Origin of the sequence: Sporolactobacillus laevolacticus DSM 442 (genome assembly GCF_000497245.1) — a bacterium.
Classification (GTDB): domain Bacteria; phylum Bacillota; class Bacilli; order Bacillales; family Sporolactobacillaceae; genus Sporolactobacillus; species Sporolactobacillus laevolacticus.
In genome coordinates this window covers 115,343-173,013 of sequence record NZ_AWTC01000008.1, presented here as the reverse complement: position 1 = coordinate 173,013, position 57,671 = coordinate 115,343, and the positions used below count along the sequence as shown (strand labels likewise).

Annotated in this window: 50 protein-coding genes, 1 tRNA gene and 1 riboswitch (2 of these 52 running past the window's edge); of the genes, 31 read left to right on the top strand and 20 right to left on the bottom strand. The window is 41.4% G+C overall.

Annotated elements, in window-relative coordinates:
- On the bottom strand, nucleotides 1-252 hold the beginning of the coding sequence (locus P343_RS28210; protein ID WP_023510190.1) for a LacI family DNA-binding transcriptional regulator. 741 nt of this gene lie to the left of the window's left edge; only the first 252 of its 993 coding nucleotides appear in the window; the start codon lies at nucleotides 250-252; the stop codon falls past the left edge of the window.
- Between the two features lie 6 nt (nucleotides 253-258).
- Nucleotides 259-1,740, bottom strand: a complete 1,482-nt coding sequence (locus P343_RS28205; RefSeq protein WP_023510189.1) for a sucrose-6-phosphate hydrolase — start codon at nucleotides 1,738-1,740, stop codon at nucleotides 259-261.
- Between the two features lie 224 nt (nucleotides 1,741-1,964).
- Here P343_RS28205 and P343_RS28200 point away from each other — a divergent pair, with 224 nt between their 5' ends.
- From P343_RS28200 to msrA, 4 genes are all read left to right on the top strand, one after another.
- Nucleotides 1,965-3,917 (top strand): sucrose-specific PTS transporter subunit IIBC, encoded by a 1,953-nt coding sequence (locus tag P343_RS28200; RefSeq protein ID WP_023510188.1) that lies wholly within the window; start codon nucleotides 1,965-1,967, stop codon nucleotides 3,915-3,917.
- Nucleotides 3,918-3,971: 54 nt separating this feature from the next.
- Nucleotides 3,972-4,835 carry an ROK family protein gene (locus tag P343_RS28195; protein WP_023510187.1) on the top strand — a complete coding sequence of 288 codons (864 nt, stop codon included), beginning with the start codon at nucleotides 3,972-3,974 and terminating at the stop codon, nucleotides 4,833-4,835.
- Between the two features lie 22 nt (nucleotides 4,836-4,857).
- Nucleotides 4,858-6,483, top strand: a complete 1,626-nt coding sequence (locus P343_RS28190; RefSeq protein ID WP_023510186.1) for a glycoside hydrolase family 13 protein — start codon at nucleotides 4,858-4,860, stop codon at nucleotides 6,481-6,483.
- Nucleotides 6,484-6,675: 192 nt separating this feature from the next.
- Complete coding sequence (msrA, locus tag P343_RS28185) at nucleotides 6,676-7,629, top strand: peptide-methionine (S)-S-oxide reductase MsrA (RefSeq protein WP_023510185.1); 954 nt, start codon at nucleotides 6,676-6,678, stop codon at nucleotides 7,627-7,629.
- Nucleotides 7,630-7,768: 139 nt separating this feature from the next.
- Here the strand turns inward: msrA and P343_RS28180 are convergent, their stop codons facing one another.
- Nucleotides 7,769-8,635 carry an aldo/keto reductase gene (locus P343_RS28180; protein WP_023510184.1) on the bottom strand — a complete coding sequence of 289 codons (867 nt, stop codon included), beginning with the start codon at nucleotides 8,633-8,635 and terminating at the stop codon, nucleotides 7,769-7,771.
- A 40-nt stretch (nucleotides 8,636-8,675) separates the two neighbouring features.
- The gene (locus tag P343_RS28175; protein WP_023510183.1) at nucleotides 8,676-9,521 is read right to left on the bottom strand and encodes an oxidoreductase; all 846 of its coding nucleotides are present in this window, start codon (nucleotides 9,519-9,521) and stop codon (nucleotides 8,676-8,678) included.
- 79 nt (nucleotides 9,522-9,600) lie between these two features.
- On the opposite strand from P343_RS28175, the gene P343_RS28170 reads away from it, so the two are divergent.
- Nucleotides 9,601-9,981 (top strand): MerR family transcriptional regulator, encoded by a 381-nt coding sequence (locus tag P343_RS28170; protein WP_023510182.1) that lies wholly within the window; start codon nucleotides 9,601-9,603, stop codon nucleotides 9,979-9,981.
- Nucleotides 9,982-10,103: 122 nt separating this feature from the next.
- Here the strand turns inward: P343_RS28170 and P343_RS28165 are convergent, their stop codons facing one another.
- Nucleotides 10,104-11,081 carry a LacI family DNA-binding transcriptional regulator gene (locus tag P343_RS28165; RefSeq protein WP_023510181.1) on the bottom strand — a complete coding sequence of 326 codons (978 nt, stop codon included), beginning with the start codon at nucleotides 11,079-11,081 and terminating at the stop codon, nucleotides 10,104-10,106.
- Between the two features lie 205 nt (nucleotides 11,082-11,286).
- Complete coding sequence (locus tag P343_RS28160; RefSeq protein ID WP_023510180.1) at nucleotides 11,287-12,636, bottom strand: amino acid permease; 1,350 nt, start codon at nucleotides 12,634-12,636, stop codon at nucleotides 11,287-11,289.
- A gap of 205 nt (nucleotides 12,637-12,841) precedes the next feature.
- Here P343_RS28160 and P343_RS28155 point away from each other — a divergent pair, with 205 nt between their 5' ends.
- The 4 genes from P343_RS28155 to P343_RS28140 are packed head-to-tail and all read left to right on the top strand — an operon-like array spanning nucleotide 12,842 to nucleotide 16,513.
- Entirely contained in the window at nucleotides 12,842-13,513 is a 672-nt protein-coding gene (locus tag P343_RS28155; protein WP_023510179.1) for a YhbD family protein, read from the top strand.
- Entirely contained in the window at nucleotides 13,506-14,234 is a 729-nt protein-coding gene (locus tag P343_RS28150) for a hypothetical protein (RefSeq protein ID WP_023510178.1), read from the top strand. Before P343_RS28155 ends, P343_RS28150 begins: the two co-directional genes overlap by 8 nt.
- A 17-nt stretch (nucleotides 14,235-14,251) precedes the next feature.
- A complete protein-coding gene (locus P343_RS28145) occupies nucleotides 14,252-14,977 on the top strand; it encodes a polymer-forming cytoskeletal protein (RefSeq protein WP_023510177.1) in 726 nt (241 codons plus the stop codon).
- 12 nt (nucleotides 14,978-14,989) lie between these two features.
- Nucleotides 14,990-16,513 carry an MDR family MFS transporter gene (locus P343_RS28140; protein ID WP_023510176.1) on the top strand — a complete coding sequence of 508 codons (1,524 nt, stop codon included), beginning with the start codon at nucleotides 14,990-14,992 and terminating at the stop codon, nucleotides 16,511-16,513.
- Nucleotides 16,514-16,745: 232 nt separating this feature from the next.
- On the opposite strand, the gene P343_RS28135 is transcribed toward P343_RS28140, so the two are convergent.
- Nucleotides 16,746-18,707: a PTS sucrose transporter subunit IIABC gene (locus P343_RS28135; protein WP_023510175.1), complete on the bottom strand. Its 1,962-nt coding sequence runs from the start codon at nucleotides 18,705-18,707 to the stop codon at nucleotides 16,746-16,748.
- A gap of 14 nt (nucleotides 18,708-18,721) precedes the next feature.
- Nucleotides 18,722-20,383: an alpha-glucosidase gene (locus P343_RS28130; RefSeq protein ID WP_023510174.1), complete on the bottom strand. Its 1,662-nt coding sequence runs from the start codon at nucleotides 20,381-20,383 to the stop codon at nucleotides 18,722-18,724.
- Nucleotides 20,384-20,546: 163 nt separating this feature from the next.
- Here P343_RS28130 and P343_RS28125 point away from each other — a divergent pair, with 163 nt between their 5' ends.
- Entirely contained in the window at nucleotides 20,547-21,632 is a 1,086-nt protein-coding gene (locus P343_RS28125; protein WP_023510173.1) for a LacI family DNA-binding transcriptional regulator, read from the top strand.
- A gap of 462 nt (nucleotides 21,633-22,094) precedes the next feature.
- Nucleotides 22,095-22,607 carry a DNA-deoxyinosine glycosylase gene (locus P343_RS28120; RefSeq protein ID WP_023510172.1) on the top strand — a complete coding sequence of 171 codons (513 nt, stop codon included), beginning with the start codon at nucleotides 22,095-22,097 and terminating at the stop codon, nucleotides 22,605-22,607.
- A gap of 40 nt (nucleotides 22,608-22,647) precedes the next feature.
- Here the strand turns inward: P343_RS28120 and P343_RS28115 are convergent, their stop codons facing one another.
- The 4 genes from P343_RS28115 to P343_RS28100 are packed head-to-tail and all read right to left on the bottom strand — an operon-like array spanning nucleotide 22,648 to nucleotide 26,322.
- On the bottom strand, nucleotides 22,648-23,010 hold the full coding sequence (locus P343_RS28115) for a VOC family protein (RefSeq protein WP_023510171.1): 363 nt from the start codon (nucleotides 23,008-23,010) through the stop codon (nucleotides 22,648-22,650).
- A 58-nt stretch (nucleotides 23,011-23,068) separates the two neighbouring features.
- Entirely contained in the window at nucleotides 23,069-23,800 is a 732-nt protein-coding gene (locus P343_RS28110) for an HAD family hydrolase (RefSeq protein WP_023510170.1), read from the bottom strand.
- Between the two features lie 57 nt (nucleotides 23,801-23,857).
- The gene (locus P343_RS28105; RefSeq protein WP_023510169.1) at nucleotides 23,858-24,703 is read right to left on the bottom strand and encodes an ornithine carbamoyltransferase; all 846 of its coding nucleotides are present in this window, start codon (nucleotides 24,701-24,703) and stop codon (nucleotides 23,858-23,860) included.
- Nucleotides 24,704-24,735: 32 nt separating this feature from the next.
- Nucleotides 24,736-26,322 carry an amidohydrolase gene (locus P343_RS28100; RefSeq protein ID WP_023510168.1) on the bottom strand — a complete coding sequence of 529 codons (1,587 nt, stop codon included), beginning with the start codon at nucleotides 26,320-26,322 and terminating at the stop codon, nucleotides 24,736-24,738.
- A 293-nt stretch (nucleotides 26,323-26,615) separates the two neighbouring features.
- Between P343_RS28100 and P343_RS28095 the strand changes: the two genes are divergently transcribed.
- From P343_RS28095 to P343_RS28085, 3 genes are all read left to right on the top strand, one after another.
- The gene (locus tag P343_RS28095; protein ID WP_023510167.1) at nucleotides 26,616-27,800 is read left to right on the top strand and encodes a pyridoxal phosphate-dependent aminotransferase; all 1,185 of its coding nucleotides are present in this window, start codon (nucleotides 26,616-26,618) and stop codon (nucleotides 27,798-27,800) included.
- Nucleotides 27,801-27,882: 82 nt separating this feature from the next.
- A riboswitch (SAM riboswitch) is annotated at nucleotides 27,883-27,983 on the top strand.
- A 132-nt stretch (nucleotides 27,984-28,115) separates the two neighbouring features.
- A complete protein-coding gene (locus tag P343_RS28090; RefSeq protein WP_051384749.1) occupies nucleotides 28,116-29,264 on the top strand; it encodes a 5-methyltetrahydropteroyltriglutamate--homocysteine S-methyltransferase in 1,149 nt (382 codons plus the stop codon).
- Between the two features lie 314 nt (nucleotides 29,265-29,578).
- The gene (locus tag P343_RS28085; protein ID WP_023510164.1) at nucleotides 29,579-30,340 is read left to right on the top strand and encodes an outer membrane protein assembly factor BamD; all 762 of its coding nucleotides are present in this window, start codon (nucleotides 29,579-29,581) and stop codon (nucleotides 30,338-30,340) included.
- 522 nt (nucleotides 30,341-30,862) lie between these two features.
- Here P343_RS28085 and P343_RS28080 read toward each other — a convergent pair.
- Together P343_RS28080 and P343_RS28075 are read right to left on the bottom strand one after the other, a co-directional pair.
- Nucleotides 30,863-32,065, bottom strand: a complete 1,203-nt coding sequence (locus P343_RS28080; RefSeq protein WP_023510163.1) for a kinase — start codon at nucleotides 32,063-32,065, stop codon at nucleotides 30,863-30,865.
- A gap of 2 nt (nucleotides 32,066-32,067) precedes the next feature.
- Nucleotides 32,068-33,126: a glycosyltransferase gene (locus tag P343_RS28075; protein WP_023510162.1), complete on the bottom strand. Its 1,059-nt coding sequence runs from the start codon at nucleotides 33,124-33,126 to the stop codon at nucleotides 32,068-32,070.
- Between the two features lie 471 nt (nucleotides 33,127-33,597).
- Here P343_RS28075 and P343_RS28070 point away from each other — a divergent pair, with 471 nt between their 5' ends.
- From P343_RS28070 to P343_RS28045, 6 genes are all read left to right on the top strand, one after another.
- Nucleotides 33,598-34,542, top strand: coding sequence for an NAD-dependent epimerase/dehydratase family protein (locus P343_RS28070; protein ID WP_023510161.1), 945 nt, complete (start codon nucleotides 33,598-33,600; stop codon nucleotides 34,540-34,542).
- A gap of 485 nt (nucleotides 34,543-35,027) precedes the next feature.
- Nucleotides 35,028-35,846 (top strand): UTP--glucose-1-phosphate uridylyltransferase, encoded by an 819-nt coding sequence (locus tag P343_RS28065; protein ID WP_023510160.1) that lies wholly within the window; start codon nucleotides 35,028-35,030, stop codon nucleotides 35,844-35,846.
- A gap of 20 nt (nucleotides 35,847-35,866) precedes the next feature.
- Nucleotides 35,867-37,150 (top strand): UDP-glucose dehydrogenase family protein, encoded by a 1,284-nt coding sequence (locus tag P343_RS28060; protein ID WP_023510159.1) that lies wholly within the window; start codon nucleotides 35,867-35,869, stop codon nucleotides 37,148-37,150.
- A gap of 140 nt (nucleotides 37,151-37,290) precedes the next feature.
- Nucleotides 37,291-38,280 carry a UDP-glucose 4-epimerase GalE gene (galE, locus tag P343_RS28055; protein ID WP_023510158.1) on the top strand — a complete coding sequence of 330 codons (990 nt, stop codon included), beginning with the start codon at nucleotides 37,291-37,293 and terminating at the stop codon, nucleotides 38,278-38,280.
- A gap of 214 nt (nucleotides 38,281-38,494) precedes the next feature.
- A complete protein-coding gene (locus P343_RS28050) occupies nucleotides 38,495-39,160 on the top strand; it encodes a putative nucleotide-diphospho-sugar transferase (protein ID WP_031263936.1) in 666 nt (221 codons plus the stop codon).
- A gap of 523 nt (nucleotides 39,161-39,683) precedes the next feature.
- On the top strand, nucleotides 39,684-40,982 hold the full coding sequence (locus P343_RS28045; RefSeq protein WP_023510156.1) for a glycosyltransferase: 1,299 nt from the start codon (nucleotides 39,684-39,686) through the stop codon (nucleotides 40,980-40,982).
- A gap of 15 nt (nucleotides 40,983-40,997) precedes the next feature.
- Here the strand turns inward: P343_RS28045 and P343_RS28040 are convergent, their stop codons facing one another.
- The 3 genes from P343_RS28040 to P343_RS28030 all read right to left on the bottom strand — a co-directional run bounded on the left by P343_RS28040 (nucleotide 40,998) and on the right by P343_RS28030 (nucleotide 43,834).
- Nucleotides 40,998-42,071: a glycosyltransferase family 61 protein gene (locus P343_RS28040; RefSeq protein ID WP_023510155.1), complete on the bottom strand. Its 1,074-nt coding sequence runs from the start codon at nucleotides 42,069-42,071 to the stop codon at nucleotides 40,998-41,000.
- Between the two features lie 89 nt (nucleotides 42,072-42,160).
- Entirely contained in the window at nucleotides 42,161-42,916 is a 756-nt protein-coding gene (locus tag P343_RS28035; protein ID WP_023510154.1) for a glycosyltransferase family 8 protein, read from the bottom strand.
- The gene (locus P343_RS28030; RefSeq protein WP_023510153.1) at nucleotides 42,917-43,834 is read right to left on the bottom strand and encodes a glycosyltransferase family 2 protein; all 918 of its coding nucleotides are present in this window, start codon (nucleotides 43,832-43,834) and stop codon (nucleotides 42,917-42,919) included.
- 132 nt (nucleotides 43,835-43,966) lie between these two features.
- Between P343_RS28030 and P343_RS28025 the strand changes: the two genes are divergently transcribed.
- Complete coding sequence (locus P343_RS28025; RefSeq protein WP_023510152.1) at nucleotides 43,967-44,968, top strand: glycosyltransferase family 2 protein; 1,002 nt, start codon at nucleotides 43,967-43,969, stop codon at nucleotides 44,966-44,968.
- Nucleotides 44,969-44,983: 15 nt separating this feature from the next.
- On the opposite strand, the gene P343_RS28020 is transcribed toward P343_RS28025, so the two are convergent.
- Nucleotides 44,984-45,673, bottom strand: coding sequence for a DUF273 domain-containing protein (locus tag P343_RS28020; RefSeq protein ID WP_023510151.1), 690 nt, complete (start codon nucleotides 45,671-45,673; stop codon nucleotides 44,984-44,986).
- A gap of 23 nt (nucleotides 45,674-45,696) precedes the next feature.
- The gene (locus P343_RS28015; RefSeq protein WP_023510150.1) at nucleotides 45,697-46,647 is read right to left on the bottom strand and encodes an NAD-dependent epimerase/dehydratase family protein; all 951 of its coding nucleotides are present in this window, start codon (nucleotides 46,645-46,647) and stop codon (nucleotides 45,697-45,699) included.
- 65 nt (nucleotides 46,648-46,712) lie between these two features.
- Between P343_RS28015 and P343_RS0118840 the strand changes: the two genes are divergently transcribed.
- From P343_RS0118840 to P343_RS27970, 10 genes are all read left to right on the top strand, one after another.
- Nucleotides 46,713-47,474, top strand: coding sequence for a glycosyltransferase family 2 protein (locus tag P343_RS0118840; RefSeq protein WP_023510149.1), 762 nt, complete (start codon nucleotides 46,713-46,715; stop codon nucleotides 47,472-47,474).
- On the top strand, nucleotides 47,471-48,205 hold the full coding sequence (locus P343_RS28010; RefSeq protein ID WP_023510148.1) for a glycosyltransferase family 2 protein: 735 nt from the start codon (nucleotides 47,471-47,473) through the stop codon (nucleotides 48,203-48,205). The genes P343_RS0118840 and P343_RS28010 overlap by 4 nt, the downstream gene beginning before the upstream one ends.
- A 148-nt stretch (nucleotides 48,206-48,353) precedes the next feature.
- Nucleotides 48,354-48,713 (top strand): hypothetical protein, encoded by a 360-nt coding sequence (locus P343_RS28005; RefSeq protein WP_023510147.1) that lies wholly within the window; start codon nucleotides 48,354-48,356, stop codon nucleotides 48,711-48,713.
- Nucleotides 48,714-49,413: 700 nt separating this feature from the next.
- The gene (locus P343_RS28000; RefSeq protein ID WP_023510146.1) at nucleotides 49,414-50,439 is read left to right on the top strand and encodes an NAD(P)-dependent oxidoreductase; all 1,026 of its coding nucleotides are present in this window, start codon (nucleotides 49,414-49,416) and stop codon (nucleotides 50,437-50,439) included.
- Between the two features lie 654 nt (nucleotides 50,440-51,093).
- The gene (locus P343_RS27995) at nucleotides 51,094-52,044 is read left to right on the top strand and encodes a ketopantoate reductase family protein (RefSeq protein ID WP_023510145.1); all 951 of its coding nucleotides are present in this window, start codon (nucleotides 51,094-51,096) and stop codon (nucleotides 52,042-52,044) included.
- Between the two features lie 168 nt (nucleotides 52,045-52,212).
- A complete protein-coding gene (locus P343_RS27990; protein ID WP_023510144.1) occupies nucleotides 52,213-53,406 on the top strand; it encodes a phosphopentomutase in 1,194 nt (397 codons plus the stop codon).
- Between the two features lie 17 nt (nucleotides 53,407-53,423).
- A complete protein-coding gene (locus P343_RS27985; RefSeq protein WP_023510143.1) occupies nucleotides 53,424-54,722 on the top strand; it encodes a pyrimidine-nucleoside phosphorylase in 1,299 nt (432 codons plus the stop codon).
- A 27-nt stretch (nucleotides 54,723-54,749) separates the two neighbouring features.
- On the top strand, nucleotides 54,750-55,403 hold the full coding sequence (deoC, locus tag P343_RS27980) for a deoxyribose-phosphate aldolase (RefSeq protein ID WP_023510142.1): 654 nt from the start codon (nucleotides 54,750-54,752) through the stop codon (nucleotides 55,401-55,403).
- A gap of 125 nt (nucleotides 55,404-55,528) precedes the next feature.
- A tRNA-Glu gene (locus tag P343_RS27975) sits at nucleotides 55,529-55,600 on the top strand.
- Between the two features lie 189 nt (nucleotides 55,601-55,789).
- Nucleotides 55,790-56,983: an NAD(P)/FAD-dependent oxidoreductase gene (locus tag P343_RS27970; RefSeq protein ID WP_023510141.1), complete on the top strand. Its 1,194-nt coding sequence runs from the start codon at nucleotides 55,790-55,792 to the stop codon at nucleotides 56,981-56,983.
- Nucleotides 56,984-57,088: 105 nt separating this feature from the next.
- Here P343_RS27970 and P343_RS27965 read toward each other — a convergent pair whose 3' ends face one another.
- Nucleotides 57,089-57,671, bottom strand: the 3' end of a protein-coding gene (locus tag P343_RS27965; RefSeq protein ID WP_023510140.1) for an O-acetylhomoserine aminocarboxypropyltransferase/cysteine synthase family protein. It continues 722 nt past the right edge of the window; 583 of the gene's 1,305 nt are visible here — the last part of the coding sequence; its start codon lies off the right edge, out of view; the stop codon is at nucleotides 57,089-57,091.

Here is a 57,671-nt window from a genome sequence, read left to right as displayed (position 1 = left end):
ATTCTCTATTTTTTCGACAAGTTCTCCAAAAAAAGGATTGCTAACAGAAGAAAAGAGCACGCCAATTAAGTTGGTTTGTTTGCCGTGAAGTGAGCGAGCAATGGAGTTGGGCTGATAATTGAGCTTTTTCATTGCTTGAAACACTTTGTTTTTTGTTTTCTCACTAAGGTAGCCGTGATTATTGATCACACGGGATACGGTTGTAGGAGAAACGCCAGCTTCTCTTGCGACATCATTTAGTTTGGGCCTCAATATAATTTATCCTTTTCCATTTAATAGACTCCAATAATTACAATTATAATCCAAATGGCCGTTTGTCTCCAAAGAAATCTGCGTTTGGCGATCACTTGGGAAAAAGCGGGCTGTCAGCACTTTGCGGCCGTGATTCACATAAATTTCGGCCACTGAATTGTCAATGAAAATATGGAGATTTATCTGGCCGTTTCTAGTTATAGTTGTCGTCCGTGTTGTACCGTATGCCTCAGCAAATTGAACTCCAGAATGCCCTCGATCCAGTGTAAGCTTGCCTGCATCAAAATCAAATAGAAGATCGAGAGCGTTCAAACCGTCGTCAGCTAAAGCCAATCTACCGCTGCCTGTACCTTTTAGTTCAATATCGAGCTCATACGCGCGATCGCAGTCATGCATGATCGGTGTTAACTGATTGTGCAAGTGGCCTTGGAGCTGAATATGTTTTGTACGTAGTGAAGCTGTCTCTTTAACCGGATTTTGATAGAGGTTGCCATCTTTGATTGTTAGTTCCCGCACAAGGCTTAAGCAATGTGCCCAACCGTACTGATCAGTCGGATAATCAATTTCCGGAAGTCCGATCCAGCTGACGGCCAGCGCCCGGCCATCAGGGGCATTCATTGCCTGAGTCGCATAAACATCAAAGCCTTCATCCAGATTGTTTATCATCTGTCCTGAGTCAAATACAGCATGGTCGGGATCAAAATGGTTGCCGATCAGATAAACATTGGGATAGATATTCTGATAATCTAGAACATTTTTATTTAGACCTTGCGGGCAAAAAATAAGGAGCGGCACCCCATCAACAAAAACAAGATTTGGACACTCGATCATAAAACCTAATGATTGTTTGGCGAATGCTAATGGGCCCAAAAATGTCCAACTGCTTAAGTCCGTAGATTTGTAGAGTAAAATTTCGCCTTCAAGCTGAGTGTTTTGTGCCCCGATGAGCGCATAGTACGCTCCATTGTAGTGAATAACTTGAGGATCTCTGAAGTGATCCGTATAGTTTTTCGGCTGAGAAACGATCAATGGACTCTTTATCTTTTCAATGTGCAGGTCTTTATTCATCCAGGCGCCCAACTGATGAGGATATCTTTCCCAATTCTCATCGCGGACGTTTCCAGTGTACATAATAAATAGCTTGTCACCCACCGGAAGTGCGGACCCTGAATAGCAGCCATGACTGTCGAATTCGTTATCTGGAATCATCGCCAGCCCTTCTTCATGCCAATGTGTTAAATCTTCTGAAGTGAGATGATACCAAGCTTTCAGTCCATGAACCGGGCCCATCGGATAATTTTGATAAAACAGATGCCATTTTTTATTGTAGTAAGAAAAGCCGTTAGGATCGTTTAGCAATCCGCTTTTTGGTTGGATATGAACGTCCATTCGCCAAGGGGAGTGCTGTATTTTATTTAGTAAATCATCTTTTTCTTGTTGTGACCAATCCGCAAATTTTTTATATCTTTTTGCTCTGCTCCATTCCATTGTTAAGAACCTCCACTCATTAAGAAAGCGCTATCTTAAATGTTAATGTACTCTATATCTTCAATTATGTCAAACGTATACCATTTTTAAAATCCATAAATAAAAATTGTTTATTGTAATTAAATTTAAATTTATGACGCACGATTGACATATGGGAAAATGAGCGTATATTAATAATAAAGCGCTTGCAAAAACACGAAATGATTTTTGAAAGGGTGTACAAAATGAATTATGTAAAAGTTGCTCAAGATGTATTGACTGCTCTCAGCGGCAAGGAAAATATTCAGGCAGCTGCACACTGTGCCACCAGGCTGCGTCTCGTAATCAAGGATGAGTCAAAGATAAATCAAACAGCATTAGATGAGCACCCGGATGTTAAGGGAACATTTAAGACAAACGGTCAGTTTCAAATTATTATCGGCCCTGGAGATGTCGATAAAGTTTACGATGAACTTATTAAGTTAGCAGGTTTGCCGGATATGACTAAGGAAGATGTCAACCATTCGTCTAGCGGTCCTAAGGGAAATATATTTATGCAATTTATCAAGGTTTTATCGGATATTTTTGTCCCGATTATTCCGGCTCTGGTTGCAGGCGGTCTGCTTATGGCTCTTAATAATGTGCTTACCGCGGAACATCTTTTTACCGCTAAATCAATTGTAGAAATTTATCCGGGACTAAAGGATATTGCCGGCTTCATTAATACCATGTCTGCTGCTCCATTCTTTTTCTTACCTGTGTTAATTGGCTTTTCAGCCACAAAACGTTTTGGCGGCAATCCTTATTTGGGAGCAGCCATGGGGATGATTATGGTTTCCCCAGCCCTGACTAGTGGTTATGAAGTAGTGAGCGCTGCGGCTTCCGGAAAGCTTGCTTATTGGAATATTTTCGGTCTGCATGTCGCGCAAGCCGGTTACCAAGGATCGGTTTTGCCTGTACTCGTTGTATCCTTCATTCTGGCTAAACTTGAGATATTCTTTCATAAACGCATTTCGAAAGCCCTTGATTTCACTTTTACACCTATGCTTGCTATTATTATCACCGGCTTTTTAACGTTTATTTTTGTCGGACCTGTGATGCGTAATGTCAGTGACGGTTTGACAAACGGTATTATGTGGTTGTACAACACAACTGGTCCTATTGGGACGATGGTGTTTGGATTCTTTTACTCAGCGATCGTCATTACTGGATTGCACCAGAGTTTCCCTGCGATTGAAACACAGCTGCTCGCAAATCGAGCAATAACTGGCGGATCCTTTGTCTTTCCGATTGCTTCGATGGCCAACATTGCTCAAGGTGCCGCTTGTCTTGCGGTGTTCTTTATTACGAAAAATAAGAAACAAAAAAGTCTGGCGTCTTCATCAAGTATCTCAGCGTTGTTAGGTATTACTGAGCCGGCCATCTTTGGCGTTAACTTAAAGTTGAAATATCCTTTCGTCTGTGCCATGATCGCTTCCGGAATAGCATCAATCTTTGTTGGCCTGTTTCATGTCCTAGCCGTTTCTATGGGCCCTGCAAGCGTTATCGGTTTTATTTGTATCCGTTCACAATCAATTAGTACATTTCTCCTGAGTGGATTGATCAGCTTTGTCCTTGCGTTTACAATCACATATATTTATGGGAAACGTGCTATGGCAGCAGAGGTTGCAGCAGCGGACAGCGATCTGCAGGTATCGACCGAAGAAGATATTGAATCAGTGGCAGAAGGTACTCAGCTTCTGGATGAAATCGTTTATGCATCGGTATCCGGTGACCCAATCAGTCTTAAAGAAGTGAATGATAAGGTATTTTCTTCTGAATTCATGGGAAGAGGAGCCGCCATCATTCCGGAAAACGGGGATGTTTATGCGCCGTGTGATGGTCTGGTGACCGTGGCTTATCCGACACATCATGCCTATGGCATTAAAACAGACGGCGGTGCTGAAGTTCTGATTCACATCGGTATTGATACGGTCAACTTAAACGGTGAGCACTTTGAAAGCTTCGTTAAGAAAGATCAACAGGTACGCAAAGGCGATAAATTATGCCATTTTGACCTAGATAAGATTAAAGCCCTTGGTTACGATCCGGCTGTCATCACGGTAATTACGAACACTGCAGAGTACGCTTCGGTTGAACGCATTACGCATGAACATGTTGCGTCGGAGAGCCCGTTAATTGCTTTAACTGCAAAGTAAAAAATAGAGTATTCATTATTATTATTAGTTGACAATTTTTTAGGAGTGGATCGCATGTTATTAGGTTCAATTGAAGCTGGTGGAACAAAGTTCATTGCCGCAGTTGGTGATGAACACATGAACATTATCGATACAGTGACCGTTCCGACCACAAAACCCGATGAAACTATGGAACAGATTTCTAACTTTTTTTCTCGATATCATTTAGATGCACTTGGTGTCGGATCTTTTGGACCAATCGATGTCGACGAAAAATCACAGACTTTCGGATATATTACATCAACTCCCAAATCATTTTGGCGAGATTATAATTTTGTCGGATATTTAAAGCAAAAACTCAATGTGCCGGTTGCATGGACAACGGATGTCAATGCGGCGGGTTACGGTGAATATCTATTGGGAAATGCGAACGGGACCGAAAGCTGCCTCTACCTCACAATCGGTACCGGCATAGGTGGAGGATTTATAAATAAAGGACAGATTTTAAATGCATTCAGTCATCCTGAAATGGGACATGTATTCATTAAACGCCATCCTGATGATACCTTTGAAGGGATCTGTCCCTTCCATAAAAATTGTCTAGAAGGAATGGCTTCGGGTCCGGCTGTCGAGAAGCGCTGGGGCAAAAAAGGCGTTGAACTTGCCGACCAATCTTTCGTATGGGAATTAGAAGCCTATTATCTGGCCCAGGCACTGATTAGTTATACCCTGATTTTGCGTCCTGAGCGTATTATTCTTGGTGGCGGTCTCATGAAACAGAAGCAGATATTCAAATTAATCAGAAACGAATTTCATGCTATGCTCAACGACTATGTTGAAGTCCCTGATTTGGAAACGTATATTCAGCCTGTCGGTCTTAATGATCAGGCCGGCATCATTGGTGGATTATTACTTGCTAAGAATAAACTGAAGGGCTGAATGGATATAAAGGAGCTTAATCATGAAAAACGATTGGTGGAAGCAAAGTGTTGTCTATCAAATCTATCCCAAAAGTTTTTTAGACAGCAATCATGATGGCATCGGCGATCTTAAAGGGATCATTCAGAAATTAGATTATATAAAATTGCTCGGCGTAGATGTAATCTGGCTGTGTCCGGTTTATGAGTCTCCGCAGGTAGACAATGGTTATGATATCAGTGACTATTACCAAATTTCTAAGTTATACGGTTCTATGGACGATATGGATACCCTTATAAAAGAAAGTAAGGCAAGGGGCATTAAAATCATGGTTGATTTGGTAGTCAATCATACTTCCGATCAGCATCCATGGTTCATCGAATCCAGAAAATCGAAGGACAATCCGTATCGGAATTACTATATTTGGAGTGATCAACCCAACGATTTATCATCGAATTTCGGCGGATCTGCCTGGTCATATGATGAAAAGACAAAGCAGTATTACTTGCATTTCTACAGTGAACAACAGCCGGATCTGAATTGGGAAAATCCGGACATGCGCCGGGCTATTTACAAGATGATGAACTTTTGGATTGAAAAGGGTATCGGCGGTTTCAGAATGGATGTCATCGATCTGATTGGGAAAGAACCGGACAAGAAGATAAAAGAAAATGGACCCAAGCTTCATGACTATCTCAAAGAAATGAATGAGTATACATTTGGTCCGGCGAACTTGATCACTGTAGGTGAAACGTGGGGAGCGACGCCGGAGATCGGCCACCTCTATACGGATGCAGGGCGTAAAGAGTTAAATATGGTGTTTCAATTTGAGCATATGAACTTGGACAAACAGCCGGGCAAGCACAGATGGGATTTAAAAAAATTAGACTTGATCGATTTGAAAGATGTATTAAGCAAATGGCAGGACTCTTTTTCTGAAGATGGTTGGAACAGCTTATTCTGGAATAATCATGATCTGCCGCGCATTGTGTCGCGATGGGGCAATGATCGCGAATATCGTGAATTATCGGCCAAGATGCTTGCAACCTTGCTGCATGGCATGAAGGGGACTCCTTTTATTTACCAGGGTGAGGAACTTGGGATGACCAATGCAAACTTTGAATCGATTGATGATTATCCGGACATCGAAACGCAGAATATGTATAAGGATCGGCATGCAACTGGGTTTTCTAAAGAAGAGATCATGCAATCGATTCATATGAAGGCAAGGGATAATGCAAGAACCCCGATGCAATGGAATTCAAGTGAGAACGCCGGCTTTTCAACAATCCAGCCCTGGATGAAAGTCAATACAAATTATCGCAAAGTTAATGTTGAGCAAAGCCTTGTCGACCCTGACTCAGTTTTTTTTCATTATCAAAAGCTGATTGCACTTAGGAAGGAAAAAGATATTCTGATCAAAGGCAGATACGAATTGGTAGATCATGATAACACTCAAGTCTACGCGTATAAACGTATAATGGACGATCAGGAACTGTTCATTGTTTGTAATTTTTATGAAACGCCGGCAGACCTCCATTATTCGGAAGGAACAAAGGAAGAAGACATCGGTATCTTGATCAGTAATTATCCGGATTCGCCAAGAGCTTTAGATCATTTATTGTTACGCCCATATGAAGCAGTCGTCTATGAGTTCAACAAACGTTGAAAAAAGATAATGAAACAATGACAGACGAAAACCTCGCTCAACCTTACTGAGAATGCATGAAGGTGAGCGGGGTTTTTCCGTACTTCCGGTGAAAATGGTATGATAAAAGTAAACGATTTCAAGAGCAATAAATGATGTGTATTAAATAGATAAAGATATTAAAGGCTATCTTAAAGTACAGGAGGAATGTAAATGAGCAGAACAGAAAAAGCGACCTTTGCCGGCGGCTGTTTCTGGTGCATGGTTCATCCGTTTGATCAAGAACCGGGCATCATTGAGGTGCTGTCGGGGTACACCGGTGGCCACACGGAAAATCCAACGTACAGAGAAGTTTGTTACGGGAAAACGGGTCATGCGGAAGCGGTCCAGATCACGTTTGATCCTGACATTTTTCCTTATCAGAAACTGTTAGAGCTCTATTGGCAACAGATTGACCCGACGGATCGCAAGGGTCAGTTTCATGACCGAGGCGACCAGTATCGAACGAGTATCTTTTATCATAACGAAGAACAAAAAAGGCTTGCCGAAGCATCAAAAGAAGCTCTTGAGAAAAGCGGACGTTTTCGAAAGCCGATTGTGACACCGATTGTGCCTGCCGCCCCTTTTTATCCGGCGGAAGAAGTTCATCAAAATTATTACCGAAAGGATCCGCTGAGCTATGGCAACTATCGCCAGAACTCCGGACGCGATGATTTTATCGCAAAACATTGGGGCGTCAAGAAGAATAGGAAGCAGTTACAAGAAACATTGACACCAATCCAATACAAAGTGACGCAGAAAAAAGGTACGGAAACACCATTCCAAAATGAGTATTGGGACAATAAAAAGCCGGGAATCTACGTAGATATTGTCTCGGGTGAGCCTTTGTTCTCAACAACCGATCAATATGATGCAGGATGCGGATGGCCGAGTTTTACGCGTCCGATCAGTACGCATCGCATTGTGACTGTCGCGGACAACACCTTCGGCATGTTTCGTGATGAGGTACGTAGTAAGCTCGGAGATTCACACTTGGGGCATGTGTTCCCGGAGCCTTCGGTACCAACCGGCCAGCGCTACTGCATCAACTCTGCTGCGCTGCGGTTTATTCCTGAAGAGGACCTGGAATCTGAGGGTTATGGTGAATACAAGCATCTCTTTAAGTAGTCTTGAAAAGAAGCACGCATTCGAGATGAAAAGCTACCTGCTCTCAGTGTGACTCAGTATTGGCTGATAAAACAAAAGTGACTCGAGGTTTATTTCGAGTCACTTTTGTTTTATTGTTCATTTTTATAATTACTGCGTATTACAAAGCTTTTTCCAGAGACTTAAAATCCTCATTGCTGAGCTTAATGCCGGCTGCAGCGATGTTTTCTTTTACATGGGCAACTGATGACGTTCCCGGGATCGGCAGCATGACCGGCGAACGTTTGAGCAGCCAGGCAAGCGCAATCTGTGCAGGTTTTGCTTCATATTTTTTTGCGATCTGATCAAGCGGGCCTCCATCTTTTGCGAGTGCCCCTGTCGCGAGCGGGAACCATGGAATAAATCCAATCTGATGTTCCTCGCAATAATTCAGTACATCTTCTGAATCACGTTTCGCCAGATTATACAAGTTCTGAACAGATACAATTGGCGTAATTTTATTTACCGCCTGAAGTTCTTTGACAGAAACCTGGCTGAGTCCGATATGACGGATCTTGCCCTCCTGTTTCATTAAAGCAAGCTCGCCAATCTGATCGGCAAGCGGCACTTTGGGATCAATTCGATGTAATTGCAGGAGATCAATGCGATCCAATCCTAACGTGCGCAGATTTAATTCAACCTGCTGGCGCAGATACGCTGGGCGTCCGACCGGTGTCCAAATATCGGGGCCCTGCCTGGTGAGTCCGACTTTTGTGGCGATGACCAGACGATCCGAATAGGGATGAAGTGCCTTTTTGACAAGCTCATTGGCGACAAACGGGCCATAAGCATCTGCGGTATCAATAAAAGTGACGTCAAGTTCTGCGGCCGTCTGAAGGACCCGGATGGCTTCCTCCGGGTCCTTGGGCTCTCCCCAGATACCAGGACCAGTAAGCTGCATCGCGCCATAGCCTAAACGATTAACCGATAAATCACCGCCAATTGAAAATGTTCCTGATGAAGTTGCTGTAGTCGTTGATTTTGGCATGTTTATTACTCCTTCTCACATTTTGTAAGTTCATCATTCGTTAATTCCAGTACCCTTCGTCTCCATAATCCACATGGGTTGAGACATCTTCCCAGGCTTCCAAATCTTTTTGGACATTTTCCAGTTGGACTCGAGCATTTTTTACGGCGTCTTTCCCTAACAAGAGATGGATTGGACTATGCTCGGACTCAACGGCTTTGATGATCGCTTTGGCAGCGAGTTCTGGGCTTCCAGGTTGGGCGCCAGATCTGCCACGTGTTTGTTTTAAGCGTAGTTCGGCTGTTTCGGCGTAATCGTCAATAATGGTTTTGCGATCTTCAGCGGAACGCCCGGCCCAGTCTGTTCTGAAGGCGCCTGGTTCCACTAGTGTCACATGGATACCTAGCGGCTCAACTTCTTTTGCTAATGCCTGCGACAAACCTTCGACGGCAAATTTTGTCGCATGATAATAGCCGAACGTCGGGAATGCGGTTAAGCCGCCAATCGATGAGACGTTGACAATGTGACCGCTGCGCTGATTGCGCATCGTTGGCAGCACACTCCGGGTTAAGTCGCTCAAACCCCAGAAGTTGGTTTCGAACAGTTTGCGGACCGCGTCTTCATCGCTTTCCTCAACCGCGCCGAAATAACCGTAACCGGCATTGTTCACCAGTACATCAATACGTCCGAATTTTTTTAGGACCTGCTCCGTTGCGTCTCTGACTTGCTCCTTTTTGGTGACATCCAGGGTCAGAGCAATTGCTTGATCATGCCCTTCCACCAAAGCGGCAATCTGTTCTACGTGTCTCGCAGTTATAGCAACAGGATAGCCTTGATTAATCAGTTCTTGTGCCAGTGCCCGTCCAAAACCGGTGGAAGTACCGGTAATCATCCAAACCTTCTTCACACGATCATCTCCCTGCTTTGATATAATGAAGTATAGTTGCTGGAGTGTACTCCATGTCAAATGAAAAGGGGAGATTTTCTTGATCTATTCAATCGGCGCTTTTTCAAAAGTAACCGGATTAAGCATAGATACGCTACGCTACTATGATAAAGAAGAACTCATTTGTCCGAATAGGGATGGAAATAACAGACGTACGTATACAGATTCGGACAAGACATGGGTGGCTTTTATTTTGAAACTTAAAGAAACGGCAATGCCGATCAAACAGATTAAAAGGTACGCTAAATTGAGATATCTAGGCGATGAGACCGTGGAAGAAAGACTGGAGATGCTCTACGACCATAGAATTTTCATGCTTGATCTGAAAAAGAAGCTTGATGAAAATATTGACCACCTGAATGACAAAATTGCTGCTTTTGAAGGTAAGTTAAACAAAAAGTGTAACAAAATAAAATGCTAAATCGTGAGTGGTGGACTATTCGATTTACAACAACACCAGGTATTTTACCTTCATTCAGAGAAGATTCATAACGTTAAGTGAAATTAGTTTCAAACCACTTATCGAGAAGAGGCATCTCTTTCTTACTTTTCCCCTCGTCGAACGGTAACGGGCAAAATGTAATTTTTCTGAATGTCCTTGAAACCGCTGTTTATTTCTTTTAGAAGCAGGTCTACAGCTAATTGGGCCATTGCTTTAATCGGCTGGACTATGGTGGTTAGCTCAGGCAGGCAGGTGGTGACCGCTTCTGTTCCATCATAACCAACGACGAAAATATCTTTATCTTGCTTTCTGATCATACTGAGTGCCAAGGCTGCCGTTAAATCATCAGAAACAAACATCCCCTCAAGATCAGGGTGGCGATTCAGGATGTCGGACAAAATTTGCTTCTTGCCCTTTGTGTCAAATGGCAATTCGAGTTCATAGGTCTTATATGGAAAGCCATGTTCCTTCATAACATCCTCGTAACCTTGCCGTCTCAAATAACTGGATGGTGCTTCTTCTTGTCTCACACTGTTGATGTGAATAATCTTTGTACGTCCCTGATTCAGAATTTCTTCCGTTGCGAGGCGTCCGCCCGAATAGTTGTCGCTGCTGACGACAGTTATGGTTTCTGATACTTTGCGGTCAATGGCTACAATCGGTAAATTGGCTTTTTGGTAGAATTCAATGCCTATATTATGAGCGCCGACAATCATACCGTCGACCTGATTTGCGAGGAGCATATTCAAATAGCTATTCTCTTTTTGTGCTTGGTTCATCGTATTGCAGATCAGCACTTTATAATTCTTTTCGGATAAAATCTTTTCAATATGAAAGACCATTTCACCATAAAAAGGGTGAGCGGTGGTGGGGAAGATAAGTCCAATGAGGTTTGTTTTGCTGATGAATAGCGATCTGGCAATTTCATTGGGATGGTAGTTCAATTCCTGAATTGCGGCGTTAACTTTCTGTCTCGTTTTGTTACTGATGGCACCCCGGTTATTTAGAACTCGTGAGACGGTTGTTGGTGAAACACCGGCAAGCTTTGCCACATCTTCTAACTTTGCTTTCTCTCTCAAGCCCAACATCCCCCTCAAGAAACGGTTTGGAAAACTGAATAAATTGGATAAGATTCCACCTTTTTACTATTATAGCTTATTTAAGCTTAGGCAAAAGGTCCAGGGTGATCCATTAATCTGATGAAAGGGTGAACAATGAAAAAATCCCCACTGGAACGATCTGGTGGGGAGGTAGGTCTATTTTTTCAGTTGTAAGACACAAAAATTATACGGCCTTACGTTTACGGTGAAGCAAGTAAGCCACCACAAGCAGTAAGAACCAAACGGGTGTGACAAATAAAGCTACGCGTGTATCACTTGCCATGCCAATCAGCACAAGCAGAAAAACAAAGAAAACGAGGATCAGCCAGTTAATAAATGGGGCAAGTGGTGCCTTAAATTTTGAAGCTGATGCCAAATCAGGCCGCTTTTTCAGGTAAACGATATGAGCGATTAAAATGACGCTCCACACCCAAATGAAGCAGATAGCGCTGATACTTGTGACAAGTGTGAACACAAAGTTAGGCAGAAAATAGTTTAGCACGACACCAACGGAAAGCGCGAGGGTCGAACTAATAAGCGCTGTGCTTGGTACGGAGCTTTTTCCCAATAGAGAAAAGCTCTTTGGCGCATTACCTTCGCGTCCAAGTGAATAGAGCATACGACTCGTTGAAAAAAGGCCACTGTTGCAAGCGGATGCCGCAGAGGTGAGGACCACGAAATTAATAATTCCTGCGGCAGCCGGTATGCCGACTAACGTGAACACTTTAACAAATGGACTATTGTCTGCATTGAGCTGAGTCCAAGGAATGATACAAAGAATCACAAATAATGCTCCGATGTAAAACAATAAGACACGAACTGGCAAACTGTTAATCGCTCTCGGAAGATTTTTTTCCGGATCAGCGGTTTCGGCCGCCGTCACACCGACGAGTTCAATACCGACGAATGAGAAAACCGCCATCTGAAAACCAAGGAAGAATCCAGAGATCCCATGCGGAAAGAAACCGCCAAAGGACCATAGATTCTGTATGGAGGCATGTCCGCTATCTGTTTTAAATCCGACAACAATCATGATCAAACCGAGAATGATTAACGCAATAATTGTAACAACCTTGATAATTGCAAACCAGAATTCAATCTCGCCAAACATTTTAACGGTTAGCAGATTTAAGATCGTCAATACAATAAGGCAGAGAAAAGCCGGAACCCATTGAGGAACGTTAAACCAGAACTGAATATATTTTCCTACTGCCGTAATATCGGCCATGGCAGTCATAATCCAGCAGAACCAGTACGTCCACCCGGTAACAAATCCTGCCCATGGGCCAAGGTATTCAACGGTAAAATCTGTGAAGGATGCATAGCCTGTGTTCGACAAAAGTAGTTCCCCAAGCGAGCGCATCACAAAAAACAAGGCAACACCAATGATCAGATAGGCGAACAAAATGGACGGTCCAGCCAAATGAATGGCTTTTCCGGAACCAAGAAACAAACCCGTCCCTATAGCTCCGCCGATCGCAATCAATTGAATATGTCTGTTTTTCAGCCTTCTTTCTAGTTGTGTTTTCACCACTTCATTTCCTCCCTGTTTTCTGTTTTCTATTTTTTGTAGAGTTCCTGATAATTATGTAGGAATGACAGTGCCGTTCAATTATAACAAAAACCCAAGAGAGTTGGGACCAACGATTGAAGGAAGGGACAGGAAAAAAACCATTTACAGTGTAACAGTGTTATGTTATATTGGTGGCATTCAAAGAAAAGATAAAGGAGGATCTCTTGTGGAGGACGAATTAATTGCTAAGAAAGATCTTCTGGAAATAACGGGTATTTCCTATGGCCAGTTATACCGATGGAAAAGGAAACAGTTGATTCCTGAGTCGTGGTTTATCCGGAAATCGACGTTCACCGGCCAGGAGACCTTTTTCCCAAAAGAAAAAATGCTTAAACGCATTCAAGCAATTTCCGAGATGAAAGACACATTGTCACTTGATGAGCTGGCTGAACGTTTTTCACCGCAATCGGTCAATAAAATTGTTCTTGCAGAACATGACCTTCTCGATCGAAACATTGTTTCATCAATGACCTTACACGTTTACCGCAAAATCGAGCCAGATCAGCAACGTTTTCAATTTGAAGATCTGTTGGCATTGTTTATTCTTGATCGCATGCTTAAAAACGGAAGCATGAATAGTGATGAAGCCAAAGATTTGCTTGGCGCATTAAAAGCGCACAGCCATAAAGTTTATGACAAAAACAGTTGTCTCTATTTTGTTCGCAAGATGGGAGTTCCGGCTTTTCTCTTACTAGCAGAGAATGTCGACATTTACTTTGACAATGGAATTAAAGTGATTGACAAAATGTTGCTTTCCTCCTGCATCGAGGCGCTGAAAGTATTAATTGATAGAAATCAGGCGGAAGGTCCATTAGATAGGAGTGATCAGAATGAGTGATTCAATGAAACGAAATCTGAAAGTCATGGGAGAAACGCAATCAAACGGTGGTTCGTTTGATAAGGTACGTATCATGGGCGAATGCAGTGTTTCAGGTTCGATTGATGCACAGTCGTGCAAAGTGATGGGCGAGTGCACGGTGTCGGGAGATCTTTCCAGCGGGTATTTGCGGAACATGGGTGAGGTAACCGTTGGCGGAAGGCTAGCTGCCGAAGAATCACGGCTGATGGGCGAAACACAGGTCAATGGATCATGTGCACTGAAACAGTCATCAATCTACGGAGAACTCACTGTTGCCAAAGATCTCTCCGGTGAAGAACTTAAAGTGCATGGTATGCTTAATGTAGCGGGTAACGCTTCTTTGGAAACACTGATCATGCGCGGCGGGATCAAAGTGGGCGGTCTGCTCAATTGCGATCAGATTGACATCATTTTAAAAATAAACGCAGAAAATGATGTGAAGGAAATCGGCGCGGGCAGTGTATCAATTAAGAAAAGGCGATCTTTTTTCAGTCGGGCGCCAATCACACCGTTTCGCGCAGATAGTATTGAAGGAGATCATGTTTCTCTTGAGTTTACTGAGGCTAAGGTAGTCAGAGGCGTTAACGTTGAAATCGCCGATGGCTGCACGATTGAACGTGTCGAGTATTCCGGCTCATATAAAACGAGTGGAAAAATAAAAGTAGGCGAAGTCGTTCATTTAGACGCAAATAAAAGGTAAATCGGGAGGTGTGCACAATGACTGAGGAAAAGAAAAACTTAACAATCTCTGGTTCCGGCAGCGCGCCGGGCGGGTGTTACGAGGATGTCAAGATTAATGGCAGCGGCAAAATACAAGGCGATATCATCTGCAAGAGTATCGACATTAATGGATCAGGTCGTTTGAGCGGCGATGCGAAAGCATCGAGTATTGTTATAAGCGGATCTGGCGTCATAGAAAGAAATGCCATCGCGGAATCGCTGATGGTTAACGGTTCCTGCAGAATTGATGGAAATGTTTCTGGAGAACGTATTCAGGTCAATGGACGCGGAAAATTCAATCGTGATGTTCACGGTGAGCAAGTACGCGTCTCAGGAATTCTCACCGTTGGCGGAGAACTGGAGGCTGAGGATGTGATCGCGGAAGGTCCATTGACGGTCGGCGGGCTATGCAGCGCCGAGCACATCGAGATTACCTTGTCCGGAATTACTTCGCGCATCAAGGAGATCGGCTGCGGCACGTTATCTGTCCGTCGGCGGTTTCCTTCGAACTTTATTGGACAAATATTTACTGGCTTAACAAGAAAAAAGCTGATTGTGGAATCCATTGAAGGTGATGAAATCTTCCTCGAAGATACCGAAGCGAAGGTAGTCAGAGGAAATCGTGTAACAATCGGTGCCGGTTGCTCAATCGGCAAGGTGACTTATAAGACCGATTATAAAAAAGATGAAAAAGCGATTGTACAATCTGCAATTAAAGAGTAGTGGAGGAAACTTATGACTCACGTACAAACACGAGATAAAAAAACGCTGCGTTTTGTTGTTGCCGGCTTGATGCTCGGTATGTTTATTGCCTCTATGGATCAAACAGTTGTTTCTACCGCAATTGGAGAAATCATTGCCGATCTTGGAGGATTGGACCAATTTGTTTGGGTGACGTCTGCTTACCTAGTCGCGGAGATGGCCGGTATGCCGATTTTCGGCAAACTTTCAGACATGTATGGCAGAAAACGATTTTTTGTGTTTGGCTTAATTATGTTCTTATTCGGATCGATTCTGTGCGGCACGGCAACGTCCATCGCTCAGCTCAGTATCTATCGGGCCATTCAAGGTATAGGCGGCGGATCGCTCATGCCTATCGCATTTACGATTGTTTTTGATGTGTTTCCAGTAGAAAAGCGTGGGAAAATGAGCGGTCTGTTTGGGGCGGTTTTTGGGTTGTCCAGTGTTTTCGGGCCGCTTCTTGGTGCCTACATCACGGACAATCTGAACTGGCATTGGATCTTTTATATTAATCTTCCTTTAGGAATTCTCGCCGTTTTTCTTATTCTCTTTTTCTACCACGAATCCAGGGAACATCAGAAACAATCCATTGATTGGGCAGGAGCTGCGACGCTCGTTTGTTCAACGGTCAGCCTCATGTTTGCGCTTGAACTGGGCAGCAAGTACGGATGGTCATCGATGCCTATACTTTCCCTCTTTGCGAGTTTCGTTGTCTTCTTCGTCCTGTTTTTGATTGCGGAAAGCAAGGCTTCATCTCCCATTATTTCATTCAAAATGTTTCAAAAGCGATTATATGCGGCGAGCAATCTCGTTGGTTTGATCTACGGACTGCCATTTATGGTAGCGGTCGTTTTCATGCCTGTCTTTATTCAAGGAGTCTTTGGCGGGACAGCAACGAACGCGGGCCTGATGCTCTTGCCAATGATGCTCGGCGTCACGGTCGCCAGCATGGTCGGTGGTATTTTGGCTCAGCACATGAGTTACCGCAATGTCATGCTGATTCATGGCTTGATTTTAATCATTGGTCTTCTTTTTGCCGGAACGATGGGCACAGATACCCCTTATTCCGTTGTTCTGATTTACATGGTGACGATCGGTTATGGCGTTGGGGCCTCTTTCGCTGTGCTTGGCATGGCAGCGATCCACGATTTTGGACCAGAGCAATTTGGCTCGGCGAATGCAACGATGGCGTTTCTTCGCGAATTTGGAATGACCGTCGGTATTACGATTTTCGGGACCATTCAAAGTCATCTATTTACGGCAAATCTGAAAGATGCATTCTCGAACATGCCTGGTAGCGGAGCGGTCCAACACATCACCAATCCAAGACAAATGCTTTCACCTGAGACGCGTCAGCATATTCCTGACCCCGTGCTTCATCGATTCACAGAAGCATTGGCATCCTCAATCACACACACCTTTCTTTGGGCGTTGATTCCGGCCGTTTTAGCGATGCTTTTGATGTTCACCATGACGAAGGATCGTTTGAGACGGGTCAAAAAGCAACCGGAGAGCTGAACCAAACAGCCATCTGCTGAATAAAGCGGGTGGCTGTTTGGTTATAAAGAATGGGAAAATTTGACGGGTGAACAGTTGACGGATACTGCACAAAAAATAAGATGAAGGATCGGCAGCTGTATTTCAGCAACTCAAAGCGGACAAAAAGTGAATCCAAGAGCATATTCCGACGATTGTTAAAAAAGCAAGTCAGAATGCATTTATGCATCCTGACTTGTCAAATTAATTCTTATTAATTGAGAACCGTTCCGTCAATCTCCTTGTATTCTTTCTTTTCTTTTTCGACAAACAAAGCCAATTCACCGACTTTTGCGTCGGTAGTATCCGTTGCCACAACATCAGAAAACTCTTGAGAATTGGTTACGAGAATCATAACAGTAGGATCCAACCCGGCTCCTTTAATTGCTTCGATATCAAAGGTGCCTAGTAAATCGCCTTTTTTGACTGTCTGTCCAGCAGTTACCTTTGTTGAAAAGCCTTTTCCTTCTAAAGAAACTGTATCAATTCCAATATGAAGTAGAACTTCAGCACCTTTTTCTGTTTCAAGTCCATAAGCATGACCAGTGTTCGCGACAACGCTTAGTGTCCCATCGGCCGGCGAGAAGATTTTTCCCTCAGTAGGAATGACAGCTATTCCGTTACCCATCATTCCTGAGGAAAAGACCGGGTCGACAACATCAGTAAGTGCAACAACTTTTCCGCTTACCGGGAAGGAAAGGTTTTCATCTTCAACCGTTTCTTGTTTTTTCACTAAGATTTCTTCTGCGTCATTTTCGTCTTTCTTTAGAATTTCTTTTGGAATAGCAAATACAGAAGTTAATACAAAACAGAGTACGAATGAAATCACCGAAATGAGCGCGTAAAATATTAGTTGGTGACCTGAGTAAATGTACATCAAGTATGATGGAATTACAGCTAAGCCATAGCTATTTGAACGAATGTGTAAGATTGACAATAATGCTGCGCCAAAGCCGGAGCTTAACAGTACCATTATTAATGGGCGCAGATTATAGCGAATTAATATCCCAAACAACACGGGTTCTGATACCCCAAATGATTGAGACATCATTGCCCCGATTGCTGTTGATTTTGCCTTTTCAGATTTTGCACGTAGGATAAATGCTAAGCAGCTACCCATATTTGCGAAACCATACATAGCACATAGCGTAATCAGTGCGTTAAATCCTGTATTGGCCAGTAGAGACGTTTCAATCATAATAAGCGTATGGTGAATGCCGATTAATACCATTAGTGGATAAGAAGCACCAATAATGAAACCACCGATACCAAGAGGAAAATTAATCAAATCTTTAATTCCACCAACCATACCTAACTCAATCCAATGTAAGACTGGACCTACACCTAAAATAATGATTAAGAACGTTGATAGCATCGTCATAAATGGTGTGAAAATTTGCTCTAAGACATTCGGCATTATCTTACGGAAGAAATGCTCTAACTTTGCACCAATGATCCCGGCGACGATTGCCGAAAGAACGGAACCTTGACAACCTACAATAGGGATAACCCCAAATGCTTTAAGTGCGTGGACACCACTATTTGGATCAGCAACAGCATAGGCGTTTGGGAGGATTGGAGAAACCATCATTAAACCAATAACAATCCCAATAACCGGGGTACCACGAAATACTCGGAACGTTGACCAAACAATTAGAGCAGGCAGAAAAGCAAACGCGGTATCCGTTAATACAGATATTACTTGTTGTAAAGCTAAAGGGATATCTGAACTCTTTGCACCAAACAAAGCAAGAACGTTGGCGTTAAATAACGCACCTTTCACACCGAGAAATAAACCAGTTGCCGCAATAACCGGTACAATTGGAATAAATATTTCAGACAAGATGCGCATTACTTTCTTTAAACCGGTTTCATTTTCTTTGATAAATGCTTTCTGCTCTTCTTTGGATACGGATTTGATGCCGATTTTTTCTATTTCTTTATATACTTCATGAACCAAACCTGTTCCGATAATAACTTGATATTGACCGCCGTTAAAGAAGACACCTTTAACTAAGTTGACGTTTTCGAGTTTTTTGTCATCAATTTTTTCACGGTCTTTGACGACAAAGCGTAAACGTGTTTGACAATGAGTCGCGGAAATGATGTTGTCATCTCCAACAAGTGCGACGATTTGTTTGGCAACGGCTTCAAAATTTTGGTTGTCTTTTGCCATTTGTCTTCTCTCCTTTACGATTTCACTAAAATTCCTGTATTTGCTGGTAACTGGATTTGTCCGTTTTCTAGTTTGGTTCCCTTGGCTGTTTCAAAAATCAATTCTTTTGCTCTAGAGTTCGATAGGTTCAAGGTCTCATTACCAAAATTAAAGTACGCATAAATAGTCTCTGATTGCCCTATTCGTTTATAAGCGATCATTTCATCACTTTCTAAAGGCAAGCGCGCGATATCTCCGTATACAAGCGTCTCTGAATACTTTCCGTGTTGCCGGAAATCAATCATTTCTTTGTAAAACTCATAGATTGAACCATCCACACCGACTTGAGCAGCAGCGTTAATTTCATTGTAGCTTTCAGTCACTTTTAACCACGGCGCAGTAGTCGAGAATCCTCCATTTTCTTCTGCCGACCATGGGAAGGGTGTCCGAGAATTGTCACGAGAGCGGAGGTTAACAATGTGCAACGCTTCTTCCGGTGTTAAGCCCTCATTGATTGAACGCTGATATTGATCGATGCTTGAGAGATCATTGAAATCCGAAGCTGTTTCACGCGCGAAATTAATCATACCAAGTTCTTGGCCTTGATAGATGAATGGAGTTCCCTTCAAGAAGAAGTACATCGCACCAAGTGTCTTTACAGCATCAGTATTACGCGCTTTTTTTTGTAAATATTTGGTCGTTGCACGGGGTTGATCATGATTTTCAATGAAGTTTGCTCCCCAGCCATATCGTTGTATCGCTTCTTGTGAGTTCATGATTTTGTCGTTTAATTCACGAAAGGTCCAAGGTAATCGAACAAACCATTCACTGCCACTTTTCACATCCAAATCCGCATACTTAAAGTCGAAAATCATATCAAAGAATCCATCTTCCCCAATGAACTGCCCTAATTCGTCATAACCCACACCAGGTGCTTCAGCAATCGTCACACATTGGTGTTTGGTAAAGGTCTCACGTTGTAATTCTTTAAGAAACACGTTGATCCCCGGCATGTTTCGCCCTGATTTTGTTACCTTAGATAACCCATCCACACCATCAGCAGGCAGGTTCGTCCAAGTTAAATCCTTCTTGATGAATGTAATCGCATCAATACGGAAACCAGAAATCCCTTTATCTAACCACCAGTTCACCATGTTGTATATTTCTTGCCTTAATTCAGGATTCTCCCAATTTAAATCCGGCTGCTTCTGGCCGAATGAATGAAAGTAATATTCATTTCGTCCAGGAAGTTTCTCCCAAACACTCCCACCAAACACACTGCGCCAGTTTGTTGGTTTAGTCTTTCCTTCCTTAATCACATAGTAGTCTTTATATTTGCTATTCGGATTCGCTAATACATCTTTAAACCAGTTATGTTCATCACTTGTATGATTGACAACAAGATCTAAGATGATTTTGATGCCGCTTTTTATCGCTTCTTCAATCAATTCTTCTAAATCTTGAAGTGTACCAAATTCAGGAGCCACTCCAAAATAATCAGAAATATCATACCCATTGTCATCCATTGGAGAGGGATAAATGGGACAAATCCAAAGCATTGTAATACCTAAATCATTTAAGTAATCAAGCTTTGAAGTAATCCCTTTTAAATCCCCAATTCCGTCATGATTACTATCTGAAAAACTTTTCGGGTAGATTTGATAAACGATTTCACCCTGCCACCAAATTTTTTTCATGACAACCTCCGCTTTATTTGAATGCGCTTTCTTTTTGTAATATCTATTATACCGACCTTTCTGAAAATGTCAAACGTTTATCAAAAATGTCTATTAAAATATAAAAATACCCATTTATATAGCTATTTATAGACGTTTGAAATTGATATTCGATTGTCATAATGTGGCGACGATTGAAGACTCATACGACAAGGTCCCCAAAAACAAACTTAAATTGTCAAACGTTTATCTTTTCCGTAAAATAGAGAAGGAGACGAAAGAAGGGATAAAAATAGTTGTTACACTGAAAGATGTTGCAGAAAGAGCCGGGGTTTCTATTACGACAGTTTCTAGAGTTATTAATAATTATGGTTCGTTATCCGAAAAAACAATCAATAAAGTACACGAGGCGATGAAGGAGCTAAATTATCAGCCGAACAGTTTGGCACGCGGGTTGCAAGGAAAGCCATCTAAAATTATCGGCGTCATTTTTCCGGATGTCAGTAATATCTTCGCAGGTGAGCTTGTTAAATATATAGAATGGGATTTATTCAAAGCCGGTTACAAAATGATTTTATGTAGCAGTGCTGATGATATTGGAAAAGAGCGCGATTATTTACGAATGTTGCAAGCTCATCAAGTAGCCGGTGTTATTTCAGCAGCTATTCATCCAGAACTAGAAGAATATAAATTACTTAACGCGCCAATTGTCTCCTTCGATCGCTACTTAGCTCAGGAAGTTCCAATTGTCGGGAGTGACAATTACTCTGGAGGAAAAATTGCTACTGAGGCGCTAATCCAGTCAGGGGCAAGAAAAATAGGAATGATTACAGGACTAAATCGCTCTAACTCACCTACCAAGAAGCGAATGACGAGTTTTATCGGTACAGTGGAAGCAAGTGGATTAACTCCATACCTATTAAAGCTTGAACCTCATACAAGTGAATTGCTAAAAAGAATGGAAATAAAAAACTTCTTGCTAAACAATCAATTAGAAGGTGTTTTTACAGATGACTTGACTGCTTTAGAAGTCATGAATTTAGCTGAGGAGTTGGCAATACCTATTCCCAAAGAATTGAAAATTGTTGGTTACGATGGAACAACCTTTATCCGCAAATATTTTCCAAAGTTAACAACAGTCAAAGTTCCGCTTAAGGAATGTGTGGAACTATTAGTTAATATACTTATTAAAAGAATTGAGCATCCGGACTATTTATTTGAAAATAATTACACGCTTCCTGTCTCATTGCATCGAGGAGAAACCTGTTAATAGAGTCAACGAATACAAGCCGGAGCGGAATATTGCCCTGGTTTGTTACTCTTAACCTTACGTTATCCTATTTTTATATTAAATTTTTAATAAAAACTACTCTGCCAAGCAATAAAATATTGTATTACAGATGAAATTGAAAAGAAAACGTTTGACATTTTTTTATAAGTGTTCTGCAAAATGAAGTCAAAAAAGTTGAGAGAGATATATTAACACGTTTGAGCTCGCCCTTAATAAGGGTGCGCCAACTCTCTATTATTTTTAGCTCCGATTCTCACATCCGCTTCCTTCACAGTTCGGCCCTACTGCGTAACATCAAAAGCGCATGGACATAAGCAGACATAAGAATGCATACCGAACCATAAAGTAATGATTCTTTGAAAAGCTTTCTTTTCCTTGCTTAATAAGTACAATTCGTCATAGTGGTAGAGAAAATTTCTTTGATACACGAGGAGATTCAAGATGAAATCAAATGAACTTACTTACTCAATGCCCAAAATAATTGGGCCAAATGCTCGCGTTTTGATTCTCGGTTCTATGCCCGGCCGTGTTTCGCTAGCGCAGCAGCAGTATTATGCCAATCCAAGGAATCAATTCTGGACCATTCTTTATGCGCTCTTTGGGGAGAAGTATGGAAGTGTTTCGTATGCTGAGAAGATTGATTTCGTGATAAGGCATCACATTGCCTTGTGGGACTCGATCCATTATTGTGAACGAAAAGGTAGCTTAGATTCGGCGATTAAGGATGAAGAACCGAACAATATACTTGGTTTGTTAAACGCCAACCCTGAAATAAGGGCCATTGCTTTTAATGGCAGTAAATCTTTTGCTGTTTTCAAGAAGCATTTCAAATTAACCGTTCCTCCGGACATTGCTCTGATCAAATTGCCATCAACCAGCCCTACACCGTCTCGTTATCCAAAATCGGTTGAGGAGAAGATCAAAGAATGGGCAATCATTAAGAACTATATTTAAAGACACATTAGTGGCTCAAAAGAGCAAGATGAAGAAACGATTAAACTTGTTTACAGTAAATCTCTATATCATTGCCTTCAGTGTCCTGAAACTCTAAGACCAGACTTTCACCGATTTTAGTTAGTGGAAATCCTATGGGGGCGCCTAATTCATGAATCTTTTCCATCAATAAAGTTATGTCGTTTACTTGAAAGCTTGGCAAACAATTATTACCCCATGTATGCTTTTCATTAACCTTTGCAGGGTTAAAAAGACAAAGCCTGTTATGTTCAAAATTGAATATGCTGAATATCTCGTCCCTTTCGTCGACTTCTTGGTCTAGAAATTTCTCATAGAAATTAATTGCCCGGTCCATATCCTTAACACAGATGTACATTGAGTTTAAATTCAGTTCTAGTTCCACAGAAAAGCCTCCAATCCATTTTCACAATCTATACCTATGAATAGTAATCACGAATCTCTCATTGATCATCGTTGTTGCCTAATAATATCCGTCTAACTTCAGCAAAATCTTCAATGGAATAATCTGCGAATTCCTTAATTTTGTTCTGTATTTTATTGCTCCTTTTAAGTAAGCGACTAGTCAAAATGGTTCTAATTCTGGCTTCTTTCGCACCACTCAGTTCGTCTGAACCTCCATCGCCAATAAAAATACATTCTTCCGGGCGAGCGTTCATTTTTTCTAGTGCTATTCTGTATATGGTAGTCTCGGGCTTTAAATAGCCCACTTCATATGAAAAGACAGCATAGTCAAAAAACCTGCTTAATGGAGATTTATCCCAATACATTGCATCGATTACATCAGCATTACTAATCAAGCATAATTTTTTTTTGCTTTTCTTTAAATCGGACAGCACATCAAGAATGATAGGATTAACGTTAATTAATGCTCGTTTCATTCTTCCTTTTCTTAACTCTAATAGTTCATTTATTTCCTTTTCAGTAGCGTTTATTTTCATCTTACCAACAATATCTCTGATTATTTGTTGAGGATTTTTTTCTTTTCCGCTTGCTCTTTTTAAGTATAATTCATCGTCTTCTGCATACGTTTCCCACTCGGTTCTTGTCAAGCCTAATACATCATTTTCATTTCTCATGTCTCTATATTCAGGCGTGATTAATGTGAAGAACAAATCAAAAAATACAACATTCACATCAGTTTCTGAATCAGGTGCTTTTTTCGTCCTATTCATTTAGCAAATTGCTCCTTTAGGGTAGTGTAAGTCCCTTTAGATCGCGAAATATTAATCCTAATGTGACAGGCAGAATAGAATGATTGCTTGCTGAACATAAAGCAAATTTTTCTTGAATTCATACCCGACAAAATGATTAGAGGAGATGGCATCGCTGCTGACTTCTTCATCTCTGTAAAAGGGAGGGCATGGATTTAACAGAGCTTCAGGTTTTGCTGATCTTAATCTCTCAAGCGTGATCTGATATTTAGTGAAATAATCCTCATTGCGCAGTTCATCGGGCAAAGAATCGGTTAAAAGGACATCAGTTTCTGCGAGCACTGCCTCTAAATCTGTGTGAAACGTATAGTTTGATGATTCCGGGCCCATTTCATTTCCTGGTACGCAAACGTGATTGAACGTGAGATTTAAAACATCGGCAGCGTCCATCCACGTTCTAGAAATGTTGCCTTTTGGTCCGACAAATGTATAGACGAGTTCTTTAAAGTTTGGTCTTAGGTTGCGAAGCGTGTAAAGATCGGACAAAATCTCACAGGGATGATTACGTGACGTCATGGCGTTTATGATCGGTATCGAAGATTTCTCTGCTAATTTTTGCAGCTTTGAAAAATCTGGATGCCGGACAATGATACCATCAGCCCAATTCTCTAAATATCCGATGACATCGCTTAACGCTTCCCGTTTGTTTAAGGTTTCCGGTGGAAATAAGAGGCAGCGTCCTCCTAAATCGTTGATACCTTTTTCAAAGGTGACCCGGGTTCTTAAACTTGTTTCCGGAAAGAAAAGAATAAATGTTTTGTTCTTTAACTGAAGATCCGTATTTCCAGAATGCAGCTTATCTGCCAAGTGAAAAATATCGGTGATCTGATCCGCTGATAGATCGCTAATATCTAATAAATGCATACCATTTTCCCCTTTGGAGTGTAATCTATTATTTATTTTTGAAACACGACACGTTCGTCCACAATCGTCTTTTGAACGGTGATTTTGCGCAGATCAGCAGGGTCGATATGAAATGGATCTTTGTCGAGAACAGTAAAATCCGCAACGTTGCCAACGTTAATCGTGCCGCGTGTGTCAGAGTGATTGCAAGCAGCTGCACTGCCGGACGTATATAAGCCGATCGCTTCAAAGACGTTCAAACGTTCTTCTGGGAAATACTGTTTTCCGTTTAAGTCGGAATTACACGTGCGCGTGACTGCGGCGTGGATGGCATGAAACGGGTTAGGAATTTCAATCGGTGCATCGCTGCCGCCGGCAATTGTGAAGCCATAGTCCTGAATCGATTTCCAGGCAAAAGCCAGCGGCGGAAAACTCGGTCCGAGAACGTCGAATGCCCACGGCATATCACTGCTCATAAATTGCGGTTGGATATCAAAAATGAGCGGCATGCCTTTCGCTTCTTCAAGCATGTTCGGGTGGAGCCATGGCGTGTGAATCATGCGATCTTTCTGGCCTGGGAGCGGCGGATACTTTTTTAGAACCCGAATGACATTCTGAAAAGCGCGGTCTCCGATGATATGGATGGCCACTGGCAGCTTTGCGGCACGCGCCTGCTGTACCAACTTCTCGAATTCCTCATCGCTGTGAAATTTCAGACCATAATTACCGGGTTCCCCCATGTAAGGTTGAGACATTAATGCGGTATGTGAACCAACTGTCCCATCATAGAAAATTTTCATTGCACCAAGCTCGACGAAGGCGTCGGCGTGGGTAATGGCCTCGGGCGCTTTCAAGTAGGCACTAAGCTCTTTGTGATGAACGAGTAGATGAGCTCGAAAGGGAATTTTCTGAGAAAGTACATTTCGATAGGCTTTTACCGTTCCAACCAGACCATTAAAGTAATGAAGATCTTCTGAGTGTGCGCCGACCAGACCTTTTTTCCATAGAACATGAATCGCCAACTTGATCAATCGCTCCAGCTCTTCCTGGCTTTCAGTCGGAAAACGCTCAATGGCGAGCATGGATGCTTCATCCCTTAAAACTCCGGTTGGTTCTCCTTCGTCATTAAGATCAATCATACCGCCGCCTTCAAATACCTGGCCGTGTTTCAGTCCAATCTCTTTAATGAATGGTGTATTTACACTAACGCTGTGATAGTCAATCCGGCGAACGAGAATCGGGTGTGTGTCACTGATTTTATCGAGATCCCAGCGAGTCAACAGTTGCTTGCTGTCGCTTAAATTGTTATCATCGTAACCTTCCACGAACAGCCATTGCCCATCCGTTAATCTTTTTGCCCGTTCCGCGATGGCTTCAAGACATGCCTGCTTCGATGGATATCCGTAAAGATTCAGGCGGTCCAGGGCTTGTCCGTACCAAAGCAAATGAAGATGGCTGTCGACAAAACCGGGAAATACTACCCCATTCTGCAGATCAATAGTTTCCGCTTGCGATGTCTGGGCAAGATTTCTTGCCTGTTCATCAAGTGCCACAATCCTACCTTTATCGGTGAGCACACAGCTTGCGCTTTCACCTTGTTTATTCATCGTATAAAAGGTTCCATTTTCCCATAATTTCATTTCTATCGCCTCATTTTTCATTCTGCTGTATAAAAAATTTAAACCAATATTTGCAGTCCGATAACCGTTAAAGTCTTGTAAGATAAACATAAGGGAAAAAAAGCGATTGTACAACATTTGGGATGAGCGTGTTCATTAATGATTGAAAACTGAAAAGCGCGAAACAATTCCTTAGCCTTCCATAGAAATTATGGGTCAAGATCGGTATAATAACAGTACTGTCTGACTGAAGCGGCAACACCCTGCTGCTTCCAAAAGAAGAACGGATTTTGAAAAAAGAGAGGGATAACTAAATGATTGCTGAAGAATTTAAGCAAATGCTAGGCCAAAAATCGGTCATCAGGGAACTGGCCGAATACGCCACTGAAAGAGCGAAACAAATCGGCTATGAAAATGTCTTTGATTATAGCCTGGGCAATCCGTCGGTACCGGTGCCTCAGGCCTTTACCGATAAATTAGTATCGCTTGCTTCAAGTAAGGATTCGATGGCTGTGCACGGATATAGTCCAAGTCTTGGCATTACTTCTGTGCGTGAAAAGGTGGCGGCGTCGCTATCAAGAAGGTTTGGGCTTGATTATAAAAAAGAGCACATCTTCATGACGTCTGGGGCTGCTGGCGCGCTCGCACATGCTTTACGTGCAGTTACTGAAAAGGGCGACGAAGTCATCACATTTGCGCCGTTTTTTCCAGAATATACACCTTACGTGCACGGAACAGGCGCTATTTTGAAAGTAGTACCGCCCGATACGGATACACTTCAGATCAATTTTGATGCGTTTGAAAAAATGTTTTCAGAAAAGGTTACGGTCGTGCTGATCAATACACCAAACAACCCTTCAGGGGTGGTATATTCGACCGAAACGATTCAGAAACTGGCAGACTTTTTAGTGCAGAAAGAAAAAGAGTACGGTCATGACATCTACCTCATTTCTGATGAACCGTATCGAGAAATTGTTTTTGACCATGTTGATGCACCATATACGGCGAATTTTTACACAAACACAATTACCTGTTACTCATTCAGCAAATCACTGTCGCTTCCGGGTGAACGGATTGGCTACGTGGCCGTAAACCCTAAATGTCCGGATGCTGCACTTATTATTAATATGTGCGGCCAAATTTCTCGGGTTATTGGCCACAATTGTCCGCCATCTTTAATCCAACTGGCCGTCGCTGATGTCATTGATCTGACCGCCGATTTATCGGTTTATGAAACGAATATGAACATCCTGTATGACGGATTAACCAAGCTTGGCTTCTCGTGTGTTAAGCCGGGCGGAACATTCTATATTTTCCCGAAAGCGCTGGAGGAGGATGCTATTGCGTTCTGCAAGCGCGCTTTGAAGTATGATCTCATTCTTGTTCCGGCTGACAGTTTCGGCTGCCCGGGCTACTTCCGCATGGCATACTGCATTCCGACAGAAAAAGTGGAGCGGTCGCTTGCAGCATTTGAAAAGCTTGCAAAGGATTATCAATAATTTTCCCGGTCAAAAGGGCGCTTAACATGATTAACTGTTGATTAAACGCTAAAAATACGCTATGCTCAATAAACAATTTAATCTTTTATCGAGAGAAGTGGAGGGACTGGCCCGACGATACTTCAGCAACCCCGCATTGCGGAAGGTGCTAAATCCATCAGATGCAAATCTGGAAGATAAAACTAGGATTTCAGTGAAACCAACTCTCTTATTTTTGAAATAGGAGAGTTTTTTCTTGCTTCTTTCGATAAAAACATTGGCAAATTAGCATTCAATGCCGGATGAACTTAAATTTTTAGAGCGTAAAAAGGAGATATGATCATGACCACATTGCAAGTACAATCAAAAAAAGGGCCGTTCGCCGCAGATCAAGTGGGCAGCTTGCTCCGCCCTCAGGCACTGAAGGCCGCACGCCAACAATATAAAGAGGGTGTGATTTCCCGCGAACAGCTCAGGCAAATAGAAAATGAAGAAATTGAAAAAATTGTCCGTAAGCAAAAAGACGTTGGCTTGAAAGCGATCACCGATGGCGAATTCCGTCGTTCTTGGTGGCATTTGGATTTTCTTGAAAATCTAGTTGGTGTGGAAGGCTATGAAGCGAACGCCGGTTATCATTTCAGTGGCAAAACAACGAGTAGCCATCAGGTACGGGTTACGGGAAAAATCGATTTTTCAGATGAACACCCTTTCCTTGTTGATTTTGATTTCCTCAACAAATTAGTTGGCGATAGCGGCGATTTTATTGCAAAACAGACCATTCCAAGTCCAGGCATGCTCGGACGCTACAATTACTTGGATGGTTCCTGTTATGACGATGAGGCGGCATATTTCCATGATCTTGGACAGGCATACAAGAAAGCGATTCGTGCCTTTTACAATCATGGATGCCGCTATCTTCAGCTCGATGACACCAACTGGGCGTACCTCTGTTCTCAAGAAAAGAGAGAAGAGATCCGCAAGGATGGTCGCGATCCAGATCATTTGGCACGTCTTTGCGCTCAGGCGATTAATGCCGCCCTTGAGGACAAGCCGGAAGATCTGACTGTAACCATGCACATTTGCCGCGGCAACTTTGCTTCTTCATGGATTTTCTCCGGTGGTTATGAACCAGTCGCTGAGATCCTATTCGGTTCGGTGAATGTTGATGGCTTCTTCCTAGAGTATGACAGCGAACGTGCCGGTGACTTCCATCCGCTACGTTTCGTCAAACGTCCTGATTTGAAAATTGTTCTGGGACTGATTACATCCAAGTTTCCTGAACTGGAAGCCAAGGCTGCCATTCAAGAACGAATTGAGGAAGCGACCAAGTATGTGTCGCTGAACCAGCTGGCACTTAGTCCGCAATGCGGTTTTGCTTCGACTGAGGAAGGCAACATTTTGACAGAAGAAGATCAATGGAACAAGCTGGGTCTGGTTGTTTCCATTGCCGAAGATATCTGGAACGATGCACCTGCAACAGAATAAATGAATATGAATGATAGAGAGCATCGGCACTGCAGAGTGCCGGTGCTCTTTTTGCCTAGTTAAAAATCGTTTAGGTGGCCATGTTTTCTCCACTATTGACATGGATCGTCTGCCCGATGATATAGGGTCCGTCATCGGATGTAAGCAGTGCATATGCAAGCAAGCTCATATGGTTATCCTGCTCTTGTAATGCCTAGCTAGGCAATCACTTATGCTCTCTTTAGAAAATGTCGATATACAGAGAAAGAAGGAAAAAGAGAAGCAAAAAATGCTAGAATAGAAAATATAACGTCTTTTGAAACTGGAGGCAGATGATGAAAAAAACTCTGACAACCTTATTCCTGGTTGCGATTCTCATTCTGAGTGGTTGCGCGAATCAGGAGGAAAAAGCATACGATCAGGCAATGAAAAAGGGGCAAGCTGCTCTTGTTTCGAAAAATTATGATGCTGCGGCAAAATACTTTAAAGAGGCTTTAAGTCACAAAAAGAATGATAAAAAAGCGACGATTCTATCGGCACAGACGTATAATTTCAATGTTGCAAGACGGTTAATGGATGATCCGGATCAAGCGATTAAAGCATTAAATGGGGTTATTCTTCAAAAAAGTGGTTCAGGGATTTTGAGAAAAGATGCGAGGGAGCTTAGAGATCAGGCGATGACATTGAAACAGAAAAAGACGGAGGGAGCCTCGATAGGAACGTCTGTCTCGAATTCAGAAGCTGCATCTTCGAGCAGTTCGAGTGCTTCGTCATCCGGCAGCTCTGATGGTTCATCCGCTGCATCATCATCCAGCAGCCAGAGCAGTTCTACCGCTAGCTCGAGTGCGACAGTGACGCAGCAACAGGCAGAAGAGGCTGTTATTAAAGCAGCGGGTTATACGCCTGATGAAGTTTATATTGATACCACCGATGATGGTGCTTATTACTCAATGGAACTGCGTGAGAACCACCAGAATGACAGTGCGGCCGATCCTGATACAGCGCCGTCTGCCGGGTTCTTCCGCTACTACAAAGATACAGGCAAGATCACGCAATTAGACCTCATCAGTAATACGTATAAGGAAGTTAAGAATTAAATCAGGACTATTTCAAGGAAAAGTTCTATGTGCCAGGATAAGAAAGTATATAAAATTTTGAATGAATTCAGGGTTCATATCAGCGGCGTACTGCTCGGAAAAAATTCTGATTCAAACACGAAAGTGCGAGACTCCTGCGGAGCGATCCTGTTGATCGCAGGCCGAAGGAGACCCCACAGGCAAAAGTATGTCTGAGGAGGCTCATGGACTACCCGCGGTCGCACCAGTTGATGCGAGCAACTGAAGTGTCATTGAAGCACAAATTCGGTGAATTAAAGCCGCATAAAGAGTGATAGGGAAGGACCAGGCATAGCCTGGTTTTTCTAATTTACCATGAATTGAAGTGGATTCAGTCTGAAAATAGTACAGACCTGCCGATTATTGATTTCGGCGGGTCTTTATTACATTATTGATTGCTCACGAAGTTTGGTATCTATTTATTTTTTATTCAAAACTTCTGCTTCGTAAAGTGATGAGGGTATAATTTTCCGTGAAAATAATAACTGTTTCAAAGAGTGGCTCTCACCATATATTTACAATGAATATAATGTTGTTAGATACATCAATTTGTGAATTTGAGACGGGCGGCTCTGTCCATTCTTGATAAGTTTCCGGATCCAGCATTTTGACTTGTTCAAGAAAGGAATCCAGAAAATTTCTTTCCCGAAGATTTTCAAACAGTTCGAGGGGTTTGGCTTGATCATGTGAAAAGGAGAAAACATGGTCGATCAATTTAAAACCCTCTTTTGTTATAATGATATGACGCAGTGGGGCATCAATTTGTTTGAAACCTGAATTTTTCATTGTTTTCAGCATATCCAATAGTTTTCTCGTAATGTTTTCAGAAAGGGTATACTGTTTTTTGAGATAGCTGTTTAAATCAGATCCGGCCAGATATTCCATAATCGTATAATTTGCTGCTGTTTTATAAACTTTCGGTATAAAGGATAAAGATTGGTTTGATAAAAGGACTTCTTGTTCCATCTTGGCATGTTTCATTTTCCCGTAAAATTTAATACACTGATCTTCAGATATTCGAAAAACAGCACCTTGGTGCCCTATTCCAATAAGCATTTGGGTAATTGCACTATCCACCTTTACGCTATTCCCTTTGCTTCCGGAGGTCACCATGATTTGATCAAAATCCATTTTGTCATGAATATAAATGTCCCATTCGGTAAAAGTAACAGGATCTAGTTTTTTAACTTGTGATAAAAATGAATCTTTTAATAGAATCATTTTTAAATCTCTTAATAATTTTAGTGGAACAGGATGTTGTCTTTTGAAGGAGTTGACATGGTCAATGACTTTGAGCTCTTCATTTTTCAAGACAAATATATGACGAAGCGGGGCATCAATCATAGTAAAGTTTGCCCGCTTTAATTCAATTAGTATATCGAGAAGTTTTTTGACAATAGATTCAGGGATATACGTACAGTTTCTTAGATAGTCTTTTAAATTTGGCGCATTAAAATAGTCCATGACGACATAATTTGAACCCGACTCATAGAGCTTAGGAATGAAGGGGAGATGCTGACCGACTTCCAATGCAAATGCCTCCATTTTAGCTTGTTCCTCGTCTACATAGATTTTGACACATCGATCCTCTGAAAGTTTAAATACAGCGCCTTGAGTACCATACCCAATTAGCGGATAGGTAGTGGGGTTCTCAATATCTAAAGATTTCTCACCTTTTGTCACAACGATAGATTTAAAGTCTTCCATAATCAGTCCCCTAACAATTCCTCATAATATTTGGCTTGCTGTAAAAGTTGTTGACTAAGCTCGAAATTTTGTTCGATTTTTTGACGAGCTGCCAGAGTATACGTTTCCCATTTCTGCCTGTTATGCAGCATAAATTCAATAGCATCTGCAAGTTCATCCACATTATTTTCCTGAACTAGAATGCCCTCTTTATTATGGGTGATCAGCTCAGGGATACCCGCATGAGAGGTCGAGATTACTGGCAAACCCGTTGCCATCGCCTCTTTTATTGTATTTGGGATACCTTCCACATCCCCATTAGATGCTTCCATGCTAGGAGCACAAAATAAATCCGCTTGAAACAATTCTTTCTGCACTTGATCTTTTGGAATTTGTTTAAGAAGACGGAAAGAATCACCTAGATTAAGTTGGTTCGCCAAAGAGTGGATTGCCTCTTCAAGTGGTCCACTTCCGATAATGGTAAGAGTGGCATTTGGGAATTTACTTTTTATTTTATGAAAAGCCTGGATTAATATTGGATGTCCTTTTTTTTCTACTAATCTTCCAAGGGATATTATATTTTGAGTGTCTCCCCGATCTGGTGTTCGATAGACGAATTGGCCAAGGTCAACACCACCATACAATACCCTGATTTTGTCTGACGGACAGCCTAAGTCCATGATCTTCTCCGCCAAGTAGTGACAGACAGGGAAAAACCGATCACCTTGGTCAAATAGCATCTTGATGTGTTCCAAATAACCAATTGGCTGGCCAGCAAGCGTGGCATCTCGTCCTCGAATGCTCGTTACGAGCGGAAGGTTCATTTCTTCTTTAAAAGGAAGTAATAAGATCCCTAACTGAGCATGATGTGCGTGCATTAGCGAAATATGATTTTTTTTTACAAATTCTGCTGGAGAGAAGATCTCACTTAGGTAATATACCTTTTCATTAAGAAGCGAAATATCCGCCATGTACTTAGGTTGTCGAACCATATGAATGTAATCAAAATCTGGGACTTGGCGGATCTGTTCAATATATTGGGTCGGATCAACCCTTAAATTTAAATGCATAACTGTATCCAACGCTACCTTCACCTCTCGAGTTATTATCAGCTACAAATACAGTATGTGTGACAGAAAATCTTGGTTTGGACAAAATGATAGGGTTTTAGATAAATGCTGTAATCACCTAATTTTGCATAAGTTTATTCTGTTTGGATCATCTTCTGGAACGTGTTCTGACAGACATTTTGTATAGAAGGGAAATAATATACACATTCATCACTTTAGTGAGAGTCTGTTTCTGTATAGACAAGTTACTGAATTTTTACCCAAGAATAGTATGTAAAAAAATAAGGATATTGTATCGATCAGAGAGTGATTATTTAGATATGCGGTCATGATACTTAAGTGCATGCTTAGATGTTTTTGTAACCAGGGATTTCTAATTTAAAAAAATGCTGAGTGGAGAAACATGCTGCTGAACTGTCGAATTTTCATCTACCTAAGAATTGCCCGGAAGCATGGACTAAAGTACTTAGGAGTTGGTAGAGCATGAGAATACTGGTAACAGGGGCTGCTGGTTTTATCGGTTCTCACTTATGTGAACGGTTATTGCAAATTAAAGATCATCACGTCATCGGTGTCGATACATTGATGAACAATTCGAAGATAAAACAACGTAACTTGGGTACTTTACTTAAAAATCCACGATTTCACTTTCACAATGTTCATTTGCTGAACACCAATTTGAGTCCATTACTTAAAGATATAGATGTTGTCTATCATATGTCAGGCGTGCCTGGTGTGCGTTCAAGCTGGGGAAGTGATTTCGATCAATATGTGGCAAGCAATATCCTAGTCACTCATAAACTGCTCGAGGCTTGCAGAGAACTGCCATTAAAGAAATTTATTTATATCTCCACTTCATCAGTTTATGGCGAAAAAAAAGGAAAAGTGTCTGAGAATGCTCTACCTGAACCTTTATCCCCAAATGGAGTAAGCAAACTTTCCGGGGAAAATTTATGCAGGGTATATCAGGAAAATGAAGGGATTCCTATTGTTATTTTACGATACTTCTCTGTATATGGACCCAGACAGTATCCTGATATGGCTTTCCATCGCCTTATTCATCATATTCTCCAAAGAAAACCGATTCAGATATATGGTGACGGAAAACAAACACGCGATTTTACGTATGTTGGTGATTGTGTTGAAGGCACACTTTCCGTACTTTATACAAATAAAGTTATCGGTGAAACGATTAATATTGGCGGGACAGAAAGAGCATCTATCCTTGAAGTTACGAACATGATCAAGAAGATTCTGAATGCGAAGATCCAAATAAATTTTATCGAGCAGCCTAAAGGTGAACCTAAACATACTTGGGCCGACCTATCTAAAGCACGGAGTTTGTTAAACTACCAGCCGATCATTTCACTAAAATCAGGACTTGAAAAAGAAATCAACGATTTAAAACTTTTCTATAAAGAGGGCTGAACCGATAACGAATAGCGGTTTTTCCCAACACATGGCTCGTCAAGAAATATGAGATTTGTAATGAGTTTATTCCAAAATGTAGCCTGAAGAAAACATCGAGAGGATAATTTTTCCCTCCCGATGTTTTAATTTATCAGCCGGTGCAGTAGCAGATGGGACCGTTCTTCCACTCTGTTTCAATTGGTCTGACTTTTCTTAGCATGCCTATCCGACATGTCCATTGCGATTTTCATTTTTACCGATTTGATTCACACTATTCAGACTATATCGACATTCCCTCTGTAACTAAGATTGTCCCATTCTATTGTTAAACTATTTCAATACTTCACCCATTAAGTAGGCTTTGATAGAACGCCTCTACGTTTCATATGCCGCCTATTAAAATTCACCTTCACAGGTATCTATAAAGTGCCCTTTATGCTATTGGACAAGTTACTCTTAGTCCACTTATGAATACATTGTTAACAAAGAAAGGTGGCTTAAATATGGTCAAAAAAGCGATTATACCTGCAGCGGGGTATGGAACGAGAAGCCTGCCGATTACAAAAGTCTTACCAAAAGAAATGTTGCCCATTTGTGGTCGACCCGCTATTGATTATATCGTTCAGGAAGCAATTGATTCAGGAATTGAACAGATTTTAATTGTCGTATCCAAAAATAAGGATATGATTCTTGACTATTTTGATAGATCACTAGAGTTAGAAGCCTATTTAAAAAAGAAAAATAAAACAGATTTATTAAAGAAGCTGGATCAGCCTAAAGTTCATATCCAATATATCCGACAGCCTTATCCTACCGGTCTGGGGGATGCAGTTCGATTGGGTAAGTTTTTTGTTGGTCAGGAACCATTTGCCGTTTTGCTTCCTGATGAAATCGTTGTTTCACAAGATAAAACAGCATTGCGTCAGTTAATTGAAAGTCGTAATAAGCTAAAAGGGAATGTGCTTGGGCTAAAGCGTATGGATCCATCCGAGCTTAAGAGCTATGGAGTGATCGATCCTCAGAAGTTGGACGACACAACCTTTAAGCTTAAAAACATTATTGAAAAAGCACAGGATTCCTTTCCATCGAATTTAGCCGTTGTGGGAAGGTATATTCTTGAACCTTCTATATTCGACTATTTAGATCGACTGCAGCCTGGTGTTGGATCAGAAATTCAATTAACAGATGCCATTAAAGCGATGTTAAGCGATATGCCCAGCTATGGTATAGAGATTGTCGGACAGCGATTTGATATTTCGAAGATGCCTGAGTATGTGTCTCTCACAAATTTGCTGTGCGGTTCGGCCCATGGTGAAGGTTAACATTTTGGAGGTTACTTATTATGAAAATTTTAATTGTTGGAACGGGTTACGTTGGCACAACCACAGCCCTTGTTTTTTGTGAAAAGGGTCATCAGGTGACAGGACTTGATGTTGATGAAAAGAAAATAAGAAGACTGCAATCCGGTCAGCTTCATTTTTTTGAACCTGGATTAGATGAATTATTAAAAAAGCACCTAAGGGAAGGAAATCTTTCTTTTACACAAAATGAATCGAAAGCCATTGAGGAAAATGACATTATTTTTATTTGTGTCGGTACACCACAAGATGAGGATGGAAGTGCTGATCTAAAATACGTTCAAGATGTGGCTGAAAGGATTGGGAAAAACCTGAATGCCTATAAAGTCATTGTAGATAAAAGTACCGTACCTGTAGGAACTGCTGACAAGGTTACGAAATGGATCACACAACATCAAGAAAAAACTGTTCCATTTGATGTGGTTTCTAATCCTGAATTTCTTCGCGAAGGGTCAGCCCTCCACGATGCCTTGAAACCTGATCGAATTATCATTGGGCATTCAAGTGAGAAAGCCCTGCATTTTATGAGGGAACTCTATAAGGATTTTGATTGTCCATTCGTTGATACAACGCAAAAAACAGCCGAAATGATCAAGTATGCCGCTAATTCTTTCTTAGCTTTAAAAATCTCTTATATAAATGAGCTTGCACGATTATGTGATGTCTTAGAAATTGAGGTTGATGACATTTCAAAGGGGATTGGACTTGATCACCGGATAGGTGAGGCCTTTCTAAATGCTGGCATTGGTTATGGAGGGTCTTGTTTTCCAAAGGATGTCAGTGCCTTGCTCAAAACAGCTGAAACGAACCATCAATCGCTATCTATTCTGGAAGCAGCCGTGAAAGTTAACAAATCACAGCCAAAATATTTTATTGAAAAACTTCAGGCTGCTCTGGGTAGTTTGGAAAACAAAGTGGTTGCTGTTCTCGGATTAGCCTTTAAACCCAACACCGATGATACACGTGAATCGCCAAGCTTCAAAATCATTGATGATCTGGAAAAAGCGGGAGCTAGGGTAAAAGTCCACGACCCAACTGTAAAAGTAGGATCGGGCTATACCTTCAAGCAAGTCCAAACAGTCGAGGAATGTGTTTCAGATACCGACGCCATTATCTTGTGTACGGGTTGGGAACAATATAAAGCTATTGATTGGGTATCAGTCAGAAAACGCGTACGATTCCCCTTTATCGTTGACGGTAAAAATATACTGAATGCAAATGAAATAAAGCATGCGGGCTTCGATTATTATGCAATCGGGAAAAGTTAATCGCTTCATAACGATAAGTAACGCTAACAGTGACTACCAACGGTTTCAATGGAGAAGCGTTCATTAGTTGTTAAAAGTAAATAGTTGAACACTTCTATCATGGCTCGACGGATATGACAAAAGATTGGAGGAGATTGCCCATGATTCTGGTAACAGGCGGAGCAGGCTATATAGGAAGCCATGTCACGAGAGAACTAATAAACCAAGGCTATAAAGTCATTGTATTGGATAATTTGTCGACTGGACATCAATCGGCCGTTGACGGGAGAGCTGTTTTTAAATTAGGTGATATTAGTGATCGTCAAATACTGGATGACTTATTTAATCAATATGACATTGAAGCAGTGATGCATTTTGCTGCTAATTGCCTAGTTGGTGAATCCGTCCAGAATCCGCTAAAGTATTACGATAATAATGTAGGTAAGACGACACGACTGATTCAGAGCATGATCAAGCATAAAGTGAATAGATTAATTTTTTCGTCAACTTGCGCCATCTATGGAGAGCCCGAACAGGACTTAATCACAGAACAACTACCGAAAAATCCGATTAATCCATATGGAAGATCTAAGCTTATGATCGAGACGATTTTAAACGATACCTCAAACAGCGATGGGTTAAGCTATATTTCGCTCAGATATTTTAATGCGGCAGGGGCTCATTTTTCTAGTGAAATCGGAGAGGATCATGATCCTGAAACACATTTAATTCCAAATATCCTAAGGCACCTGCAAGGCGCTACAGAAGAAATCGATGTTTTCGGCAATGATTATGATACACCTGACGGTACATGTATCAGGGATTACATCCACGTTCAGGATTTATCGAAAGCGCACATTCTCGCTTTAAAGTACCTTTTATCACAACCTAAAATAGGGTTGCAGTATAACCTGGGTAATGGAGAAGGGCACTCTATAAAAGAAGTTATCAGTGAATGTGAACGGATAACAAATAAAAGAGCAAAGGTAAATTATGCGCCTAAAAGACCTGGGGATCCACCAATTTTGGTTGCCTCATCCTCTAAAATAGTGAATGAATTAGGATGGGTCCCGGATTATACCTTAACTGACATTGTCCGTTCAGCCTGGAAATGGCATCTCAAACATCCACACGGCTATGAATCATTTTGAGATTGAGATTAATACGAAGTTATTTAGAGCATACAAACAATGGGGGGCTGGGGCTAACCCCCATTTTTGTTCATCATTGAGATGATAAGTTCCAGATTGTTATTTTCACGAATAATTTGATGGAAGGACAGATTGAGATAAGGAGTGAACGGCTATAAGTCACTTAGAACTTCCTATACCTGAAGTCAACTTCAAATTGGATCCAAAGAGTACTATGATTATTTGTAGCAGTGCAACCGGAGAAATGCACGAAATGGAATTGAAGATAATGAAACCTACGGTTGAAGCCTATGCCAAAAAGCATAACATGGATACGATTTTTTTTACGGAGCGATTCGATTTAAGCAGACCCGCATCATGGGATAAAATTATCATTCTATATAATTTATTAAAAAATTACGATATTGTCATGTGGATGGATTCAGATGCAATATTTTTAGATAACAGTTTAGATATACGAACCGAATTAAATGAAGATCATGTTATGTTTATGGTCACCCATTACGGAAGATCACCAATTTGGCCTAATGGCGGATTAATTGTTGCGAAAAAAGACAAAAAGACTTTTGATTTATTAAATAAAATATGGAATGAAACAGATGTGATTCACCATCCATGGTGGGAACAGCAAGCTATTTTTAATGTATTAGGTTATGAAAATTCCTATCACAACATAATTGCCTACCACCCTAACGAATATAGCAACCTTATTGGGCCATTAGATCTTAAATGGAATTGCAGACCAATAGATGGTGATGTAAGTGAAGATCCCATCATTATGCATTATGGGGGTCTTCCTCATGAAACCAGGATTAGTGGAATGATATCTTGCCTGCGTATTTTTAAGATAAGAACGAGACGAGATAAGTATAGGAGGTAAAACGATCAGTTGAGATATGGATCATCATTCCATTTTATGATGAAGCCCCTTAAAAACTTGTTTTGGCTTTATTCTCTTGCAAACAGTTAACCATACCAAGTCTGAGGTTACCTTTACAGATGCCGTATCTGATGGATGAAACGAATGCTTAGCTTCCGGTGAGCCGGAAGACTTTTTGTTTACCCTACAGAATGAGTGGTTCCTCTTCCTTTTTCATCAGCTTTCAGCCCTAGTATGCCAGGATACCATAAAGTGTAGTGCCATAACGAAGACAACGACAATTTAAGGCTCTAGTGTTTCGGGAAATAAAGCACCTCATTCCAGCTGGCTCGTCCTTTTTCGTGATACGGTTCACTGTGGATCTAATAAGGTTTTTAATTTGCTGTTTTCATAAAGTACGTACATATAGTGTTCCTATACTTTCATGCATAAAACCAAAATATAATACATATAGTGTGAACGGATATTATTCATGTAGTCTGTTTATTTTGCCTCACTTTCCGATCATGATGTTAACATCCAAGTGAACACACTTAAGCCGAAATTACCAATAATAATATTGGTAGAAAAAAGTAAAGGAGGGTTTACCATTAAAATTCTTTATCTGATACATCAATTCTTCCCGGAAACATATACAGGTACTGAAAATTTCTTGCTAAATCTTTCCGGACAGGTAAAGACTAATGGGCATGATGTGAAAGTAATTACCCATAGTTTTCAACCCGACTCATATTTCGAACAGATCTATGAAAACATAATGTACAAAGAATTTCTTTATAACGATATCCCCATTATTGCATATAAACATATTAACGACCCCGGTCCTCAAACGCTTTATCAATCGTTGGAAGATACTGAATTAACCGGGTTTGCAAACATGATTTTTCAAAAAGAGCAGCCGGATATTATTCATGTTGCCCATCCCATACGGATGGGCGAATTTATTAAAGTTTCAATAAATAGGAACATCCCTTACTTTATAACACTTACCGATTTCTTCTTTATGTGCCCTAAAGGTATATTTATGACAAGTGCGGGGTCACCTTGTTTGGGTGCTAAACAAGGTGATGCTTGTAGAACCCTATGCCCAGAGATCAATAATGAATTTGTCAAATATCGTTACAACCAATCTAAGAATATGCTATTATCTGCAAAAAAGGTCATTGCCCCATCCTTCTTTTTGGCAAAAATGTTTCAGAAGGAGTTTCCTGAACTAGATATAAAAGTTATAAATTACGGAATCAATAAAGAAAAATGTATTCAGAATAACACCGTTTATACTAAAGACCAAAGGCTGACATTTTGCTATGCGGGAAGCCACTATTATCATAAAGGGCTGCATGTTTTAATAAAAGCATTCCTAAGTCCCAAGGTTGAAAAAGCTAAGTTAAAAATCTATGGATCTGGGAATGATGAATCTTATAATAATATGATTAGAGAATCCTCTAAAAATGGTAATATTGAACTTTGTGGCGTTTATGATGAAATGGATGTTGGGAAAATTTTTAGTGGGGTTGATGTACTTATCGTTCCTTCAATCTGGCATGAAAATTGCCCATTTGTGGTTTACGAAGCATTAGCATGTGGATTACCTGTCATAGCTTCAGATGTCGGTGGTATAACAGAAATCATTGATGATTGCCGGAATGGTTTTATCTTTCCAAGAAGTAATTCGGAAAAACTCACCAAAATATTAAGAAAATTGATAAAGGAACCAAAGTTATTAAATAGGATAAAAAATAATATTAAAAATGAAAAAGTTAGAACAGTCCAGGAAGAAGCTAATGAGTATTTTAATCTCTATCAATCTATGAATAATTAAATTAGATTGTTTTTATTAAAGGCGCATTCTTTTTAGGTAGGCTGCAAATTTAGGAATATTTAGGGTTATGTCATCTGCTCCCGGCCATCTATTTAACTCCTGTGGGCCCTTTTCACCAATAAAATAATAATACTCTAATTCTCCCAATGAACTTATTCCATAGTAATGGGCGATAATATAATTTGGATGAAAAATTTCCAGAACCTTTGTTCCAGGCTTGCAGAACGTTAAATTTGTTAAGGATGCCCCGTGAGCAGATATTATGGCTTCTGCGGACGAAAAAAGTTGAATCTGTTCGGTCACTGAGAGAGATTCCAATTCCACTTTAACAAAACCATATTTGCTTAATATCTGCATTATTTGATCTTCATTTGTGATTTTTCGCGACCATTTTCTGCTAATGTAGATTCGCTTTTTATCAGAGGAATTAGATTCATAATCTTTTAAAAATGTTTTGCGTAGAAAATCATATCCCCATTTTGTGGGGAACGTCGGTTGTGTAGGAATAATTAAATTTTCAGCCTGAACATGAAAGCCGGCGTGTGTCATTAATAATTTCTCATTATTTAGTCCTAATTGACGCAAGGTTTCGGTTTGGTAAGGGTGCTCGGGTTCTGTATTCACGATAAATTGATCAACCGTTAGACCGCTCAGCTGAATTAAATGAATCCGGGGAATCACCTCATACATCCAATGATAATAATTCCTGCTAAAAACATGTGTCAGATCTGCAGCATTTTTGACGAAAGAAACGGCAGGCAATATATTCTCTTTAAAAATAGAATGATTCTCGGGAGTAATATCAACGCCCTCAAAAGATACATCCCATACGAGTTGATTATCAGGAGTAATGATTGCTCCATTTACTCCCCATACACGCCCGTTCGGAATAACCGCAACATAACCACCCTGTGATTTTAATTTACTTGGAAACCATGAAGAAGGCCAGGGAGGACGACGTTTCGTTCTACTTAAAATAGACGTTTCAGGGTAGAATTCTTTAATATCAACGCCCAAGTAGCCATCCTTTGCAGCGGTCCACTCTTTTATAGAATTAACAATTCCATTAGGCGGTAGTAAATGACTCAAAAAGACACCCCTATTCATTTTAATTTTCTTCGATCTTTAAGATTGCAAAATTTGCATTGTGGTCAACCGGATTTGCTTTTGTTATTCATTTACCAGTTTAGTCTCTGTCTATAGTAATCGTATTCTTCTTTAAGATAAGGTTCTCCATTCCAAGGTTTGACATCTGTATTGAAATGAATAATCTTTGGCTGAATCTTTAAGTGTCCCATCCTGTATACTTGATAGTTCCACGTGTAATCAAGTTCAAACCATTTATTGTACAGTATGGCGTTAAGCGCATCCTGATCCCACCACATGATTTTTGAAGAATGTTTCCTGATAAATTGAAAAATCCTTTTCGAAATATTGTTTTTCCGCCACTTTTCAAGGTTCATTAGCATAACGCCTGAATTAAAGTATTTATACCTCTTAGATAATCTGATTCCGGCAATATCGACCGGGTCCTCGACAGCACCTAAAAAATAGTGACCCAATTGCTTATTGTTCCATAATTCAAGGAGATCGTCTTTAATGATCAGATCACTGTCGAGATACAATGCTTTTTTTATCTTCCTGTCTAAGAGATCGGGTATGGCTATCCGATAGAAAGCTTCGCGGCTCACATGTCCCCAGCCTTTACAGTATTTGAAAAGCTTCTGATCGACGTTCAGGAATATAGGAGAGGAGTTGAAGCCTTGGAGGAGGTTACGTAACTTTAATTTATTATCCTCCGACAAATCTCCATCGATAATATAGATTTGATAGCGCGTTTCCGGCGCTTTATTTTCAAATAAAGAAAGGAGCATCGTAGCTAAATGAACGGCGTAGTTGTCATTGCAAAGTGTAATTATTGAGACATCGTCCATTTATGATCCCTCACGTCGCTGTTTGTCCAGTTGCCTATAATTGTCGGCTAAGGACTCGCAATAGTTTAGTAGGTTGACAATAGCATTGACCTCGTGATCTGTGGTGTACTTTAAATCCAGTGAACGGCAGAAAGAAACGTTCATTGGAACATGTCTTTCCTGATGATCCGATATCGCTTCAACATTTAGATCAAAGTTATTTTCTTTAAGTTCATCAAAGAGGGTATGCCAGTGATAATTAAAGCCCTCGCTATAGTTATAAGAAGCAAGTGTGTTAATCCATCCTACGGTTATTTTTGATTTTAATTGTTCAATGGATCGATAAGGAAAATGTCTTAATTTCAGGGTCTGCAATTTAAGTGTTTGTATATTTTTTTTATCAAATAATAAATCATGATTGCCACCGGAAATAGATGGGGAATAAGTATCCATTATTTTTTTCGAAACGATGACTTTAGGCCAATAATCTTTTATTGGACTTGCGAAAGTAAGCCTTTTCGGTATAAACAACTCGTTTTCATTTAGGTTTATGGGGAAGTACGTATATTCTCGTTCAATGTAATAAACTTTATTTGCCGATAAATTATTTACTAATTTTCGAGGATTTCCAGAAAAATTAGGTGCCATTAAAAACTCATCAACGTCTAAAGGGAATATAAAATCAGGACCAAATTGATCGAAGGTATCCCTGATTAAATCTGTTGTTTTGTCTCCCTGGATATATTCCAGACTAACGTCATGTTTTAAATAGACAGGAAGGCCCTCTGCTTGCAACTGGTAGATAATATCAAGAGATCGATCCGTACTCCCATTATCTAGAAGGACCATACCATCAAAAATATTCAGATGGTATCTAATGTAGGACTCAATGATATCAGCCTCATTCTTTAACATGCCGACACAGAATATTTTTTTCATAACAATCCCCCTTAAGTTATTATCACTCTCCCGGTCGTTATAGTTTATTCACATTATTTTTATGTGTATAGATGATGGCACAAATTCTCGCCAAGCATAAGATAAACCAAATGTTTTGGAGGGAGTGTACCTATGGAGTTATCTGTGGTAACAGCTGTTTATAATGGTAAAGCTCATCTCGAAGAGGCTATTCATAGCGTACTTAATCAAACTTTTCATGACTTTGAATATATCATTGTGAATGACGGTTCAAATGATCAGACAAAAGAAATACTAGACGGAGTGAACGATCCTAGAGTAAAGGTGATTCATTTAGAGAAGAACAAAGGTGCTGCCAATGCCCTAAATACAGGTATTCACGAAGCCAATGGTGAATGGATTGCCCTTCAAGACGCCGATGATGTTAGCATGAAACAGCGCCTACAAAGACAATTAACCTATATAAAGTCCCACCCGGAATTTGCTGCTGTTGGTTCCCTCATTCAATGTATACCTGGGGATGAAATGGTTGATCCGAATTTTCTGGAAATGGAATCGTACTTTTTCAACGCCAAAGATCCAGGACAATTCAGGAATGAACAGTTTTACAGTACACCTATTTGTCATGGTACGGGCCTTTTCTCAAAAAGAGCTTTTCAAAATGTTGGAGGATATGATCCCGCATTTAAAATAGCTTATGATTATGACCTTTGGTCGAGAATGTTTGGAGAGGGAGAAATTGGAAGAATACCGGAAGTCTTATATCAATACAGAGTTCGGACCCATTCTCTTGCACACACTAATCGAATAGAGACAACATGCGAAATTCTCCTGAGCACGTTTAAATCTATAGCGAAGGTAAAGTTCGACCATTTAAACAGAATACCCAAACTGCTTTTACTTGGTTCACAAAAAGAGATTGCCTTTTATAAAGAAAAAATATCACCTAGAAATCATTATTTACAGATGCTATTTCTTGAACAGAAACTGAGTGACATGAAAAAAGCTTACTCATTATACCGATTTAATAAAATTGATGGGATTGTTCTGGCTTCAAATCCTCAAATTGATCGGATTTTTCGGTTTTTTGTCGGCAAGGGTTTGTCATTCGGAAACCAAATCTTTAAGGTCTGGATACCAGATGATTTTTCATAAAAGTGAAACCATCAATTATTTGTTTTTTAAAAATAGCTTGTAACTCTCTTGCATGCTGGCCAATCTTTCCTCAAGGGGAACGCCGCAGTGATGAACAATAACAGGATTACTGGCTGCACCTAAAAATCCACCCCACGACATCATGCTGTTGTATTTGATATCCAGAGTTTTAATACAATGCGTATATTCAGTCGGTCCCACATAGTAAAAGAAATCACGAGGATTGGGATAACCTAAAAGCTTGAAAAGGGCACCTTGTTCCCATGGATGATTGGGAATATGATCCGTTTGATTCCATATATCTTCTAATATTTTTATGGATTGATCCGTTTTTTTAACGACCCACACCCCTGTATTCGGGCAACAGGGTTCCACTCCCTTGTGCGTGCAAAGGTGCATATCATAGTTTGAATCAAGGTCGTCTTTAATATTTTGGTGAGGATTTACAATCATGGTGTCAGCATCCATCCAGATGACCAACGAATAATAATCCAAGAGTCTGCGTATTAAAACGACTTTATCCCAGGCCACGGGTCTGTCCGTCAACTGGTAGGTGACGAAGACGGTATCAAATCCATGTTTATTTGCGTATAAGTCGACTGTTGGTTTCATTAAGTGCAACAAGTTTTGATGTTCACCGATGGCGAGTGAACAAATTACTGTATCACTTGAAGGGTGAAGACTAAGATCAACGTTGGGAATCAATATTATGACCTCTTCTCAATTTATCAAATCTTGTCTTTATAAGCTTTTATTGTCGCTTTAAGTCCTTCATCCAGAGAAACAGTAGGTTCCCAGTTTAAAAGCCTTTTAGCCTTCTCGAGATTCGGTTTTCGAATCGTGGGATCATCAACTGGCAGCGGTTGATAAACAATTCTGCTACTGGATTGTGTCAAGTGCTTTATTTTTTTTGCCAGATTGAGAATCGTTATTTCAGCAGGATTGCCAATATTAATGATTTCTCCAGTAGCATCTTCCTTTTCCATCAACAATTTTAAGCCATGAATGGTATCGGTGACGTAACAAAAGGATCGGGTTTGGGTCCCGTCACCATAAACCGTTATATCTTTACCCGTTAAAGCTTCCGTCACAAAGTTTGAAATGACACGGCCATCATCATTTGCGAGACCTGCCGAATACGTATTAAAAATGCGTGCAACCTTCACTTTGACATCATATAAGGCATGGTAGAGGTAACAATACACTTCACCGAGCCGTTTGGATTCGTCATAACAGGCTCTTGGGCCCCAAGTGTTGACATTTCCACGATAAGTTTCCGGCTGAGGCGTGATTTTTGGGTCACCGTAAGCCTCGCTCGTACTTGTAAACACTATTTTTGCATCGCTTTTCATGGCTAATTCAAGCATGTTTTTTGTACCTAGTGTGTTCACTTCAACGGTTTTTAAGGGATGTGCCTGATAACTCCTGGGAGAAGCGGGTGACGCCAGATGATAGATTTCGTCTACCCCGTTTAAAAGAGGATGACTCAGTAGCTTAGGAGAGCAAATATCCATACCTATAAAAGTAAACTTTTCGCTGTTCATATCAATCATATTTTTGGACTTTCCAGTTAACAAGTTATCGATGCCGACGACCAGGTTTCCCTCATCGATCAATTCTTTTACCAGATGAGATCCTAAGAAACCTGCCGCTCCGGTTACGACGATTTTTCTTCCCATTTTTACACCTCATTTATCTTTCGATTCACGTTGATAACATACTATGAAGAGGGGACATGAATGGTATGGACAATAAACTCAATTGGAGGGATTTTGTGATAACCGTGGTGACGAGTACGATGCGACAGGAGATGTCAGATCATATTCTAAAGAATTTCCTGAGGCAGGATTATCATCCAAAAGAATTAATCATTCTTCTAAATAAAAAGGAGTTAAATGCAGGCCAATGGAAGGAAAGAACGGCAAATTATAACAATATCCGTGTTTTTCAATTGGATGAAAAAAAGACATTAGGAGAATGCCTGAATTTTGGCGGACAACAAGCACTCTATGATGTCATTGCCAAATTTGATGATGATGATTACTATTCACCTGCTTATTTAACGAATATGGTCGGTCAATTAAAGAAGAAAAATATTGATGTCATCGGTAAGTCTTCTATATTTGTTTATTTTAAAACCGAGAAAAAACTGAGCTTATTCAGAAGAAGTAAAAGTCCTTTTTATATAAGAAACGAGAGGGATTTAAAAAGGGCATTAGCGGGAGGAACGCTTATATTTAAAAAGGCTGTTCTAAAAAAGGTACCCTTTGCACGTTTAAATAAAGGAGAAGATCTTCAATTTCAAAAGGATTGTCTCCAACAAGGTTTATCTCTGTTCTCAAGCGATCCTTATGATTATGTACTCTTTCGATATGATCCAAAACATCATCAGCATTCATGGAATATAGACAACCAAATCTTTCAGCGGTATTGTCAGTTGATATCTGTGACGGAGTCCTTTGAGGGTCTGATCCAACGACCTCAAACAAAGCGTGATGCTCCATGATCTCCGTTGTCGTCTCAACTTATCGTCTGCGATTTATCGACAATATTATTGAAAACTTTTCAAAACAAACACTTGCCGAAAAAGAGCTGATTTTGATCCTCAATACTGAGGATATAGATGTTTTACCCATTAAAAAAAAGCTTGCAGATTGCGGTGTTCGCGGTGATATCCATCTTTTATCAGCAAATATAAGTCTTGGTGAATGTCTCAATCAAGGGGTAAAAAGAGCACGTTATCCTACGATTGCTAAATTTGATGATGATGATTATTATGGAAAATATTATTTAGAGGAAGCCCAGCATGTACTAACTGAAACAGGTGCTGAATTCATTGGAAAACAATCCTTTTTCATTTACTTTAAAAACACGAACGAGCTTCGATTATATAATCCCAATCATGAGCACATCTGGATTCCGGATCGTGGCTGGTCCGCTTATAAAAGAACTTATTTTTTTAGCGGGGCAACTTTAGTTATCAAAAAGAGCATTGCTGAAACTTACCCTTTTCCAAACACTAACCTTGGGGAAGACATCCGGTTTCAAAAAAACTGTTTTCTCAATGGAATCAGGATGTATGCTACCTCTAAAATGAATTATGCTTATTTAAGATATCCATTACCTCATCATCATACTTCCGAAAGTCGTGACTTTTTGTTAAAGAAGAAAAGTGATTGGGTCACCCGTACAATGAATTTTAACCTCGTGGTAGATCAGATGAGTCCTATTTTTTAAGTGTTTAATGTCTATAGTTCCTGTTTGTATTCAGTGATGACGGAATTCAGGCTACTTCATTATTTTCGATCGAATTAGGTTTAAGCACTGCCAAGTGACGCTCCAACAGAATATGGTACAAGTGAGAAAATAATGAGGGGTGAAAAGATTGGGCCATAAAAAAAAGTCTGTTAACAAAATAGAACTTCAAGATAAACAAGAGGACTGTAAATGTTCTGAAAAAGAACATCCCGATAAAAAAGAGGAGTGCACATGCTCTAAAAAAGAACCTCATGATCACGATTCCTGTCAGAGTGGTATCTGTCAGCTGTTAAAGAAAGCGGGGTCAGGGACAATGGTCAGGGTGGTTACTGATTCAGGGGACATCATTGAAGGGAAATTTCTTGGGCTTAGTGAGGAGAAATGCTGCGCAATCATTGAGGTTAATGAGATCGTCTCGCCACCTATTCCGTGTGAAGTCGTCTTTGTTGACTGTCTGAAAATCGAAAGTCTTGTCTTTATTAACTAAAGAAACGAGTTGTGTGGGTCAGACGCCTACCCAAGTGACAGATGCCCTCCTTTCTGTTACAGGTAATAGCCGGTCTGGTCTTTTTTTAGTTCAATTTTAACGACGATGGAATACGGATTTATAAATAAGGTTACAAGAGAAGTGGCGATAAATAGGTTGTCACTTTTTTTACAAATTACTGTAGTGTGAGAGGTCTAAAGCTAAAGAATTCCTCCTCAATTCCTGATCAAAAATAGCACAAGTTGTATTTCGAAGCTAATATTTTGTATCGTATGCACACAATAAGCATAGAGTTCATTTGCTTAATGAACGAAATAAGTGCTTTTTACGGTTGGGGTTTCAGATATTGAAGAATGGGTATAGGTATAGCAACAATCAAAAGATGGGCTTGCTGTTAGCGGAGATTGAAATCGATTAGCAGATTGCTATTTCACAAAAAGATCACTTTTTCCGCACTTTAGTGGATTGTCGCTGACAAGGTGCAATGTTATAATTCTAGGGTGAAAAAAGATTTCAGAATCGTTCGCTTTACAATGGTTAAACTAAGGAATACTTGGCATGATGTAAGAACGACGTGAAGAAACTTTTTTTCAATATTGTGAAAACAATCACGAAACAGGTTCCAATGCGTATCAGGTTACAGCCCTGGTGTTCAGAAACATCAGGTGTAGAATAAATTTCTTTAGGAGGATGTTTGAGCATGGCTTTTAAAATCATTGCGTATGGTGTTGAACCTTACGAAGAACATTTGTACAGTGAACTGAATAATTACGGTTACGAATTAACGTTGGTCAATGACTTGCTGACTGCCGACAATGGAGATCTTGCGAAGGGTCATGACGGTGTACTGTTGTTCGTTAACTGCCTTGCAGACCGTGCGAACCTTGAAAAATTCAATGAATATGGCATCAAATATGTATTCACACGTACTGCCGGATTTAACCACATTGATCTTCAGGCTGCTTCTGATCTTGGCCTTAAGGTTGCCCGCGTTCCTGCTTATTCACCTAATGCGATTGCCGAACTTGCTGTATACCTTGGCACATCTTTGCTTCGCCACACGGTTTATACAACCGGCAGAACTGCTAAATTGAACTTTACTGTTACAGAAACAATGTTCAGCCACGAAGTTCACAAATGCACCGTTGGTATCGTCGGAACTGGTAACATCGGTTGTGTTGAAGCTGAGTTGTACAAAGGCCTTGGCGCTAAATTGCTCGGCTATGACATCTTCCAAAGTGATCGTGCTAAGAAATTAGTTGATTTTAAAGAACTTGATGAACTGCTTGCTGAATCGGATATCGTCAGCCTGCACCTTCCTTACTTCCCAGGAAAGAATGAAAACTTTGTTGGCGAAGAATTCATCAGCAAAATGAAAGACGGCGCGATCCTGATCAATACCGCTCGCGGTGAAATCGTTGACGAAGCTGCAGTTACAAAAGCAATTAAGAGCGGCAAACTCGAAGGCTTCGGCGCAGACGTTCTGACTGACGAAGCTCGCTTCTTCGGTAAAGACTTCTCCGACGGCAGTGAATTCCCTGATGAAACAATCAAGGAATTGATTGAACTGTATCCAAAGGTATTGATCACACCTCACGTTGCAGCGATGACTGATGTAGCCGTTTCAAACATGATTTCTACAAGCTATGACAACTTCAATGCAGCACTTAAAGGTGAAAGCCTCGGACGCGCTGAAGTTGAACTTCCTGAACCAGCTGCAAAATAAGTTATTAATCGATAAAAAACGGTCTTGCTGAAACAAGCAAGGCTGTTTTTTTTGCAAGTAAAGAAAGTATACGATTTTTGGCAAAACTAAGTTGATGATCAAACGCGCAGATGCGAGACTTCTGCGAGAACTGCGAGCCAAGTGATACCCCGCAGATTACCGCCTGTCTGAGGAGGCTCACGGATCGCCCGCGGCCGCACCTGTTGATGCGAGCAATCGGAGCGTAGTCAAGGTTAGTGCCCAGTCACCGCGTCTTGCGGGAGTACGAACCGGGAGCTTTTTGCCCGGTTTTTCTTACGCTCGAATATTTGAAACGTTGATATTTGCCTAATTAAATGAAAATATTCTTAATCTTCTATTGACATCAGAATGTTCATCGTGTAAACTAACGACACTCACAAAAAATAGTCTTTCAAGAAGGTCTTTATATGTTCCGTTCAAAAGCGAATGAATTAGTCGTCATTTTGATTAGTTAGGACTCGGGTACATCAATCGTTTAATCGATCGCATGTGCTTGAGTCCTCTTCGTTCTGAATGGGACTTGGGTAAAGCCCCATTCAGAATCAACTGGATGGGGCTTTTTAATTGGACTGGATACTTCGAAGAAAAGGAAGGCGCTTTTTGTCCGTTACACAGAAAAAGGAGACGAGAAGGATGAAAATTGTTGTTATTGGAGCAGGAGCAATGGGGTTAAGGTACGGCGTGCTTTTACAAGAGGCCGGAAATGATGTTCATTTCGTAGACACGTGGGAGCCTAACGTTGAAGCGATTAAGAAGAACGGCGGCGTTACGGTCTGGCGTGATGGTAAAGATGAGCGTTTTGCAGAGATTAGCGTCAGCTATCCTGAGGAATATCATGAAGAACCCGAGCTGGCAATTGTTTTTATCAAAGATATGCATACGGTTGAGACCATGGAAAGGTGCAAGCACTTCATTAGCAAAAATACTTATGTAATGACCAACCAAAACGGCTTTGGTGGTGCTGAATATATCGCTCAATTTGTGCCGCGTGAACGAATCATCGCAGGTACGGCAATGATCGCTACGGTCATGAAAGGTCCTGGAAAGGTTGACTTTATCGGAAAACGTGGCGCCGGCCATGTTCATATTGTTCGTGTAGAAGGCGAACCTAATGAATTCATCTATAAAGTTGCTGCTGAAATGGAAAAAGCGCTCATGAATCCAACTGTTCAAAAAGATTATATGGGTACGGTTTGGACCAAGCTTGTCTTTAATTCGGTAGTGAACACGCTGTGTACACTGATGAACATGAAAATGGGCGAATTCGCAGCCTATAAGAATGCAAAAGAAATGTCGCGCAAACTGATTTATGAAGCGTATGAAGCCATTGACGCTGAAGGATTTAAAATGGAAGTGACACGCGATGAGCTTGTTGATCAGGTTATGTATGTTTCTCAAGTCGGTAATCCTCTGCACTACCCATCGATGCATCAGGATATGACTACCAACAGGCCGACAGAAGTTGATTATATTAACGGAGCCATTGTCCGTCTTGCTGAAAAACACGGACTACAAGCGCCCTATCATTCGATGCTTGTGGATCTTGTCCATCTTAAAGAAGAGTCGAGAAAATACCAAAATTAATCTATTTATAGCATTCAATCTCGAGATAAGGGTGATTCTCCCCTCATCTCGAGGTTTTTTTTGCGGCTTTTTTTTCGATGGGGTAAAATGAAACAAGACAACAGACAGGCTATAAGGAAGATGACGTATCTTCTTTCCATGCACTAGCGTTAATTCAGGAGGACAATGATGACTGAAAAATTTAAACGTGTTCATATTATTGTGTTAGATTCAGTGGGCATTGGGGAAGCATCCGATGCAGCGAAATACGGAGATGAAGGCTGCGATACTTTGGGCCATACAGCGGAAGCGATGGGCGGATTGAATGCTCCAAACCTCGCTCGATTAGGGCTGTCCAATATTCGCCCTGAGCGCCCGATCCTAGGTGTTCCCGTTCAACCACAACCGGCGGCTTACTATAGCAAGATGCATGAGGTTTCTGCCGGTAAGGACAGTATGGACGGTCATTGGGAAATGATGGGGCTTCCGGTACTGACTCCATTACACACATTTCCTAACGGTTTTCCAGAAGAATTAATCAGTAAGATTGAAGCATTCAGTGGGCGCAAAGTGATTTGGAACAAACCGGCAAGCGGCACGGAAATTATTAAAAAACTCGGTGAGCGTCAGATGAAGACAGGGGAACTGATTGTGTACACATCAGGAGATTCCGTATTGCAAATCGCTGCGCACGAGAAAGTCATCCCATTGGAAGAATTATATAAGATTTGTGAATACAGCCGAAAGCTAACCATTGACGAGCCGTACCACCTTGGCAGAGTCATCGCTCGCCCTTTTCTCGGGGACAATGCCGAAAATTTCGAACGAACGGCGAACCGACGTGATTTAACACTCGTTCCACCGGAAAAAACGGTTTTAGATTTGCTAGCTGAAGCCGGACTGGATACGCTCGCGATAGGTAAAATTAACGACATCTTCAGTGGGCAGGGCATTAAAGAGGGCTGGCATACGGTTAGCAATGATGACGGCATGGAGCGGTTCATTTCAATTTTGGATCGTGATTTTCACGGACTCAGCTTTACCAATCTTGTTGATTTCGACGCTAAATACGGGCATCGACGCGAACCTGTCCTTTTCGGGAAAGCGATTGAAACATTCGACCGGCAGCTGGGGCAAGCATTATCTAAACTCAAAGAAGATGACTTGCTCATCATCACCGCCGATCATGGCAATGACCCTGGTTTTAGAGGAACGGATCACACACGCGAATATGTACCGTTGCTTGTTTATTCACCGGCATTTGCCGCTGGTCAAGAGCTTCCTGTACGTGAAACGTTTGCAGACCTTGGGGCAACAATAACCGATAATTTTAAAACGACGATGCCGAAGGTCGGTACGAGTTTTCTGGATGCTTTAAAATGAGATCGAGGTGAGCCGTCATGCGGATGGTAGACATTATTACGAAAAAGCGGGATGGCTATGCGCTTTCCCCCGAAGAAATCCGTTTTTTCATAGAAGGCTATGTCAGTGGCTCGATACCGGATTATCAGGCAAGCGCACTAGCCATGGCCATCTATTTTAAGGACATGACTGATGTAGAAATTGCCGAACTGACACGGGCGATGATTGACTCCGGAGAAACCGTCGATTTGTCGGCAATCACTGGTGTCAAGGTAGATAAGCATTCAACTGGTGGTGTCGGCGATACAACCACGCTCGTCCTTGCACCGCTTGTTGCCTCCGTTGGCGTACCGGTCGCCAAGATGTCCGGTCGCGGTCTCGGGTTCACCGGCGGTACGATCGATAAACTTGAATCCATTGCCGGTTTTTCAGTTGAGATGACTAGTGATCATTTTGTTCAGCTCGTCAATCGTGACCAGATTGCGGTCATCGGTCAGACAGGTGATTTGGTTCCGGCAGATAAGAAACTTTACGCTTTGCGTGATGTTAGCGGGTCTGTTGAATCCATTCCGTTGATCGCAAGTTCGATCATGAGCAAGAAGATTGCAGCGGGAGCAGATGCGATTGTCCTCGAAGTGACTTGCGGATCCGGTGCCTTTATGAAAAAGGAGGAAGATGCGATCCGGCTCGCGGAAACGATGGTTCAAATCGGAACGCATGTCGGGAGAAAGACAGCGGCTGTTATTACCGATATGTCTCAGCCGCTCGGTTTCGCCATTGGCAATGCTCTTGAAGTGAAAGAAGCAATTGACACCTTGCAGGGGCATGGACCAAACGACTTAGAGGAGCTAGTTTTCGCGCTTGGCAGCCGAATGGTGCTGCTCGCCGGAAAGGCTGAAAATCTGGAAGATGCCAGAGGGCAGCTTGAGCAAGCGCTGGCGCAAGGGAAGGCCTTCGCTAAATTCAAACAGTTTATAGAAAATCAAGGCGGAGATCCGGCGATTGCAGATCACCCAGAGCAATTGCCGCGTGCCAAATACCAAATCGACCTTCTGGCCAAAGAGTCCGGTGTTGTTGCTGAATTAAGGGCGGATCAGATCGGGCTTGCAGCGATGCTGCTTGGCGCCGGACGAGCGACGAAAGAGGATTCAATTAATCATGCGGCAGGCATAGTGCTGTGCAAAAAGGTCGGCGATCGAGTAGCGAAAGGTGAGCCACTTTTGACGATCCATTCGGATTCCAAGGATGTCAGCCGGATTGAAGAAACGTTGTATCACCATATTAAAATCGCGCAGCACGCGGACAGACCACAATTGATTCACCGGATAATTTCCTGATAATCAAGGCAAAAAGGAGAAAAAATCATGACAGATCTCGCAAAATATATTGATCATACGGCGTTAAAGCCTGAAACAACAGAAGCAGATATTTTAAAACTAACTGATGAGGCAAAGAAGTTTGGTTTTGCTTCGGTATGTGTCAATCCATGCTGGGTTGCGCTAGCCGCAGACCAGTTAAAAGAATCAGATGTAGAAGTATGTACCGTGATCGGTTTTCCTCTTGGCGCTTCAACTCCGGAAGTTAAAGCATTTGAAACAAAGGATGCGATCGATAAAGGGGCTGATGAGGTTGATATGGTCATCAACATCGGCGCATTGAAGAGCGGACAAGAGGAATTAGTGGAAGCTGATATTCGTGCTGTGGTGGAGGCAGCCGCGAAGCGCGCTCTTGTCAAAGTGATCATTGAAGCGTGCCTGTTAACTGAAGATGAAAAGGTTCGAGCGTGCCAATTGGCTGTCAGAGCAGGTGCGGATTTTGTGAAAACCTCTACCGGTTTTTCTACAGGAGGAGCTACTCCGGAAGATGTCGCGCTGATGCGTAAGACTGTAGGCAAGAATATCGGTGTCAAAGCAGCGGGAGGCATCCATTCTAAGGCTGAAGCTGAAGCAATGATTGCTGCCGGTGCCACGCGAATTGGTGCCAGCTCAGGGGTAAAGATTATCGCAGAATCCCATTAACCAGAATGTCTATAAGCTTTCTGTATACTATAATCAGGACTTGAAATCTATTGTTGAAATATGTTATACTTCTTGTCGTGCTAAATGTGCGGAAATATTTCGCGGGAATTTTGCACGATGATTATAGGGCGTTGGGCAAGTGGTTAAGCCAATGGATTCTCATTCCATGATCGCGGGTTCAATTCCCGTACGCCCTCTATTTAAAGACCTAGCCATCCCACCAGGCAACGCGTAACCAAAGGTGCGGATGGTTTTTATTTTCCACATTATTGAAAGCGTTTACATTTTAGGTTACAATAAAAGAGGAAATGTGAATAAAATGTGACAAGAATGATTCTTATAGTATGGCTTGTTAATCAATGCCGCCGGCAAGGGGGATGATGGTATTGGAAAAGAAAAAAATCGTCATTTTAGGTGCGGGTTATGGGGGATTACGCACGTTAAAAAAGCTTCAGAAGTTGAAGCCAAATGCTGATCTTATTATCATAGATAAGAATAACTACCATTGTGAAACAACCTCACTTCATGAGGTTGCGGCTGGTACGGCTGATGCCGATGAAATCTGTTATTCAATCGATCAGGTCATCGATCGGAAAAGAACGCTATTCATTCAGGATACAGTTGTCCGCGTGGAACGGGAATCAAAGCGCGTAATTTTACAGGATAGCGAGCCCGTGTCCTATGATTATCTGCTGATCGGTTTAGGGTTTGAACCGGAGTTCTTTGGTATTCAGGGAATGGATGAATATGGGCTAGCGATCTCGGATATTCCATCCGTTAAGAAAATTCGCCATCATATTGAGGATCAATTTAAGAAGTGGGGGGATGACCGGCGAAAGGAACGTCTGATTATTGTGGTGGGAGGAGCCGGATTTACCAGTTTTGAATTTTTGGGAGAACTGACAAATCGGGTACCCCATTTAATTGCCCGCCATCGAGTCGACCGTGGGTTGGTACGTGTGATCTGTATTGAACCGACACCCAACGCATTACCTATGTTCAATCGTCATCTTGCGGAGTATGGCGCTAACAAGCTGATTGATCGCGGGGTAGAATTTGTGATTGGCAGAGTGAGTGAATTGGATGGTGAGCGTATTTTTTATAAAGATGGAAATGAGACGCATACGCTCCAGGCAGGTACCTTTATTTGGACCGGCGGAGTAAGTGGTAGCTCTGTAGTCGGTCGTTCGGGATTCGAACAGCATCGCGGACGTGTTGTTGTCAATACGGATCTGACGGTTGCGGGCAATTCCGAGATTCTCATCATCGGTGACTGTTCTGCGGTTATTGATCCTGAGACAGGGCGTCCGTATCCGACAACCGCACAAATAGCGATGCAGCAAGCAGATTGTGCTGCACATAATCTTTATGCGCTGATTGAAGGTAGTCCAACGAAACCGTTTGTTTTTAAATTTATGGGTACGGTTTGTTCACTGGGACGAGACGATGCAGTCGGAGAAATCATGGGCAGAAATCTGAAAGGACGGCCTGCATCAATTATGAAGAAAGTCATTGAAAACCGGTCATTAGTGAAAATCGGTGGTGTAGAGACGATGATTAAAAAAGGAAGATTTAGTTAAAGCAAATAAAAGGGTTAATTATAAACAAAGTAAAGGAGCCTGCAAAGTTGATTTGCAGACTCCTTTATCCTAAATAACCCCCATATATGATGCTCTATCTATTTGTTAATTGCTTGTTACTGGAACGGGAATCTTAGCCAGTGCTTGATCAAGATCATAGATAATATCGTCAACACTTTCAATACCGATTGAAACACGGATCAATTCAGGCGTTACACCGGTAACGGCTTGTTCTTCCGGAGTCAGTTCGGCGTGTGTTGTGCTTGCCGGATGAATAATCAGTGATTTTGCATCGGCAACATTTGCCAGCAGAGAGAACAGCTTGACATTATTAATCAATGCTTTTCCTGCGTCCTTTCCGCCTTTTACACCAAAGGTGAAGATGGAACCGGCACCCTTTGGCAGGTATTTCTTGGCAAGGGCATTGTATTTGTTTCCTTCAAGTTCAGGGTAGTTTACCCAAGTAATTTTAGGATGGTTGTTCAGGTATTCAGCAACCTTGCGTGCGTTTTGAACATGGCGTTCTACGCGGAGGGAGAGGGATTCAAGGCCTTGCAGGAACAGGAATGCGTTTTGCGGGCTAACCGTAGCACCTGTGTTGCGCAGCAATTGAACACGCGCTTTTGCAGCGAATGAGGCAGGAGCGAGGTCTGCATAGACCAGACCACCGTAGCTCTTATCAGGAGTC

Excerpts from the sequence above, each read along its gene's own strand:
- P343_RS28205 (WP_023510189.1), bottom strand. The coding sequence starts at position 1,740 with ATGGAATGGAGCAGAGCAAAAAGATATAAAAAATTTGCGGATTGGTCA.
- P343_RS28200 (WP_023510188.1), top strand. The coding sequence starts at position 1,965 with ATGAATTATGTAAAAGTTGCTCAAGATGTATTGACTGCTCTCAGCGGC.
- P343_RS28195 (WP_023510187.1), top strand. The coding sequence starts at position 3,972 with ATGTTATTAGGTTCAATTGAAGCTGGTGGAACAAAGTTCATTGCCGCA.
- P343_RS28190 (WP_023510186.1), top strand. The coding sequence starts at position 4,858 with ATGAAAAACGATTGGTGGAAGCAAAGTGTTGTCTATCAAATCTATCCC.
- msrA (WP_023510185.1), top strand. The coding sequence starts at position 6,676 with ATGAGCAGAACAGAAAAAGCGACCTTTGCCGGCGGCTGTTTCTGGTGC.
- P343_RS28180 (WP_023510184.1), bottom strand. The coding sequence starts at position 8,635 with ATGCCAAAATCAACGACTACAGCAACTTCATCAGGAACATTTTCAATT.
- P343_RS28150 (WP_023510178.1), top strand. The coding sequence starts at position 13,506 with ATGAGTGATTCAATGAAACGAAATCTGAAAGTCATGGGAGAAACGCAA.
- P343_RS28145 (WP_023510177.1), top strand. The coding sequence starts at position 14,252 with ATGACTGAGGAAAAGAAAAACTTAACAATCTCTGGTTCCGGCAGCGCG.
- P343_RS28140 (WP_023510176.1), top strand. The coding sequence starts at position 14,990 with ATGACTCACGTACAAACACGAGATAAAAAAACGCTGCGTTTTGTTGTT.
- P343_RS28135 (WP_023510175.1), bottom strand. The coding sequence starts at position 18,707 with ATGGCAAAAGACAACCAAAATTTTGAAGCCGTTGCCAAACAAATCGTC.
- P343_RS28130 (WP_023510174.1), bottom strand. The coding sequence starts at position 20,383 with ATGAAAAAAATTTGGTGGCAGGGTGAAATCGTTTATCAAATCTACCCG.
- P343_RS28120 (WP_023510172.1), top strand. The coding sequence starts at position 22,095 with ATGAAATCAAATGAACTTACTTACTCAATGCCCAAAATAATTGGGCCA.
- P343_RS28110 (WP_023510170.1), bottom strand. The coding sequence starts at position 23,800 with ATGAATAGGACGAAAAAAGCACCTGATTCAGAAACTGATGTGAATGTT.
- P343_RS28105 (WP_023510169.1), bottom strand. The coding sequence starts at position 24,703 with ATGCATTTATTAGATATTAGCGATCTATCAGCGGATCAGATCACCGAT.
- P343_RS28100 (WP_023510168.1), bottom strand. The coding sequence starts at position 26,322 with ATGAAATTATGGGAAAATGGAACCTTTTATACGATGAATAAACAAGGT.
- P343_RS28095 (WP_023510167.1), top strand. The coding sequence starts at position 26,616 with ATGATTGCTGAAGAATTTAAGCAAATGCTAGGCCAAAAATCGGTCATC.
- P343_RS28090 (WP_051384749.1), top strand. The coding sequence starts at position 28,116 with ATGATCATGACCACATTGCAAGTACAATCAAAAAAAGGGCCGTTCGCC.
- P343_RS28085 (WP_023510164.1), top strand. The coding sequence starts at position 29,579 with ATGAAAAAAACTCTGACAACCTTATTCCTGGTTGCGATTCTCATTCTG.
- P343_RS28080 (WP_023510163.1), bottom strand. The coding sequence starts at position 32,065 with ATGGAAGACTTTAAATCTATCGTTGTGACAAAAGGTGAGAAATCTTTA.
- P343_RS28070 (WP_023510161.1), top strand. The coding sequence starts at position 33,598 with ATGAGAATACTGGTAACAGGGGCTGCTGGTTTTATCGGTTCTCACTTA.
- P343_RS28065 (WP_023510160.1), top strand. The coding sequence starts at position 35,028 with ATGGTCAAAAAAGCGATTATACCTGCAGCGGGGTATGGAACGAGAAGC.
- P343_RS28060 (WP_023510159.1), top strand. The coding sequence starts at position 35,867 with ATGAAAATTTTAATTGTTGGAACGGGTTACGTTGGCACAACCACAGCC.
- galE (WP_023510158.1), top strand. The coding sequence starts at position 37,291 with ATGATTCTGGTAACAGGCGGAGCAGGCTATATAGGAAGCCATGTCACG.
- P343_RS28050 (WP_031263936.1), top strand. The coding sequence starts at position 38,495 with ATGATTATTTGTAGCAGTGCAACCGGAGAAATGCACGAAATGGAATTG.
- P343_RS28035 (WP_023510154.1), bottom strand. The coding sequence starts at position 42,916 with ATGGACGATGTCTCAATAATTACACTTTGCAATGACAACTACGCCGTT.
- P343_RS28030 (WP_023510153.1), bottom strand. The coding sequence starts at position 43,834 with ATGAAAAAAATATTCTGTGTCGGCATGTTAAAGAATGAGGCTGATATC.
- P343_RS28025 (WP_023510152.1), top strand. The coding sequence starts at position 43,967 with ATGGAGTTATCTGTGGTAACAGCTGTTTATAATGGTAAAGCTCATCTC.
- P343_RS28015 (WP_023510150.1), bottom strand. The coding sequence starts at position 46,647 with ATGGGAAGAAAAATCGTCGTAACCGGAGCGGCAGGTTTCTTAGGATCT.
- P343_RS0118840 (WP_023510149.1), top strand. The coding sequence starts at position 46,713 with ATGGACAATAAACTCAATTGGAGGGATTTTGTGATAACCGTGGTGACG.
- P343_RS28010 (WP_023510148.1), top strand. The coding sequence starts at position 47,471 with ATGATCTCCGTTGTCGTCTCAACTTATCGTCTGCGATTTATCGACAAT.
- P343_RS28000 (WP_023510146.1), top strand. The coding sequence starts at position 49,414 with ATGGCTTTTAAAATCATTGCGTATGGTGTTGAACCTTACGAAGAACAT.
- P343_RS27995 (WP_023510145.1), top strand. The coding sequence starts at position 51,094 with ATGAAAATTGTTGTTATTGGAGCAGGAGCAATGGGGTTAAGGTACGGC.
- P343_RS27990 (WP_023510144.1), top strand. The coding sequence starts at position 52,213 with ATGACTGAAAAATTTAAACGTGTTCATATTATTGTGTTAGATTCAGTG.
- P343_RS27985 (WP_023510143.1), top strand. The coding sequence starts at position 53,424 with ATGCGGATGGTAGACATTATTACGAAAAAGCGGGATGGCTATGCGCTT.
- deoC (WP_023510142.1), top strand. The coding sequence starts at position 54,750 with ATGACAGATCTCGCAAAATATATTGATCATACGGCGTTAAAGCCTGAA.